50 protein-coding genes (2 of these 50 running past the window's edge) are annotated in these 56,385 nt (G+C 71.4%); 28 read left to right on the plus strand and 22 right to left on the minus strand.

The window, feature by feature from the left end:
• A protein-coding gene (locus ACZ7L4_RS18055; RefSeq protein WP_472104054.1) for an FtsK/SpoIIIE domain-containing protein crosses the window boundary here: on the minus strand, positions 1 to 465 show its 5' end (the start). It extends 3,918 nt beyond the left edge of the window; 465 of the gene's 4,383 nt are visible here — the first part of the coding sequence; the start codon lies at positions 463 to 465; the stop codon falls past the left edge of the window.
• A 212-nt stretch (positions 466 to 677) separates the two neighbouring features.
• Here ACZ7L4_RS18055 and ACZ7L4_RS18060 point away from each other — a divergent pair, with 212 nt between their 5' ends.
• On the plus strand, positions 678 to 1,628 hold the full coding sequence (locus ACZ7L4_RS18060; RefSeq protein ID WP_472103559.1) for a hypothetical protein: 951 nt from the start codon (positions 678 to 680) through the stop codon (positions 1,626 to 1,628).
• A gap of 38 nt (positions 1,629 to 1,666) precedes the next feature.
• Here ACZ7L4_RS18060 and ACZ7L4_RS18065 read toward each other — a convergent pair whose 3' ends face one another.
• Both ACZ7L4_RS18065 and ACZ7L4_RS18070 read right to left on the minus strand, forming a co-directional pair.
• Positions 1,667 to 2,254 (minus strand): sigma-70 family RNA polymerase sigma factor, encoded by a 588-nt coding sequence (locus ACZ7L4_RS18065; RefSeq protein ID WP_472103561.1) that lies wholly within the window; start codon positions 2,252 to 2,254, stop codon positions 1,667 to 1,669.
• A 146-nt stretch (positions 2,255 to 2,400) separates the two neighbouring features.
• Entirely contained in the window at positions 2,401 to 3,174 is a 774-nt protein-coding gene (locus ACZ7L4_RS18070) for a LamG domain-containing protein (RefSeq protein WP_472103563.1), read from the minus strand.
• Positions 3,175 to 3,363: 189 nt separating this feature from the next.
• On the opposite strand from ACZ7L4_RS18070, the gene ACZ7L4_RS18075 reads away from it, so the two are divergent.
• From ACZ7L4_RS18075 to ACZ7L4_RS18090, 4 genes are all read left to right on the plus strand, one after another.
• Positions 3,364 to 3,876 carry a toxin-antitoxin system HicB family antitoxin gene (locus tag ACZ7L4_RS18075; protein ID WP_472103565.1) on the plus strand — a complete coding sequence of 171 codons (513 nt, stop codon included), beginning with the start codon at positions 3,364 to 3,366 and terminating at the stop codon, positions 3,874 to 3,876.
• Positions 3,877 to 3,971: 95 nt separating this feature from the next.
• A complete protein-coding gene (locus ACZ7L4_RS18080; protein WP_472103567.1) occupies positions 3,972 to 4,814 on the plus strand; it encodes a DUF4097 family beta strand repeat-containing protein in 843 nt (280 codons plus the stop codon).
• Between the two features lie 107 nt (positions 4,815 to 4,921).
• Positions 4,922 to 5,914: an ATP-binding cassette domain-containing protein gene (locus ACZ7L4_RS18085; RefSeq protein WP_472103569.1), complete on the plus strand. Its 993-nt coding sequence runs from the start codon at positions 4,922 to 4,924 to the stop codon at positions 5,912 to 5,914.
• The gene (locus tag ACZ7L4_RS18090; RefSeq protein WP_472103571.1) at positions 5,911 to 6,699 is read left to right on the plus strand and encodes an ABC transporter permease; all 789 of its coding nucleotides are present in this window, start codon (positions 5,911 to 5,913) and stop codon (positions 6,697 to 6,699) included. Before ACZ7L4_RS18085 ends, ACZ7L4_RS18090 begins: the two co-directional genes overlap by 4 nt.
• Before the next feature lie 52 nt (positions 6,700 to 6,751).
• On the opposite strand, the gene ACZ7L4_RS18095 is transcribed toward ACZ7L4_RS18090, so the two are convergent.
• From ACZ7L4_RS18095 to ACZ7L4_RS18110, 4 genes are all read right to left on the minus strand, one after another.
• A complete protein-coding gene (locus tag ACZ7L4_RS18095) occupies positions 6,752 to 7,660 on the minus strand; it encodes an SPFH domain-containing protein (protein ID WP_472103573.1) in 909 nt (302 codons plus the stop codon).
• 91 nt (positions 7,661 to 7,751) lie between these two features.
• Entirely contained in the window at positions 7,752 to 9,482 is a 1,731-nt protein-coding gene (locus ACZ7L4_RS18100) for an FAD-dependent oxidoreductase (RefSeq protein WP_472103575.1), read from the minus strand.
• A complete protein-coding gene (locus ACZ7L4_RS18105; RefSeq protein ID WP_472103577.1) occupies positions 9,475 to 11,406 on the minus strand; it encodes an AMP-dependent synthetase/ligase in 1,932 nt (643 codons plus the stop codon). The genes ACZ7L4_RS18100 and ACZ7L4_RS18105 overlap by 8 nt, the downstream gene beginning before the upstream one ends.
• Positions 11,407 to 11,549: 143 nt before the next feature.
• Positions 11,550 to 12,218 (minus strand): TetR/AcrR family transcriptional regulator, encoded by a 669-nt coding sequence (locus ACZ7L4_RS18110; protein ID WP_472103579.1) that lies wholly within the window; start codon positions 12,216 to 12,218, stop codon positions 11,550 to 11,552.
• 102 nt (positions 12,219 to 12,320) lie between these two features.
• Here ACZ7L4_RS18110 and ACZ7L4_RS18115 point away from each other — a divergent pair, with 102 nt between their 5' ends.
• Together ACZ7L4_RS18115 and ACZ7L4_RS18120 are read left to right on the plus strand one after the other, a co-directional pair.
• Entirely contained in the window at positions 12,321 to 12,788 is a 468-nt protein-coding gene (locus tag ACZ7L4_RS18115; protein ID WP_472103581.1) for an SCP2 sterol-binding domain-containing protein, read from the plus strand.
• 18 nt (positions 12,789 to 12,806) lie between these two features.
• Positions 12,807 to 14,024: an acyl-CoA dehydrogenase family protein gene (locus ACZ7L4_RS18120; protein WP_472104056.1), complete on the plus strand. Its 1,218-nt coding sequence runs from the start codon at positions 12,807 to 12,809 to the stop codon at positions 14,022 to 14,024.
• Between the two features lie 115 nt (positions 14,025 to 14,139).
• Here the strand turns inward: ACZ7L4_RS18120 and ACZ7L4_RS18125 are convergent, their stop codons facing one another.
• Both ACZ7L4_RS18125 and ACZ7L4_RS18130 read right to left on the minus strand, forming a co-directional pair.
• A complete protein-coding gene (locus tag ACZ7L4_RS18125; protein WP_472103583.1) occupies positions 14,140 to 15,033 on the minus strand; it encodes an ABC transporter permease in 894 nt (297 codons plus the stop codon).
• Positions 15,030 to 17,765 carry an alpha/beta fold hydrolase gene (locus ACZ7L4_RS18130; protein ID WP_472103585.1) on the minus strand — a complete coding sequence of 912 codons (2,736 nt, stop codon included), beginning with the start codon at positions 17,763 to 17,765 and terminating at the stop codon, positions 15,030 to 15,032. Before ACZ7L4_RS18130 ends, ACZ7L4_RS18125 begins: the two co-directional genes overlap by 4 nt.
• A 382-nt stretch (positions 17,766 to 18,147) precedes the next feature.
• Between ACZ7L4_RS18130 and ACZ7L4_RS18135 the strand changes: the two genes are divergently transcribed.
• From ACZ7L4_RS18135 to ACZ7L4_RS18160, 6 genes are read left to right on the plus strand one after another with little or no spacing between them, the layout of a single operon-like run.
• Positions 18,148 to 19,449 carry an ABC transporter substrate-binding protein gene (locus ACZ7L4_RS18135; protein ID WP_472103587.1) on the plus strand — a complete coding sequence of 434 codons (1,302 nt, stop codon included), beginning with the start codon at positions 18,148 to 18,150 and terminating at the stop codon, positions 19,447 to 19,449.
• A gap of 54 nt (positions 19,450 to 19,503) precedes the next feature.
• On the plus strand, positions 19,504 to 20,472 hold the full coding sequence (locus ACZ7L4_RS18140) for a carbohydrate ABC transporter permease (RefSeq protein WP_472103589.1): 969 nt from the start codon (positions 19,504 to 19,506) through the stop codon (positions 20,470 to 20,472).
• Between the two features lie 2 nt (positions 20,473 to 20,474).
• Positions 20,475 to 21,326 (plus strand): carbohydrate ABC transporter permease, encoded by an 852-nt coding sequence (locus ACZ7L4_RS18145; protein WP_450813776.1) that lies wholly within the window; start codon positions 20,475 to 20,477, stop codon positions 21,324 to 21,326.
• 5 nt (positions 21,327 to 21,331) lie between these two features.
• Positions 21,332 to 21,973: a hypothetical protein gene (locus ACZ7L4_RS18150; RefSeq protein WP_472103591.1), complete on the plus strand. Its 642-nt coding sequence runs from the start codon at positions 21,332 to 21,334 to the stop codon at positions 21,971 to 21,973.
• A complete protein-coding gene (locus tag ACZ7L4_RS18155) occupies positions 21,966 to 22,985 on the plus strand; it encodes a LacI family DNA-binding transcriptional regulator (RefSeq protein ID WP_472103593.1) in 1,020 nt (339 codons plus the stop codon). Before ACZ7L4_RS18150 ends, ACZ7L4_RS18155 begins: the two co-directional genes overlap by 8 nt.
• Before the next feature lie 4 nt (positions 22,986 to 22,989).
• Entirely contained in the window at positions 22,990 to 24,306 is a 1,317-nt protein-coding gene (locus tag ACZ7L4_RS18160) for a Gfo/Idh/MocA family protein (RefSeq protein WP_472103595.1), read from the plus strand.
• Between the two features lie 91 nt (positions 24,307 to 24,397).
• Here the strand turns inward: ACZ7L4_RS18160 and ACZ7L4_RS18165 are convergent, their stop codons facing one another.
• The 5 genes from ACZ7L4_RS18165 to ACZ7L4_RS18185 form a co-directional block, all read right to left on the minus strand.
• A complete protein-coding gene (locus ACZ7L4_RS18165; RefSeq protein WP_472103597.1) occupies positions 24,398 to 25,789 on the minus strand; it encodes an APC family permease in 1,392 nt (463 codons plus the stop codon).
• Between the two features lie 301 nt (positions 25,790 to 26,090).
• On the minus strand, positions 26,091 to 27,599 hold the full coding sequence (gene mmsA, locus ACZ7L4_RS18170) for a CoA-acylating methylmalonate-semialdehyde dehydrogenase (protein ID WP_472103599.1): 1,509 nt from the start codon (positions 27,597 to 27,599) through the stop codon (positions 26,091 to 26,093).
• A gap of 31 nt (positions 27,600 to 27,630) precedes the next feature.
• Positions 27,631 to 29,502 carry a 3D-(3,5/4)-trihydroxycyclohexane-1,2-dione acylhydrolase (decyclizing) gene (gene iolD / locus ACZ7L4_RS18175; RefSeq protein ID WP_472103601.1) on the minus strand — a complete coding sequence of 624 codons (1,872 nt, stop codon included), beginning with the start codon at positions 29,500 to 29,502 and terminating at the stop codon, positions 27,631 to 27,633.
• The gene (gene iolB, locus ACZ7L4_RS18180) at positions 29,499 to 30,317 is read right to left on the minus strand and encodes a 5-deoxy-glucuronate isomerase (protein WP_450813765.1); all 819 of its coding nucleotides are present in this window, start codon (positions 30,315 to 30,317) and stop codon (positions 29,499 to 29,501) included. Before iolB ends, iolD begins: the two co-directional genes overlap by 4 nt.
• Positions 30,318 to 30,332: 15 nt before the next feature.
• A complete protein-coding gene (locus tag ACZ7L4_RS18185; protein WP_472103603.1) occupies positions 30,333 to 31,259 on the minus strand; it encodes a Cgl0159 family (beta/alpha)8-fold protein in 927 nt (308 codons plus the stop codon).
• 145 nt (positions 31,260 to 31,404) lie between these two features.
• On the opposite strand from ACZ7L4_RS18185, the gene ACZ7L4_RS18190 reads away from it, so the two are divergent.
• The 4 genes from ACZ7L4_RS18190 to ACZ7L4_RS18205 all read left to right on the plus strand — a co-directional run bounded on the left by ACZ7L4_RS18190 (position 31,405) and on the right by ACZ7L4_RS18205 (position 34,169).
• Complete coding sequence (locus tag ACZ7L4_RS18190) at positions 31,405 to 32,307, plus strand: sugar phosphate isomerase/epimerase family protein (RefSeq protein ID WP_472103605.1); 903 nt, start codon at positions 31,405 to 31,407, stop codon at positions 32,305 to 32,307.
• Positions 32,308 to 32,543: 236 nt separating this feature from the next.
• Entirely contained in the window at positions 32,544 to 32,741 is a 198-nt protein-coding gene (locus ACZ7L4_RS18195; RefSeq protein WP_351343131.1) for a helix-turn-helix transcriptional regulator, read from the plus strand.
• A 127-nt stretch (positions 32,742 to 32,868) separates the two neighbouring features.
• Positions 32,869 to 33,816 (plus strand): PrsW family intramembrane metalloprotease, encoded by a 948-nt coding sequence (locus ACZ7L4_RS18200; protein WP_472103607.1) that lies wholly within the window; start codon positions 32,869 to 32,871, stop codon positions 33,814 to 33,816.
• A 53-nt stretch (positions 33,817 to 33,869) separates the two neighbouring features.
• A complete protein-coding gene (locus ACZ7L4_RS18205) occupies positions 33,870 to 34,169 on the plus strand; it encodes a heavy-metal-associated domain-containing protein (protein ID WP_472103609.1) in 300 nt (99 codons plus the stop codon).
• Positions 34,170 to 34,775: 606 nt separating this feature from the next.
• Here ACZ7L4_RS18205 and ACZ7L4_RS18210 read toward each other — a convergent pair.
• From ACZ7L4_RS18210 to ACZ7L4_RS18220, 3 genes are all read right to left on the minus strand, one after another.
• On the minus strand, positions 34,776 to 36,086 hold the full coding sequence (locus ACZ7L4_RS18210; protein ID WP_450814323.1) for a citrate synthase: 1,311 nt from the start codon (positions 36,084 to 36,086) through the stop codon (positions 34,776 to 34,778).
• Between the two features lie 184 nt (positions 36,087 to 36,270).
• Complete coding sequence (gene recD2 / locus ACZ7L4_RS18215) at positions 36,271 to 38,526, minus strand: SF1B family DNA helicase RecD2 (protein ID WP_472103611.1); 2,256 nt, start codon at positions 38,524 to 38,526, stop codon at positions 36,271 to 36,273.
• A 70-nt stretch (positions 38,527 to 38,596) separates the two neighbouring features.
• Positions 38,597 to 39,175 (minus strand): hypothetical protein, encoded by a 579-nt coding sequence (locus tag ACZ7L4_RS18220; protein WP_450814319.1) that lies wholly within the window; start codon positions 39,173 to 39,175, stop codon positions 38,597 to 38,599.
• Between the two features lie 339 nt (positions 39,176 to 39,514).
• On the opposite strand from ACZ7L4_RS18220, the gene ACZ7L4_RS18225 reads away from it, so the two are divergent.
• From ACZ7L4_RS18225 to rbsD, 5 genes are read left to right on the plus strand one after another with little or no spacing between them, the layout of a single operon-like run.
• Positions 39,515 to 40,543, plus strand: a complete 1,029-nt coding sequence (locus ACZ7L4_RS18225) for a LacI family DNA-binding transcriptional regulator (RefSeq protein WP_450814318.1) — start codon at positions 39,515 to 39,517, stop codon at positions 40,541 to 40,543.
• Entirely contained in the window at positions 40,540 to 42,063 is a 1,524-nt protein-coding gene (locus ACZ7L4_RS18230) for a sugar ABC transporter ATP-binding protein (protein WP_472103613.1), read from the plus strand. The genes ACZ7L4_RS18225 and ACZ7L4_RS18230 overlap by 4 nt, the downstream gene beginning before the upstream one ends.
• Positions 42,053 to 43,999 (plus strand): ABC transporter permease/substrate-binding protein, encoded by a 1,947-nt coding sequence (locus ACZ7L4_RS18235; protein ID WP_472103615.1) that lies wholly within the window; start codon positions 42,053 to 42,055, stop codon positions 43,997 to 43,999. The genes ACZ7L4_RS18230 and ACZ7L4_RS18235 overlap by 11 nt, the downstream gene beginning before the upstream one ends.
• A gap of 43 nt (positions 44,000 to 44,042) precedes the next feature.
• Positions 44,043 to 44,942, plus strand: a complete 900-nt coding sequence (rbsK, locus tag ACZ7L4_RS18240) for a ribokinase (RefSeq protein WP_472103617.1) — start codon at positions 44,043 to 44,045, stop codon at positions 44,940 to 44,942.
• Complete coding sequence (rbsD, locus tag ACZ7L4_RS18245; RefSeq protein WP_472103619.1) at positions 44,939 to 45,328, plus strand: D-ribose pyranase; 390 nt, start codon at positions 44,939 to 44,941, stop codon at positions 45,326 to 45,328. The genes rbsK and rbsD overlap by 4 nt, the downstream gene beginning before the upstream one ends.
• Positions 45,329 to 45,510: 182 nt before the next feature.
• On the opposite strand, the gene ACZ7L4_RS18250 is transcribed toward rbsD, so the two are convergent.
• The 3 genes from ACZ7L4_RS18250 to ACZ7L4_RS18260 are packed head-to-tail and all read right to left on the minus strand — an operon-like array spanning position 45,511 to position 48,661.
• The gene (locus ACZ7L4_RS18250) at positions 45,511 to 46,347 is read right to left on the minus strand and encodes a sugar phosphate isomerase/epimerase family protein (RefSeq protein WP_472103621.1); all 837 of its coding nucleotides are present in this window, start codon (positions 46,345 to 46,347) and stop codon (positions 45,511 to 45,513) included.
• The gene (locus ACZ7L4_RS18255; RefSeq protein ID WP_472103622.1) at positions 46,344 to 47,498 is read right to left on the minus strand and encodes a dihydrodipicolinate synthase family protein; all 1,155 of its coding nucleotides are present in this window, start codon (positions 47,496 to 47,498) and stop codon (positions 46,344 to 46,346) included. Before ACZ7L4_RS18255 ends, ACZ7L4_RS18250 begins: the two co-directional genes overlap by 4 nt.
• Positions 47,495 to 48,661, minus strand: a complete 1,167-nt coding sequence (locus tag ACZ7L4_RS18260; RefSeq protein WP_472103624.1) for a Gfo/Idh/MocA family protein — start codon at positions 48,659 to 48,661, stop codon at positions 47,495 to 47,497. Before ACZ7L4_RS18260 ends, ACZ7L4_RS18255 begins: the two co-directional genes overlap by 4 nt.
• Before the next feature lie 207 nt (positions 48,662 to 48,868).
• Between ACZ7L4_RS18260 and ACZ7L4_RS18265 the strand changes: the two genes are divergently transcribed.
• Positions 48,869 to 49,915 carry a LacI family DNA-binding transcriptional regulator gene (locus ACZ7L4_RS18265; RefSeq protein ID WP_472103626.1) on the plus strand — a complete coding sequence of 349 codons (1,047 nt, stop codon included), beginning with the start codon at positions 48,869 to 48,871 and terminating at the stop codon, positions 49,913 to 49,915.
• Positions 49,916 to 49,921: 6 nt separating this feature from the next.
• Here ACZ7L4_RS18265 and ACZ7L4_RS18270 read toward each other — a convergent pair whose 3' ends face one another.
• Positions 49,922 to 50,233, minus strand: coding sequence for an HGxxPAAW family protein (locus ACZ7L4_RS18270; protein WP_472103628.1), 312 nt, complete (start codon positions 50,231 to 50,233; stop codon positions 49,922 to 49,924).
• Between the two features lie 135 nt (positions 50,234 to 50,368).
• Here ACZ7L4_RS18270 and ACZ7L4_RS18275 point away from each other — a divergent pair, with 135 nt between their 5' ends.
• The 3 genes from ACZ7L4_RS18275 to ACZ7L4_RS18285 all read left to right on the plus strand — a co-directional run bounded on the left by ACZ7L4_RS18275 (position 50,369) and on the right by ACZ7L4_RS18285 (position 52,861).
• Positions 50,369 to 51,001, plus strand: coding sequence for a TetR/AcrR family transcriptional regulator (locus tag ACZ7L4_RS18275; protein ID WP_472103630.1), 633 nt, complete (start codon positions 50,369 to 50,371; stop codon positions 50,999 to 51,001).
• Between the two features lie 106 nt (positions 51,002 to 51,107).
• Positions 51,108 to 52,043, plus strand: coding sequence for a bifunctional helix-turn-helix transcriptional regulator/GNAT family N-acetyltransferase (locus tag ACZ7L4_RS18280; protein WP_472103632.1), 936 nt, complete (start codon positions 51,108 to 51,110; stop codon positions 52,041 to 52,043).
• Between the two features lie 17 nt (positions 52,044 to 52,060).
• Positions 52,061 to 52,861: a sugar phosphate isomerase/epimerase family protein gene (locus ACZ7L4_RS18285; RefSeq protein WP_472103634.1), complete on the plus strand. Its 801-nt coding sequence runs from the start codon at positions 52,061 to 52,063 to the stop codon at positions 52,859 to 52,861.
• Between the two features lie 30 nt (positions 52,862 to 52,891).
• On the opposite strand, the gene ACZ7L4_RS18290 is transcribed toward ACZ7L4_RS18285, so the two are convergent.
• Positions 52,892 to 53,881 (minus strand): EamA family transporter, encoded by a 990-nt coding sequence (locus ACZ7L4_RS18290; protein ID WP_472103636.1) that lies wholly within the window; start codon positions 53,879 to 53,881, stop codon positions 52,892 to 52,894.
• A gap of 101 nt (positions 53,882 to 53,982) precedes the next feature.
• Between ACZ7L4_RS18290 and ACZ7L4_RS18295 the strand changes: the two genes are divergently transcribed.
• Together ACZ7L4_RS18295 and ACZ7L4_RS18300 are read left to right on the plus strand one after the other, a co-directional pair.
• A complete protein-coding gene (locus ACZ7L4_RS18295; RefSeq protein ID WP_472103638.1) occupies positions 53,983 to 54,900 on the plus strand; it encodes a LysR family transcriptional regulator in 918 nt (305 codons plus the stop codon).
• 355 nt (positions 54,901 to 55,255) lie between these two features.
• A protein-coding gene (locus ACZ7L4_RS18300; protein WP_472104058.1) for a glycoside hydrolase family 3 protein crosses the window boundary here: on the plus strand, positions 55,256 to 56,385 show its 5' portion. 679 nt of this gene lie beyond the right edge of the window; the window shows 1,130 of its 1,809 coding nt (coding positions 1-1,130); its start codon is at positions 55,256 to 55,258; its stop codon lies beyond the right edge, outside the window.

Here is a 56,385-nt window from a genome sequence, read left to right on the forward strand (position 1 = left end):
GCGGTCGAGCTGCGCGGTGTCGCCGCCGGCGTCGGGCGCGATCCTGCAGCGTCCGCCGGGGCCGACCGTGAGCACGGCCGACGGCCGCTCGGGGACGGCGCGCAGCACCTGCGCGGAGCCGTCGTGGCCGAGGCCGATCCGGTACTCGCCCATGTCGAGCCGGTGCACGGAGCCCGCGCCGGGGCCGCCGACCGCGCGCACCTCGACGAGCCCGTCCGGTTCGGCGGACGCGGCGCCCGCCGGGCGGCCGAGGCCCACGATCGCGGCGTGCTTGAGCGGGGCGTCCCGCAGCCGCAGGTCGGCGGGGAGCAGCCGGTCGTCGGCGTACAGGCCGAGGCCCTCCGGGGGCCGGTGGACGCCTCCCGCCCCGGCAAGCGCCTCCGCGACAGCGCTCATGGGCGTGTCGGGGTCGGCGTCGAGATGGACGTCGAACGCGTCACCACCCGCCTCGACCACGGTCAACATCAACGACACGAAAACGTCCTCCAACCGGCGTGAATGAGGGGATTCGGGAACCTTGATCGGCGGCTCCCGCACCACTGACGGGACTACGGGGCAGGTCGGCGGACGGTTCACGGAACTTTCCTGTGAACCATCCGCGGACCGGCGCCGTAGTGGCCATCGGGTGCACGGCACAGCGGCCGTGCCGCCCCCGTTTTGTGACAAGGAGTCAGTGGATGATCTGGTACGTCCTGGCCGCGGTGCTGGGTCTTGCGCTGATCGCGGCGGTGGTGGCGCTGATCGTCACGGAGCGGGGCCCCCGCCCGCCGAAGCCGGTCGCCGCCTCGGCCGCCGTCACGAGCCGCGGGGCGCTCGAGGTGGTCAACGCGGGCCTGCGCCGCCTCACGGGCGAATGCCTGCGCTCCGGCCGCTCGCTGCCCGATCTGTACGCCGTCGTGTACTCGGAGGAGCGGCTCGGGCTGCTGCTCGCGGGGGCCGGCGACGAGGGCGCGCAGGCTCCCGCGCCGTGGACCGTCGAGCAGGACGGCGAGCGCTGGTCGATCTCGACGGACGATCTGCACCGCCCGGGCCCGGAGGGCGAACCGGCGCTGCCGTACGCGCTTACGGTGACGGTCGGCCTGGACGGCCCGGAGCGCGTGCTCGTCGACCTGTCCCGTGCGACGGGTCCCGTATCGGTGACGGGTCCGGACGCCGAGGTGCGCGCGCTGGCGCGGGCCCTCGTGATCGAGGCGATCGCAGGGCCCGTGGGCTCGCTCGCCCAGGTCACCCTCATCGGTTCGCTGGGCGACGGCCGGCTCCTCAGCGGTGACGAGACGCGCAGCTCGCGGCTGCACCACGCGGCGAGCCTGGAGGAGGCGTTCGCCACGGCGGCGTCGGCGAACGCGGGTGCCCCGCAGCCCGGTTCCGCCGATGTCACCCAGGTCTTCCGCCTCATCGAGGGCAGCAGCAGGCTGGCCGTGCAGGGCGAGGTGCCGCACCTGTTCGTCGTGGAGGCCTCGCAACTGCCGCGCCACGAAGGGGTGCTCGCGGGGCTGCGCCGCACGGACGCGCTCCTCGTGCTCGGCGAGGCGCCCACGGGCTGGCGCTGGAAGGCCGGCGCGGACGGCACGCTCGACACCGGGCCGCTCGGCCTGGAGATCACCCGGCACGCGGGGCGGATGGCATGAGGGTCATCGGGTCCGCCGGACGTCCGGGCGGCTGAGTGTCACGCGGCCTCGCTGTCCACCACGCCGTGCGCGTAGAGCCCGCGCCTGTTCAGCGCCTCGCGCATGGCGCGGGCGGCGTAGTACGTACGGGACTTGACCGTGCCGGGCGGCACGCCGAGCACCTCGGCCGTCTGGTTGACGGTGCGTCCGAGGTAGTGGACGTGCAGCAGGACCTCACGCTGGGACGGGCGCAGGTCGCCCAGCGCCTCGACGAGGACCTGGGTGGTCAGGAGGTGGTCGACATTGTCGGACACCGGAAGGTGGGCGAGTTCGGGGTCGCCGGTCTCCGGCGGTCTGGCCTGGCGGGCGCGGTGGCCGTCGATGACGAGGTTGCGCAGCGCGGTGAACAGCCAGGGCCGCGCCGAGTCCGCGGTCGGGTCGAGTTCCGCGGCATGCCGCCAGGCGCGGATGGCGACTTCCTGGAGGATGTCCTCGGCGCGGTGCCAGTCGCCCTCCAGGCGCCGCGCGGCGAACTGCAGCAGCGCGGTTCCGTGGAATTCGTAGAGCGCTCTGAGGAACTCGTCGGGTGGGAGGTCCGCGGCGTGGGGGCCGGGTATCCGGTCTTCGGGCGAAGCGCTGGCCGACAAGGGCCTTTCCTCTCCGGATCGTCTGTGGGGGAAGACGGGTTCCGCCGGGTGCGGGGAGAACCGACAGGCACCGCCGCGGGCCGGCGTGCGCCCGTGCGGCGCACGCCGGCCCGCGGCGGCGGTGACGTTCGGCGCGTCGGCGCCGGTCAGCCCGGTTCGTGGGAGGAGAGCTCGCTCACCTCACGGGATGTCAGCTCGCGGTCGTAGACATGCACATCGGCGATGTCACCGTTCCAGTGGTCGGCGGGCTTGCCGCCGAACTTGCCGCGCCCGATCATCACGCTGCCCGTGGGCTCGACGCCGCTGGAAGCAACCCTGGTTCCAGCGAGTTTGCCGTCCACGTAGATCCGCATCCGGTGGTCCTTCTGACTGTACGTGCCGGTCAGGTGGTACCAACGGCCGGGCCGCGGCTGCTCCGAGGACTCCGCGACGGTACGGGCGCCGGGGAAACTGAAGGCGAAGTTCTCGTCCTGGCCGGAGTACTGCAGGAAGAACGCGCTGTTGCGCTCGCCCTCCTGGGACAGCGCGGTGTGCATGCCCTTCAGACCCCCGTCGGCGAGGCGTACGCGCGCCGCGGCCGAGTAGTCCTTGCCGGCGGTGTCGAGGGCGGTGTTGGTGTCGGCGTAGCCGCTGGTGCCGTTCAGCCGCAGGGCGCCGCCCTCGGGGCCCTCGGTCCACTGCACGCCGTCGCCGAACACGGCGTCGTGCTCGCCGACCTTCGCGGTGCCGGAGCGGTGCAGCGGCCACCAGCCGAGTCCTTCGAGCGACGGGGCGTCGCCGCTGGGGCTGGACGACGCGGCCGGTTTCGCCTCCGCCTGCCCGTCGCCCGAGTCCTGGCCGCGCACCAGTTGGACGCCGACGAAGACCAGCGCGGCGGTCAATACGGCGATCGTGCTGATAAGCGCCCATCTGCGCGTCATGAAGTTCCTCAGAGGTGCGGCATAAACGTGTCACTGGTTGGCTACGCGGCCGAGCCGGAACCGGTTCACGCTTCACGCAACCTTCACTGGCGCCACGCGACACCCCGAGTGGCACCGCATGGCGCCACGTGATGCCACATGACGCCAAAGGACTTGCGCGTGGCGCCATAGTGGTGCCACTATGACGTCATGGACCTCACGCCCTACGTCGACACACTGCACCGCGAGCTCGCGGTGGCCGCCGAAGCAGGCGGGGACGAAGCACGCGCGCTGGCCGAGCGGCTGACCGCTCCCCTGGAGTCGGCGACCCGGCTCACGATGCTCAACGTGCTCTCCGCCGCCATGGACGAGATCACCCGCGACCTGGCGCCCGGATCGGTCGACGTACGGCTGCGGGGGCTCGACCCCGACTTCGTGGTGACACCGCCCCCGCACGACGCCCCGGCAGCGCCCGCCGAGCCCCAGCAGAACGCCACCCCGCCGCCCGCCCCGGAGACCGAAGACGGCGGCACCGCCCGCGTCAACCTGCGACTGCCCGCCCAGCTCAAGGCCCGCGCCGAGGAGGCCGCGAACCGCGAAGGGCTCTCGGTCAACGCGTGGCTGGTGCGCGCGGTGTCCGCCGCGGTCGACGGCGGCCCGCCGCCCCGTACGACAGAGAAGACCCGCACCGTCGGACAGAGCTTCACGGGGTGGGTGCGCTAGCCGCGCCGCCGCCCCACGAGCACCACCGCCAACAGAACGGCACACCACGTCCCACCAGCGGGGACGCCCCAACGAGCCAGGAGGACGGGACAGCCATGCCTACGTACGAGACCCCTGAAGCCATCTCGGTCGACGCCCATGTGGGCGCCGGTTCCATCCAGTTCACCGCGAGCGAGCGCACCGACACCGTCGTCGAGGTGCGGCCGAGCAACCCGAAGCGCGACAAGGACGTGCGGGCCGCGGAGCAGACCGACGTCGCGTACACCGGCGGCGTGCTCACGGTCCGGACGAAGGAGCGCCGCATGATCGGCCCGAGCGGGCTCGTCACGGTGACGGTCGAGCTTCCGGCCGGCTCCTCCGTCGACCTCACCGGGTCCTGGACCCAGGTGCTCGGCGAGGGCCGGCTCGGCAAGGTCGACATGAAGACCTCGGGCGGCGACGCGCGCTTCGACACCACGGGGCCGCTGCGCCTCAAGGCGGCGCACGGCTCGATCCGCGTGGACCGGGTCGAGGGCATGGCCGAGATCACCACCAGCTCCAGCAGCCTGCGGGTCGGCCTCGTCGACGGTCACGCGGTCCTGAAGAACTCGCACGGCACCACGATGATCGACGCCGTGACCGGCGAGCTCCGGGTGAGCGGCGCCCACGGCGACATCGAGATCGGCCGCGCCGAGAGCTCGGTCGCCGCCACCACCGCCCACGGCGCCCTGCGCGTCGCCGACGTCGCCCGCGGCACCGTCCAGCTGGAGACCAACTACGGCGCCATCGAGGTCGGCATCCGCGAGGGCACCGCCGCCTGGCTGGACGCCAACGCCGAGAACGGCCAGGTCCGCAACGCCCTCACCGCCTCCGACGCGCCCGCGGAGTCCGAGGACTCCGTCAAGGTCCGCGCCCGCACCAAGTGGGGCAACATCGACATCCGCCGCGCCGCCCACTGAGCGTACGCACCACAACTCCCGTACGCGCCCCGGCACTTCACCGGCGCCCTCGCCGGCCCCCATCACCCCGCACCCTCACACCGGAGGGCCCCATGCCTTCATCTGTCATGTCCACATCCACCCGCGACGAGGCCGGACGGGTCCCGCTCGCCGTCTCCACCGTCGGCCTGCGCAAGTCCTACGGCGACAAGACCGTCCTCGACGGCATCGACCTGAGCATCCCCGCGGGCTCGGTCTTCGCGCTGCTCGGCCCGAACGGGGCCGGGAAGACGACGACCGTACGGATCCTGTCCACGCTCATCGACGCCGACGGCGGGCAGGCGCAGGTCGCCGGGCACGACGTCGCCGGATCGCCCGACGGCGTGCGCGCCGCGATCGGGGTCACCGGCCAGTTCGCCGCGCTCGACGACCTGCTCACCGCCGAGGAGAACCTGCTCCTGATGGCCGACCTGCTGCGGCTCGGCAAGCGCGAGGGCCGGCAGCGGGCCAAGGACCTCCTCGAACGGTTCGGCATCGCCGATGTCGCGGGCAACCGCGCGGCCACCTTCTCCGGCGGCATGCGCAGGCGGCTCGACCTCGCCATGACGCTCGTCGGCGACCCGCGGATCATCTTCCTCGACGAGCCGACGACCGGACTCGACCCGCGCAGCCGCCGCACCATGTGGGAGACCGTGCGCTCGCTGGTCGCCACGGGCGTCACCGTCTTCCTGACCACGCAGTACCTGGAGGAGGCCGACCAGTTGGCCGACCGGATCGCCGTGCTCGACGGCGGCCGGATCGTCGCCGAGGGCACCGCCGACGAGCTCAAGGCACAGATCCCCGGCAGCCACGTGCGGCTGCGGTTCAACGCCACGGACGAGTACGAGCGGGCGGCCGGGGCCTTCCCCGGCGCGGCCCGGGACGACGAGGAGCTGGCGCTGCGGATCGCGGGCGACGGCGATCTCGCCTCGCTGCGCACCCTGTTCGACCAGCTGGACGCCGCCGGTGTGCAGGCGGCCGACTTCTCCGTGCACACCCCCGACCTCGACGACGTGTTCCTCGCCCTGACCGGCGACGGCACCGACGCCACCCCGCTTCACGTCAAGGAGACCCTGCGATGAGTACCGCCACGAGCACCCTCACGTACGCCGTGCACGACTCGATGACGATGCTGCGGCGCAACATCAAGCACGCCCTTCGCTACCCGGCGGTCTCGATGGGCGCGTCCATGATGCCGATCCTGATGCTGGTGCTCTTCGTGTTCGCCTTCGGGGACTCGATGTCGGGCGGGGCGGGCCGGGACGCGTATCTGGAGTATCTGACGCCCGGGATCGTGATCATGGGGGTGGCGGCCGGGTCCATGTCGACCTCGATCGCCGTCTGTCAGGACATGACCGAGGGCATCATCAACCGCTTCCGCACCATGAACATCACGCGTTCCTCGTTCATGACGGGCCATGTCGTGGGCAGCCTCCTCACGACGATGGTGAGCCTCGTCCTCGTGGTGGCCGTGGCGGTCGCCCTCGGCTTCCGGCCCGACGCGAACCCGGTCGAGTGGCTGGCCGCGATCGGCCTGCTGGCCGCGATCACGTTCGCGATCACCTGGCTCGCGGCGGCGCTCGGCCTGAAGTCCAAGACGGTCGAGTCCGCGAGCAACAAGCCGCTGCTCATCCAGTTCCTGCCGTTCCTCGGCTCCGCGTTCGTGCCGGCCGAGTCGATGGCCCCGGGCCTGCGCTGGTTCGCCGAGCACCAGCCGTTCACGCCGATGACCGAGACGCTGCGCGGGCTGCTGACCGGTTCGGCGATCGGCAACGACGGGTGGATCTCGCTCGCCTGGTGCGCCGGGATCACCGTCGTCGGCTTCGCCTGGTCGCGCAGGCTGTACAGCATCAACACCGAGCGCTGACCGACCGGTTCAGCGGTTCACAGTGGGGGCTCCGCCTGGCGCGGGCCCCCGCTCACGTGCCCGAGTCACCGCGCGCGAACGCCACCGTCAAGTCCCGCACCAGCGCGTTGCGTTCGTACTCGTCCAGTTCCACGAGGCCGCGCCCCGTGAGGCGTTCGAGGGTGTCCTCCACCGAGTCGACGACGCTGGTGAGCACGCCCGCCCGCTGCCGCGCGTCGAGCGCCGCGATCCGGCGGCGGTGCATCGCGTCGGCGACCTCCGGCGCGTACTCGATGCGCGTCGGGCGCACGGCGAGCACCTCGACGCCGATCGCCGCACACTCCTGCGACAGCACCTGGGCCAGCTCGGCGCCGACGGCCTCGGGGTCGCGCAGGGTCGGGGCGGATTCGTGGAAGGCCTCCGGCGGCAGCCGCGAGAACACCCGGGCGAGCGCCACCTCGATCTGCCCGCGCAGATACGCGTCGTGGTCCTGCACCGCGAACAGCGCCCGCGCGGTGTCCCGCACCCGCCACACCACCAGGGCCTCGACGCGCAGCGCCATCCCGTCCGCGTCGACCGCCGGCAGCGGCTCGCTGCGCCAGTGCCGCAGCCGTACGTCGACCCGGCGGCGCAGCACGAGCGGGTTGACCCAGCGCAGACCGGTGCGCCGCACGGTGCCCCGGTAGCGGCCGAAGAGGCTGAGCCCGAGCGCGTCCCCCGACCTGCACCGGCTCAGCCCGCCGAAGGCGAGGACGGCGAGCACCGCGCAGCCCGCGACGTATGCGCCCCACGCCGCCCGGACTGCGTCGTCGGCCCGGTCCGGGGCGGCGGGCCCGAGGAAGTCCGTGACCGTGTCGGGGATCCAGCCGAGCAGCCGGCTTCCGTACAGCGCGCCCGCGAGCGCCAGCGCCCCGGCCGCCGCGCCCAGCCAGCCGGGCAACGACCACCCCGCCCGCTCGACGACCTCGTCCCGCTGACCCATCGGCCCTCCCGAATCCCGTGAACACGACCTCGCCGTACTCACGTTATGCGGCAATAGGCCAAAAATGCCGGAATTCGAGGGCGGTGCGGGGTCACTCGAGCCGCAGCTCCCCGTACGCCCCGGCGGGGACGGCCGGGCTGCGCGGCGGCACGGGCCTCAACTCCCGGTACGCCGCTCCCTGTTCGGGCCGCGCGTCCTCCTCGCCCCTGTTCGGCCAGTACGACATCGCCCGCTCGGCCTGCGCCGTGATCGTCAGGGACGGGTTCACGCCGAGGTTGGCGGAGACCGCCGAGCCGTCGACGACGGAGATGCCGGGGTGCCCGTACACCCGGTGGTAGGGGTCGATGACGCCGCTCTCCGCGCTGTCCCCGATGGGGCAGCCGCCGAGGAAGTGCGCGGTGAGCGGCTTGCCCATGAGCTCGCCGAGGTTGGTGCCCGCGAAGCCGTTGATGGACTCGGCGATCAGACCCGCGGCCTGCCAACCCTCGGGTATGTGCACGGGGTTGGGGGTCCCGTGGCCCTGTTCGGCGGTGAGCAGTCCGCGCCGGTCGAGGCCCGTCGTCAGGGAGTTGTCGTGCGTCTGCATGACGAGCCCGATGATGGTCCGCTCCGACCAGTGCCGCAGCGCGACGGTCCGGGCGACGAGGACCGGGTGGGAGAGGAACGCGAGCGCGGCGGCGAGCGGCTTCGGCAGATTCTGCTTGTACTGGGGCACGCAGATCAGGGCCATGAGGTTGGAGCCCTTGCCGTAGCGGACGTTCTCGATGTGGGTGTTCGCGTTCGGGTGCACGGACGAGGTGATGGCGACGCCGCGCGTGAAGTCGACGTCGGGGCGGCCGTAGCGGCGCGGCCAGGTCAGGGCCCCGACGAGGGACTCGGAGTTGGTGCGGGTGAGCTCGCCGAGGCGGCGCGACAGGCGCGGCAGGACGCCGTCGTCGCGCATGCGGTGCAGCAGGGTCTGGGTGCCGTACGTGCCCGCGGCCAGGACGACCCGGCGGGCGCGCAGCACGGTGCGGCGGCCGCGGCGGCGCTTGTTCGTGGGAGCGGTCGTGACCTCGAAGCCCGCGCCGTCCGGAAGCTCCCGCACGCTGGTGACGGTCGTCATCGCCCGGACCTCGGCGCCGGCCCGCTCGGCGAGGTGCAGATAGTTCTCCGTGAGGCTGTTCTTCGCCCCGACGCGGCAGCCGGTCATGCAGGAGCCGCACTCGGTGCAGGCGGCCCGTGCGGGTCCCGCGCCGCCGAAGTACGGGTCGGGAACCTCCGTGCCCGCCTCGGCCGTTGTCGTACCGTCGGCGTCCTTCCCGTCGCCGAAGAACACGCCCACGGGCGTGAGCCGGAAGGTGTCCCCCGCGCCCATCCGCCCGGCCGCGTCCCGCAGCAGCTCGTCGGCCTCGGTGACGGTCGGGTTGGTGCGCACGCCGAGCATGCGCCGCGCCTGCTCGTAGTAGGGCGCGAGTTCGGCCTGCCAGTCGGTGATGTGCCCCCACTGCCGGTCCTGGAAGAAGGCGGGCGGTGGGACGTACAGCGTGTTGGCGTAGTTCAGCGAGCCGCCGCCCACTCCGGCGCCCGCGAGGACCATCACGTTCTTCATCAGGTGGATGCGCTGGATCCCGTACATCCCGAGGCGCGGCGCCCACAGGTAGTCGCGCAGCTTCAGCGAGGTACGGGGCAGGGTGTCGCGCGAGTACCGGCGTCCGGCCTCGAGGACGCCCACCCGGTAGCCCTTCTCGGTCAGCCGGAGCGCGGAGACGGAGCCGCCGAACCCGGAGCCGACGACGAGGACGTCGTAGTCGTACGCGGTGTCGCGGGCGGCCTCAGTCACCGTAGAGCTCCTCGATCTCCCGCTCGTACTCGCTCATGACGGCCGCGCGCTTGATCTTCAGGGACGGCGTGAGCAGCCCGTTCTCCTCGTTGAACTCGCCCTCCACCAGCGTGAACTTCCGGATCGACTCGGCGCGCGAGACCGCTTCGTTGGCGTAGTCGACGGCCTTCTGGACGTCCGCGACGATCCGCGGGTCCCGGACGATCTCGGCCATCGGGGTGTCGGCGGGCAACTTGCGGACGCTCAGCCAGTGCGCGACGGACTCCGGTTCGAGGGTGATCACCGCGGCGACGTACGCGCGGTTGTCGCCGACGACGATGCACTGGCCGACGGGCGAGCGGCTGCGCAGCCGGTCCTCCAGGACTGCCGGCGAGACGTTCTTGCCGCCGCTGGTGACGAGGATGTCCTTCTTGCGCCCGGTGATCCGCAGATAGCCGTCGCCGTCCAGCTCCCCGAGGTCGCCGGTCGCGAACCAGCCGTCCTCGTCCAGGACCTGGTCGGTCGCGGCCTGGTTGTTCCAGTACGCGCCGAAGACGATGCCGCCCTTGATGAGCACCTCGCCGTCGTCCGCGATCCGGATGGAGCTGCCGGGCACGGGCAGGCCGACGGTGCCGGGGCGTGGCCGCAGCGGCGGGGTGATCGTGGCGGCGGCCGTGGTTTCAGTCAGGCCATAGCCCTCGTAGATCACGATCCCGGCGGCGTAGAAGAACAGATTCAGATTGCGGTCGAGGGGCGAGCCGCCGCTGATCGCGTACCGCAGCCGCCCGCCCAGCTCCTTGCGCACCCTCCGGTAGACGAGCAGGTCGTAGAGCCCGTGGGCGAGCCGGAGTCCGATTCCGGGCCCCTCTCCCCCGTCCAGGAACCGCGCCAGATGCGCCTCGGTGAAGCGCACCGCGATCCGGTCGGCGCGGTCGAAGGACGAGCCGCGCCCGAGCTTCTCGGCGGTCGCCCGACCGGTGTCGTGGATCTTCTCGAAGAGGTACGGGACGCCGACCACGAACGTCGGCCGGAACGAACGCAGTTCGGGCCGCAGCTCGTCGGGCTTGATGCTCGGGCAGTGCCCCAGCTCGATCCGGGCGAGCATGCACGCCACCTGGATCGTCCGCCCCAGGATGTGCGCGAGCGGCAGGAACAGCAGGGTCGACGCGGTCTGCCCGGTGATCGCCTTGAAGATCGGGTGCAGCAGCTCGACGGTGTTCGCGGCCTCGGCGTACAGATTGGCGTGCGTGAGGACGCAGCCCTTGGGCCTGCCGGTGGTGCCGGAGGTGTAGCAGACGGTCGCGATGGTGTCGGGGGTGAGCGCGGCCCGGCGCTTGACGACCTCCTCGTCGGCCACCTCGGCACCCAGGGCGGCGAGTTCGAGCACGGCGCCCCCGTCGATCTGCCGGATGCCGGGCCGCTCGCCCTCGGGAAGAGCGGCGGTCCCGCGCTCGGCCGCGGCGGCGTTCTCCGGCGTCTCGACGATCAGCATCGTCGCGCCGGAGTCCCGCACGATCCACTCGATCTGCTCGGGCGAGGACGTCGCGTAGATGGGGACCGTCTGCCCGCCCGCGGCCCAGATCGCGAAGTCGAGCACCTGCCACTCGTAGCGGGTGCGCGACATCAGGGCGACGCGGCCGCCCGGTTCGAGCCCCGCCGCGATCAACCCCTTTGCGGTGGCGGTCACTTCACGGGCGAACGCCGCGGCGGTGACCGGCCGCCAGCTGTCGCCCTCCTTGCGCCGCACGACGACGGCGTTCGGCTCCTCCTCGGCGTTCCGATACGGGATGTCGGCGGGCGTGGACCCGTCCTTCGGCGGCTCGGCGAGCGCCGCGACCCGCGCCTCGCGCACGGTCCCGTGCTCGCCCCTGACGAGTTCGACCTCGGCGCGGTCGGCCAGGTCGCCGCGCTTCCCGGCCCGCTTCAGATCTTGACGTACGCCCATGACGGCTCCCGTGTGCGCGGCTGCCCGACTCGTACCTGCCCGCTCGTACTTACTGGGGAGTCAACTTACCTACGCGTAAGGAAAATTCAATGGTCCCGTACGAATCGGCGACCACCATGGACGGACCGGGAACCAACCGGCGGCTACGGCGCCCAGACCTCGCCGTCGAGCACGTCCCGCATACCCACCCACACCATGTTCATCAGGCGCAGAGTGATGCCCTCCGGGGACTGTCCCGGATTGCGCTCCATCCAGTCGGTGAGCGAGTCGGCGGCGCCCACGAGGGCGTGCGCGACGAAGTCGGCATCCTCGTCGCCGAGCTGGGACCCACGACCGCTGTCGGAGATGCCGTCCCTGATGAGCCCGGCCACCTCGGCCATGACCGCGCGCCGCGCGTCGGCGACGGCCGCGGCGATCGCCTCGCTCAGCTCGGAGGCCTGCCGGTGCAGCACGACCCAGCTGTCGCGGTGCTCGGCGACGAACGCGAAGAACGCGGAGAGCCCGGCGTACAACCGCAGTTCGGGCGCGGCACCGGCGCCGCGCGCGGCCTCCTGGAAGGCGCCGACAAGCCGCCCGGCCTCCCGCTTCAGGCACGCGAGGAAGAGCCCCTCCTTGGAATCCAGGTACAGATACACCATCGGCTTGGAGATTCCGGCGAGTTCGGCGATCTCGTCCACGGACGCCGCGTGGTAGCCACGCTTGGCGAAGACCCGCACGCCGACGTCGATGATCTGCTGCTCGCGCACATGGCGCGGCACGCGCTTCCTGCGCGCCGTCGTACGCCCTTGAGCCGCTCCCGATGTGCCCGTCACCCTTGTCAGCCTATCTACGTAGCCGTAACCTTACCCAGCAGTAAACTTACTAGGCGGTAAGGTCGCGATAAGCAACGACCCGACTGAATGGAGAGTGGACCCATGAGCGGTGCCGAGGAGATCGCGGCGCTCGACTTCGCGAGCGTCACGCCCGAGGAGTTCGCACGGATCGTGAAGGGTCTCTCCGCGAAGGAGATCAACGAGATCGCGCGGGACGAGGCGCTGCGCACCCGGGTCCTCAAGGAGGTCTTCGGGCGCATGGAGCGGCAGTTCAAGCGGGACGTGGCGGGCTCCCTCGAAGCGCTCATCCGCTGGAAGGTCACCGGCCAGGACGAGGTGCCCGAGGCGGTCTACGAAACGAAGATCTCGAACGGCACCTGCACGGTCACCGAGGGCCGCTCGGCCGCGGAGCCGCGCGTCACGCTCATCATGGGCGACGCCGACTTCCTCAAGCTGGTCTCGGGCAACTCCTCGCCCGTCACGATGTTCATGATGCGCAAGGTCAAGATCGCGGGCGACGTGGCCCTCGCCTCCGGCCTGACCCGCTACTTCGACATCCCCAAGGCGTGAGGAAAGAGGCTCCGGACCATCATGGCTTTCTCTCTTGAACTGGGCGAGGAACAGCGCGATCTGCGGGACTGGGTGCACGGCTTCGCCGCCGACGTCGTGCGGCCGGCGGCCGCCGAGTGGGACGAGCGCGAGGAGACGCCCTGGCCGGTGATCCAGGAGGCCGCGAAGATCGGCCTGTACGGATTCGAGTCCCTCGCGGAGATGTTCGGCGACCCGAGCGGCATCTCGCTGCAGATCGCCAACGAGGAGCTGTTCTGGGGCGACGCGGGCATCGGCATGGCCCTCTTCGGCACGTCGCTCGCGGTGGCCGGCATCTTCTCCGCCGGGACGCCCGACCAGCTCGCCGAGTGGGTGCCGCAGTGCTACGGCGACGAGGACGACCCCAAGGTCGCGGCGTTCTGCGTCTCGGAGCCGCAGGCCGGTTCGGACGTGGCGGGGATGCGCACGCGCGCCCGCTACGACGAGGCGAAGGACGAGTGGGTGCTGTCCGGCCAGAAGGCCTGGATCACCAACGGCGGCATCGCGAACGTGCACGTCGTCGTCGCCTCCGTCGACCCGGACCTCGGCTCGCGCGGCCAGGCGGCCTTCATCGTGCCGCCGGGGACGCCGGGACTCGAAGGCGCCAAGAAGATAAAGAAGTTGGGCCTACGGGCGTCCCACACGGCCGACGTCTTCCTCGACGACGTCCGCGTCCCGGGCCACTGCCTGCTGGGCGGCAAGGAGAAGCTGGACGCGCGCCTCGCACGGGCCCGCGAAGGCACGCCGGGCTCCCGGGGCCAGGCCGCGATGTCGACCTTCGAGGTCAGCCGACCGACGGTGGGCGCGCAGGCGCTCGGCATCGCGCGCGCCGCGTACGAGTACGCGCTGGAGTACGCGGGCGAGCGGGAGGCGTTCGGCCGCCCGATCATCGAGAACCAGGCGATCGCGTTCGCCCTGGCGGATCTGCGCACGGAGATCGAGGCGTGCCGGCTGCTGATCTGGCAGGCGTCCTGGATGGCCCGCAACGACAAGGTCTTCGACGCGGGCCAGGGCTCGATGTCCAAGCTGCGCGCGGGTGAACTGGCGGTGGCCTCCACCGAGAAGGCCATCCAGGTCCTCGGCGGCGCCGGCTACAGCCGGGAGCACCCGGTGGAGCGGATGTACCGGGACGCGAAGATCTACACGATCTTCGAGGGCACGAGCGAGATCCAGCGGCTCGTGATCGCGCGGGCGATCTCGGGGCGGCAGATCCGCTGAACCGGGGTCCGGGGTCCGGGGCCGAGCCGGGGGATCGGTGCGGGCCGGGTTCAAGGGACTGTGACGCAGGATGACCGTCTGGCCGTCATCCCGCGTCACAGTCCGCCCGGCCTCGCTACGACACCACGTCCTTGCGCGCGAAGCCCCGGAACGCCAGCGCGAACAGCACCACCGCGTACGCCACGGACACCGAAGCGCCCTGGATCATCCCGCCCCATTCGGGCTGTGTCTGGATCGCGTCCGCCCACGCGAACTGCCAGTGCGCGGGCAGGAAATCGCGCCAGTCGCCGAGCGCGGTGACCGCGTCGAGGACATTGCCGACGATGGTCAGGAAGACCGCGCCGCCGACCGCGCCCAGCGGGTTGTCCGTCTTGGTGGAGAGCCAGAACGCGAGCCCCGCCGTGACCAGTTGGGACACGAAGATGAACGCGACGACCAGCAGCAGCCGCTGCACCGCCGTGCCCGCGGGCAGCGCCCCGCCGGTCGGGATGTCCAGCGGCCCCCAGCCGTACGCCACCGCGCCGACGCCGAGCGCGACCAGCGGGAGCAGCAGCATCGCGGCGAGGCTGAGCCCGAACGCGACGGCCAGCTTGGACCACAGCAGCCGGGCCCGCGGCACCGGAGCGGCCAGCAGATAGCGCAGGCTCGACCAGTTCGCCTCGGAGGCGACGGTGTCGCCGAAGAACAGGGCCACCGGGACGACCAGCAGGAATCCGGCGGACACGAACAGGCTCGTCGCCGCGAAGTTCGCCGCGGACGCGGTGGCGGTGTCCATCAGGTTCACGCGCTGTCCGCTGTCGCCGCCGCCCGCGCCCGGCTCCCCGCCGATCGCGAACGCGGCGACGAGCACGAACGGCAGCAGCGCGAGCACCGCGCCCATCACGAGCGTGCGCCGCCGCTTCACCTGGCGCACGAGCTCCACGCGGAGCGGGAGCGTGCGCCGCGGCCGGTAGCCGTGCGCGAGTTCGGGCACGTCGCGCGCCCCGGTCTCGGCTCCGGTCGTCGTCATGCCGGGGTCCCTCCGATCAGGGTCAGGAACGCGTCCTCCAGGCGGCGGTGCGGGCCGAGGGAGCGCACCGGCACGTCGAGCCGCACCAGCTCCGCGACCAGACGGGCGGCCGGGTCGGAGCCGGTGGCCGGGTCCGTGGCGGGGCCGGGTTCCGGTATGAGGCGGACGAGCAGGCCGTCGTCGACCCGCACCACCGAGTCCACGCCGGAGAGGCCGCCGACCTTCTCCACGAGCGCGTCGGAGACCTCGCCCGCGATGCCGACGAGCAGCGTGTCCCCGGAGCCGACGATGTCCGCGACGGGGCCCGCCTGGACGAGCCGGCCGCGGTCCATCACCACGAGGTGCGTGCAGGTCTGCTCGACCTCGGCGAGGAGGTGGCTGGAGACGATGACCGTGCGTCCCTCACGCGCGTAGCGGATCATCACCTCGCGCATCTCGCGGATCTGCGGCGGGTCGAGCCCGTTCGTCGGCTCGTCGAGGATCAGCAGGTCCGGGAGGCCGAGCATGGCCTGGGCGATGGCGAGGCGCTGGCGCATGCCCTGCGAGTACGTGCGCACCGCGCGCGTAAGGGCGTCGCCGAGGCCCGCGATCTCCAGGGCCTCGTCGAGGTGCGCGTCCTCGGCGGGGCGTCCTGTGGCCTTCCAGTACAGCTCCAGGTTCTCGCGCCCGGAGAGGTGCGGGAGGAAGCCCGCGCCCTCGACGAAGGCGCCGACGCGGGACAGGACCGGGGAGCCGGGCCTGATCGCGTGGCCGAAGACCCGGATGCCGCCCTCGTCGGGGCGGATGAGGCCCATCAGCATGCGCAGCGTCGTCGTCTTGCCCGCGCCGTTCGGCCCGAGGAGGCCGAGGACCTGGCCCTGCTCGACGCGGAAGGACAGGTCGCGCACCGCGTACCGGTCCGTGGACCCCGCGTACTTCTTGCTCAGGTCCGTGATCTGGAGCGGGACCTCGGCGAGCGCCGGGTCGGGCGCAGGCGCCGACGTCCGTCGCCGGGCCGTGAGGAGCAGCCCCGCCGCGACGGCGAGCGCCCCGGCCGGCAGCCACCACACCCAGGCGGGCAGCGGCTCGTCCTGTGTCCGTACGCCGGGGGCGGTGGGCACGCTCAGGCTGTCGTGCACGGAGACCTGGTACGTCGCCGGCTCGTTCGGCGACGCGTAGCCGAGGTCGGTCGCGGAGAGCACGAGCCGCAGCTTGTGGCCCTTCTGCACCTCGTGGTCGACGGCCGGCAGCGTGATCCTCACGTCCTTGCCCGCGCCGTCCGCGCCGGTCACCCGCAGCGGCGTCACCAGCTGCGAGGGCAGCACCTGGCGCGACCCGTCGGGCCCGGAGTCGTACACCTTCGCGAACAGCACGGCCGTGCCGGTGGAGGACTTCACGTGTGCGGTGACGGTCGGGGAGCCGGTGATGCGCATCGGCTTCTTCAGCGGCGCCGAGTCGAAGCGCGCGAACTGGCCGGGGTACTCCAGGGAGAATCCGACGCCGAGCGACGACGACAGGTTCGACACCTTGCCGAGGCCCGGCACCGAGGAGATCGACGGCGGTCCGCCGCCGGGCGGGTTCTGGAAGGTCTCGGTGGCCGACTTCAGCGGCACCCCCGTGCGGCGCTCACCGCGCAGGCCCGGGTACAGGTCGCCGCTCGCGCCGCGCAGCGTGGCCGCGCCGTCCGTGGAGTCGACGCCGCCGGTGCGGGTGACGCGGAACGCGGGGCCCGTGTCGACGTTCTCGTCCTTCAGGTAGCGGTCGAACCAGGACGTCACGCGCTCGTGCAGGCGGTCGAGCTCCATGTCGCCGCCGTCGTGCCCGCCGTTCAGCCAGTCGACCTCGACCGGTGCGCCGTTCGCCTTGACGTGGCGCGCTATCTCGTCGGCCTGGCCGAGGGGGAAGAGCGAGTCGGTCTGGCCCTGGGCGATGAACGTGGGGACCTTGATGCGGTCGCCGACGGCGACGGGGCTGCGCTCCTCCAGGAGCTTTCGCGCCGCGTCGTCCGGCTTCCCGGCGACGGCGACGCGCTTGTACATGTCGCACAGCTTCTGCTCGAAGCGGCCGCAGGCGAGCCCGGCCTCGCTGGTGCGGGTGCCGAGCTGCGCGGAGCCGGAGGTGAAGAAGGCGCCGGCCCACAGCTTCTTGAAGACGCCGTCGGGGAACAGGGCGTCCGCCAGGTTCCAGTACGTGATCTGCGGGGCGATGGCGTCGACCCGCTTGTCGTGGCCCGCCGCGAGCAGCGAGACCGCGCCGCCGTACGAGGCGCCGCTGACGCCCACGCGCGGGTCGCCGGGGCGGTCGAGCTCGACCTCGGGGCGCTTCGCGAGCCAGTCGGTCATCCGGGAGACGTCGGCCACCTCGTGCTTCGGGTCGTTCAGGCCGATCTTGCCGCCGGAGCGGCCGAAGCCGCGGGACGACCAGGTCATGACCGCATATCCGTGGGCGGCGAGCTTCTCCGCCTCGGCGCGGACGTCGGCCTTGCTGCCGCCGAAGCCGTGCGTGAGCAGGACCGCGGGCCGCTTGTGGGACGGGTCACCCGCCGTGAAGTACGAGGTGTCGATGCGCACGCCGCCGCCCATCGGCATCATCCGGTCCTGCCGGTGCGGGGCGGGCGCGTCGTCGGAGCCGGATGCGGCGACCGCCGTCCAGCTGCCTGCTCCCGCGAGCACCACGAGGGTGGCCGCGACGGCGATCCACCGTCGCGGCCAGCCGCGGATTCGCTCACGCCACTCGCGCCGTCGAAAAGACATGCGCTCAACGGTATGCGCACCCACCGACAACCTCCGCATCCGGTGGCCCGCGCACACGCCACGGGGCTCCGCCCCGGACCCCGCGCCTCAAACGCCGGCGGGGCTTGATCTGGCCGACCGAGCCTTGGGCAATCTGCCGCCTTGGGCGGCAGGGTGGGCAAGGCGGCGCACGGTGCGGCGCAACGATGGCAACGGCTTCAGCCCCGGTTCCGCAATATCCTGCAAGCGCTCGCAGCGTGCGTCAAGGGTGCGCGTAGGACGGGGAGTTGGCAGGAAGGACCCGTTCCGGAAATCGCTGCGCAACCCATTGACCGGCCTGCGAGCGCATGCAAACGTCCCTCCTCGACAGCGCCCACCACCGAGCCGCTCGTGGAGGCCCCCTATGGGCAGTGCCGCCCCCTCCCGTCGCACCACCCTGTCCGCCCTGCTCGCCTCCGGCCTCGGCGCCGCGCTGACCGCCTGCGGCGGGCCCGCACGCTCCGTCGGCGCCGGCGGCAACGTAACGCTGCGCTACTTCTTCTGGGGCGACAGCGGCCGCGCCGACCTGATCAACAAGTGCATCGCGGTCTTCGAACGCGAGCACCCCAAGATCAAGGTGAAGTCGAGCTTCGCCGCGTTCGACGCCTTCTGGCCCAAGCTCAGCACCGCCGCCGCGGGCGGCAACCCGCCCGACGTGATGCACGTCGACTACGCCTGGATCCGCACCCTCGGCGAGCACGGCGTCCTCGCCGACCTGGGCCCCCGCATCGGCTCCGGCAAGGAGATCGACGCGTCCACGGTGATCCCCTCGCTGCGTACGGCGGGCGAGGTTGACGGCCGCCGCGTCGCCCTGCCCCTGGGCGCCAACTGCGTGTCCCTGATGTACGACGCCAAGGCGTGGTCCGAGGCCGGCGCCCGCAGACCGACGGGCCCGATGAGCTGGGACGCGTTCATGGAGGAGTCCCTCAAGGTGACCCGCCACGGCAGGCGCAGGGGCAGCCCCGTGCAGTACGGCATGGACAACCCCGGCCAGAACTACATGGGCCTGGAGATCTGGATGCGCCAGCAGGGCCTCCAGATGTGGACCGAGAAGGGCGCACTCGGCTTCGACCGGGACGACATGCGCCGCTACCTCACCCTGGTCGACGGCTGGCGCAAGGAGGGCGCGCTGGCCGGCCCCGCCGCCGTGCTCGAATCGCTGCCCGGCTTCCCCATCACCACCCGCAGGGCCGCCTCCTACCTGGAGTGGGACAACCAGGTCGGCGGCCGCAGCGACATGCGCGGCAGCACGCTCTCGCTGGGCACCGTCCCCAGCGACACCGGCCGCTCCGGCATCTACGCCAAGCCGGGCATGCTGATCGCCGCCGCCGCGCAGAGCCCGTACCCGAGCGAGAGCGCGCGGTTCATCGACTTCATGGTCAACGACCGGCGGGTGGCGAAGATCCTCGGCACCAACATCGGCATGCCGCCCACGACGAGCCAGCAGGGCGCGGCCGACACCTCCGACCCGAAGGTGCGCCAGGTCCAGGCGTACGAGAAGCGGGTCGCGAAGACGCTGGCGCCGACCCCGCCGCCGCCCGCCGACGGCGGCGCCTCGCTCAACGTCTATCTGCAGCGCGTCGCCGAGAAGCTCTTCTACGGCCGGATCTCCGTGGACCAGGCCGTGGACCTCTACTTCGACCAGTCGGAGGTCGTCCTCGCCTGACGGCGGGACCCCCACCAGGCTGCCCCCTCCCCCTCGAAAACGTACGGAGTCCTCATGGCCTCTACGACGACGACCGACGCCGCGATCCCCCGCGCGCGCCGCGGCGACGCCCCCTCGCCCCCGCCCGGAAAGCGCCGCCGGTCCGCGAACGACCGCTCCGCGTACGTCTTCCTCACTCCGTGGATGATCGGCGCGGCCGTGCTGACGCTCGGGCCGATGCTGTTCTCGCTCTACATGTCGTTCACGGACTACAACCTGTTCGACGCCCCGCGCTGGATCGGCCTCGACAACTACAAGCGGATCCTGTTCGACGACCCCGAGGTCCGGGACACCGTCGGCGTGACGCTGCTCTACGTCGTCGTGGCGACACCCCTGAAGCTGATCGCGGCGCTCGGCGTCGCCCTGCTCCTCCACACCCGCCGCAAGGGCCGCAACTTCTACCGCGCCGCCTTCTACATGCCGTCCCTGATCGGGGCGAGCGTCGGCGCGGCCATCGTGTGGCGGCTGCTGTTCTCCACCGGCAGCGTCGTCGACCAGTTCCTCGGCGCCTTCGGGATCCACACGGGCGGCTGGATCTCCAACCCCGACTGGTCGCTGATGTCCCTGGTCGCACTCTCCGTCTGGCAGTTCGGCGCGCCCATGGTGATCTTCCTGGCGGCGCTGCAGCAGATCCCGCGCGATCTGTTCGAGGCCGCGGAGATCGACGGGGCGGGGCCCTGGCGCCGCTTCATCTCGGTCACGGTCCCGATGCTCTCCCCGGTGATCTTCTTCAATCTGGTCCTGGAGATGGTGCACGCCTTCCAGATGTTCAACTCGGCGTTCGTGCTCTCCAACGGCACCGGCGGACCCGCGGGCTCCACCCACGTCTACTCGATGTACCTGTACGAACTCGGCTTCAACGACTTCCGGATGGGCTACGCGGCGGCCCTGACCTGGGTGCTGCTCCTGGTCGTCGGCGTGATCACCGCGGTGCTCTTCAAGACTTCGGGCCGCTGGGTCCACTACGCGGGTGAGGAGAAGTGACGATGGCCTCGACCACCACCACGGCCGGCACGCGGTCGACCTTGTGGCACGTGGGCGCGATCGCCCTGCTGCTGGTCCTCCTCTACCCGGTGTTCTGGGTGTTCACGGCGTCCGTGAAGCCCGCCGACGAAATCATCTCCAGCTTCAACCTGCTTCCCTCGGAGGTCAGTTGGAGCGGATTCGGCACGGCACTCGAAGGCATCGCCGAGGTCCCGGCCTGGCGCTTCTTCAGCAACTCCCTGCTGCTCGCGGTGGGTTCGGTGATCGGCAACGTACTGTCGTGCTCGATCGCCGCCTATGCCTTCGCGCGGCTGCGGTTCCGGGGGCGCGGCGCGATGTTCGCGGTGATGATCGGCACGATCCTGCTGCCGACGCACCTGCTGCTCATCCCGCAGTACACGATGTTCCAGAAGGTCGGCCTGGTCGACACGTACGTGCCGCTGCTGCTGGGCAAGTTCCTCGCCACGGACGCGTTCTTCGTGTTCCTGATGGTGCAGTTCGTGCGCAACCTGCCGCGCAGCCTCGACGAGGCGGCGCTGATCGACGGCTGCGGGCACTTCCGGATCTTCGGCCACATCGTGCTCCCGCTGCTGCGGCCGGCCCTCATCACCACGGCGATCTTCACGTTCATCTGGTCCTGGAACGACTTCTTCGCGCCGCTGATCTACCTCCAGTCGCCGGAGAAGTACCCGCTGCCGGTGGCGTTGCGGCTGTTCGTCGACTCGACGAGCAGTCAGGACTACGGGGCGATGCTCGGCATGTCGGTCCTGTCGCTGCTGCCGGTGATCGCGTTCTTCGTGGCGTTCCAGCGGCTGCTGATCGAGGGTGCGGCGACGTCCGGGATGAAGGGATGAGCGGCGTGGCGGACACGGGTTCGGTGGCGCGGCGCGACACCCCGTACGGCGAGCGGTTCACGCTCTTCGCGGAGGTGCTGTGGATCGGGGTGCTGGTGGCGGCGGGTTCGCTGTTCGTCGTCACGTGGCCGGCGGCGATGGCGGCGGGGTGCGCGGCGGTACGGCGGTGCGTGCCGGACGGGCCTTCGCCGGGCACGGCGCGGCGGTTCGCGGCGGACTGGTGGGCGGCGCTTCCTGGCGGGGCGGTAGTGGGGGCGGTGGGGCTCGCGGTCCTCGGCTTCCTGGGCGCGGACCTTCGCCTGGCGGCGGTCGCGGGCGACGTTCCGTTCTTCGGCGTACTGGCGGTGGCGATCGTCGGGGTGGCTGGGGCGGTGGTCGTGTACCAGGTGCGGATGGCGGCGGTCTGGTCGTCCACGGGGCGCTGGTCCCGTCCCGGGCGGGACGTGTCGGGGTCGGCGATGCTCGCCGGGGCGGTATTCGTTTCGGCGGTGTGTGTATGGCAGTTGACGATCCTGGCGCCCTTGGTGACGGGTGTCCTGGCCCTGGCGGCAGTAGCGGTCGACCGCCGCAACGCCACGGGGCTCCGCCCCGGACCCCGCGCCTCAATCGCCGGCGGGGCTTGTTTGGAAGGTGGACCTCATGCGTGACCAGCACCGTCCCGGGGCCGCCGCCCCCAGCGCAGAAGAGGTCGCCGAGGCCGTCGGGGTCTCGCCCTCCACCGTCAGCCGGTGTTTCGCCTCGCCGCACCAGGTGCGGCCCGAGACCCGCGCCCGGGTCCTCGCGGCGGCGGAACGGCTCGGGTACCGGCCCAGCCGCATCGCCCGCTCGCTCGCCGAGGGCCGCACCCGCACGCTCGGGCTCATCGTGCCCGACATCGCCAATCCGTTCTTCGCGGTGATCGTGAAGGCCGTGCAGGCCCGCGCCCGCCGCAAGGACTACGCGGTGTTCCTCGCGGACACCGACGAACACCCCGACGACGAGTACGAGTTGGCGCTGACGCTGGCCCGCCAGGTGGACGGGCTGCTGCTCGTCGCCCCGAGGATGGAGGGCGCCCGGCTCGCCGAGGTCGTCCGGCAGGTGCCGAGCGTCGCCGTGAATCGGAGCGTGTCCGGCGTGCCGTCCGTCGTCGCGCCGAGCGAGGACGGACTGCGCCAGGCGGTGGCGCATCTGCACGCGCTCGGCCACCGCCACCTCGCGCTCATCCTGGGGGCCCGCAACTCCTGGTCGAGCGAGCAACGCGGCCACGCCGTGCGGTACGCCGCCGAGCAGCTTGAGCTGAAGGTCACCGAGTTCGGCCCGCACGAGCCCAAGTTCCACACGGGCGCGCAGGTCGCCGACCTGGCCCTGGCGGCGGGCGCCACCGCGATCGTCGCGCACAACGACCTGATGGCGCTCGGCGTACTGTCGCGCCTCGCCGACCGGGGAGTACGGGTGCCCGACGACGTCAGCGTCGTGGGCGCCGACGACACCCTCCTCGCCACCACGGCCACCCCGGCGCTCACCTCGGTCCGCATCCCGCTCGACGCGCTCGGCGAACGCGCCGTCGACCTGATGCTGCGCCGCCTCGACGAACCGGACCGCGTACCCGAACAGCTCTCCCTGGACAGCGAGTTGATAGTCCGCCGCTCCACAGGACCAGCCCCGCGAAAGGAATCCTGACCCCATGAAGCGTGCCGCGATCATCGGTACCGGTCACCGTGCCCAGATGTACACCCGGGCCCTGGCCGCCCGCCCCCACTACGACGTAGCCCTTCTCGCGGACCCGAGCCCGACCCGTATCGCCCACCACAACCGGCTGCTCGGCTCGCTCGGCCGCGCGGAGGCGGCCACCTGCGACCCGTCCGACTTCGCGGCCGCCCTCCGCGCGCACCGGATCGACGAGGTCGTGGTCACCACCGTCGACGCGACCCACCACACGTACATCAACACGGCGCTCGAAGCCGGCTGCCGGGTGGTGACGGAGAAGCCGATGACCACGGACGCGGAGAAGTGCCGCGCCATCCTGGAGACGGTCGAGCGGACCGGCGGTGAGCTGTCCGTGGGGTTCAACTACCGCTACAACCCGGCCCACGAGAAGGTCTGGCAGCTCCTCCACGACGGCGCGATCGGCGAGATCCGCTCGGTCCACTTCGAGTGGCTCCTCGACGTCCGCCACGGCGCCGACTACTTCCGCCGCTGGCACCGCGAGAAGCAGCACAGCGGCGGACTGCTCGTCCACAAGTCGGGACACCACTTCGACCTCGTCAACTGGTGGCTGGGCGCGGCCCCTTCGCGGGTGTACGCGGAGGGCGGGCTCGTCTTCTACGGCCGTGACAACGGCGAGCGCACCGGCCTTCGCCGCGACTACGTGCGGGCGCACGGTTCGGACGCTGCCGCCGACGACCCGTACGCGATCCACCTCGCCGACGACCCGAACCTCAAGTCCCTGTACGTCGACGCCGAGGCGGCGGGGGACGGCTATGTGCGCGACAGGAACGTCTTCGGTGACGCCATCGACGTCGAGGACGACCTGTCGGTGCTCGTGCGGTACGACTCCGGGGCCACGATGACGTACCACCTCACGGCGTACTCCCCCTGGGAGGGCTACCGCGTGATGTTCAACGGCACGGCCGGCCGCCTGGAGCTGGAGGTCGAGGAGAACACGTGGCAGCCGCCGAAGGTCACCGTGGGCGGGGAGGGGGCGTCGCACGGCGGGGTGGTCATGGACCGGCCCGGGCGTACGTCGATCCTGCTGCGGCCGCTGTGGGAGGCGCCGCGGGAGATCCCGTACGAGTGGTCGGCCGGGTCCCACGGAGGTGGGGACCTGCGGATGCTGAAGGAGCTTTTCGGGCCGCTGGGTGACGGGTCCGACGACGGGGCTGCGCCCGCGGCGGGGAAGGGGGCCACCGCGCGTGACGGGGCGCTTGCGCTTGCGGTTGGCGTTGCCGGGAACTCGTCGTTGGTTTCCGGCCGGCCGGTGGAGACCGGTCACCTGTGGTGACGGTCGCGGGGCTCTGCTCCGGGCCCCGCGCCTCAATCGCCGGCGGGGCTTGATCTATCAAGCCCCGGGAGCGCAACCCCGGCTCGCGGCGTCAGTCGGTCGGGACCGACACCAGCCACCGCGAGTCCTGGCGCGGTCGCAGGTAGAAGGCCCAGTACAGGGTGGCGATCGCCATGATGCCGCCCGTCCACAGGAGGTACGTGACCTCCTGTTCGATCAGGATGTAGATCATCAGCGCGATCAGGACCACGGGGATCCCCGGCCACAGCGGCATCCGCCAGGCCGGCTGGTCCTTGTGGGCGCCGCGGCGGGCGAACAGGGCGGCAACCGCGACCAGCAGGTACATGCCGGTGACGGAGACGCCCGTCACGCCGTACAGGGTGTCGAGGTTGACGAAGCAGAGGGCCGCGCCGGGGACGCCGACGGCCAGGGTCGCGACCCACGGGGAGCCGAAGCGGCCGAGGCGGGAGAGGGCGTTGTTGACCGGTCCTGGCCAGGCCTTGTCGCGGGCCGAGGCGAACAGGACGCGGGAGTTCTGGATGACCATGACGATGCCCGCGTTGATGATGGCGAGCGCGACGCAGAGCGAGACGAACGTGCCGACCGCCGAGTTCGACCAGGCCACGACCATGCTGCTGATGTCGCCCGAGGTGAGCGCCGAGAGGTCCTTGGCGCCCATCGTGATCGCGACGACCGGGACCAGGATGACGACGGAGGAGATCGCGAGGGTGGCGAGGACCGTGCGGGCCACGGACTTGCGGGGGTTCTCCAGTTCCTCGGAGAGGTAGACGGCCGTCGAGAAGCCCTGCGTGACGAAGAGGGCGATGGCGAGGCCGGAGACGACGAGCATGCCCGTCACGGCGTCCGTGTGGCCGTTTCCGCCCGCGACCTGCATCGAGCCGAGCGAGTCGACGCCGCGCTCGCTGTGCGCGAAGCCGAGGACCGCGACGAGGGCCGCCGCGATGACCTCCAGGACGAGGAAGATGCCGGTGATCCACGCGTTGGCGCGCAGGTCGAGCAGGCCCGCGAGGGTGGACAGGAGCATCACGCCCGCGCCCGTCATCGCCGGGTCGAGGTGGATCAGCGGCTCCAGGTAGTCCGCCGTGCCCATCGCGATCACCGGCGGGACGATGAAGACGACGAGCAGGGACAGGACGAAGACGAGCCAGCCCGCGAGGCGTCCGGCCAGCGTCGAGACCATCGCGTACTCGCCGCCCGCGCTGGGGATGAGGGTGCCCAGCTCCGAGTAGAGGAAGGCCACGCCGATACAGATCAGCGAGCCGACGGCGATGGTCAGGGCGGTGGCGGTGCCGAGGCTGCCGAACAGGTCGGGGACGACGACGAAGAGCGAGGAGGCGGGCGTCACGCAGGAGAGCGTGAGCAGGGTGCCTCCGACGACGCCGATGGAACGCTTGAGCTTCTGGGCCTGGGGGGCCGACTCCGGCGGGGAGGGGGGAGCGGCGGAGCGAAGCGTGTCGGTCATGAAGCGGTTCCGATCGACTCGTGCGACAGGGCTGCGCCATGCAACCCCGCCGATATCCGAACGTCAACGCCCGTTTCCCTTCGGAATCCGCACTACCGTTTCCGCCAACTGCGCGCGATTCTTAAGGTGTTCGCAAAGTCAACCGCTGTAGATACAGCGACTCCCGTAAATGACCTTCGTATCCAAGGTCACATACGGGAGTCGGGTTACGCCGCCCGGTTCGTCCCCTACGTACGGGAACCGCAGCCGGAGCGCGGAAGTTCACAGTGAACTGTCCGCACTCCGGACGTGCGGGCCGCCCTCAGTGGTTGCTGGGGAAGCCCAGGTCCACGCCCGCGGGGGCGTCGGCCGGGTCCGGCCAGCGGGTGGTGACGACCTTGCCGCGGGTGTAGAAGTGCGTGCCGTCGTTGCCGTAGATGTGGTGGTCGCCGAAGAGGCTGTCCTTCCAGCCGCCGAAGCTGTGGTAGCCCACCGGCACCGGGATCGGGACGTTGACACCGACCATGCCGGCCTCGATCTCCAGCTGGAAGCGGCGGGCGGCGCCGCCGTCCCGGGTGAAGATCGCGGTGCCGTTGCCGAACGGGGACGCGTTCATGAGGGCCACGCCCTCCTCGTACGTCTCCGTGCGCAGCACGCACAGGACCGGGCCGAAGATCTCGTCCTGGTACGCCTTGGCGGTCGTCGGGACGTTGTCGAGCAGGGAGAGGCCCACCCAGTGGCCGTTCTCGAAGCCCGGCACCGTGTACTCGCTGCCGTCGAGGACGACCTCGCAGCCCTCGGCCGCCGCGCCCTTCACGTAGGAGGCGACCTTGTCGCGGTGGGCGGCCGTGATGAGCGGGCCCATCTCGGACGTCGGGTCGTTGCCGGGGCCGATCTTGATCTTCTCGGCGCGCTCCTTGATCTTCGCGACGAGCTCGTCGGCGATCGAGCCGACGGCGACGACCGCCGAGATCGCCATGCAGCGCTCGCCCGCCGAGCCGTACGCGGCCGAGACCGCGGCGTCGGCCGCCGCGTCCAGGTCGGCGTCCGGAAGGACCAGCATGTGGTTCTTGGCGCCGCCGAGGGCCTGGACGCGCTTGCCGTTGGCGGAGGCCGTGGCGTGGATGTGGCGGGCGATCGGCGTCGAGCCCACGAAGGAGACCGCGGCGACGTCCGGGTGCTCCAGGAGGCGGTCGACGGCGACCTTGTCACCGTGCAGCACGTTGAAGACGCCGTCGGGCAGACCCGCCTCGGTGAGCAGCTCGGCGATCTTGACGGAGGCCGAGGGGTCCTTCTCGGAGGGCTTGAGCACGAAGGTGTTGCCGGTCGCGATGGCGATCGGGAACATCCACATCGGCACCATGGCCGGGAAGTTGAACGGCGTGATGCCCGCGACGACACCCAGCGGCTGGCGGATCGAGGAGACGTCCACGTTCGTGGCGACCTGCGTGGACAGCTCGCCCTTCAGCTGCACGTTGATGCCGCAGGCCAGGTCGACGATCTCCAGGCCGCGGGCCACCTCGCCGAGCGCGTCCGAGTGCACCTTGCCGTGCTCGGCGGTGATCAGCTCGGCGATCGCGTCACGGTTGGCGTCGAGCAGCGCGCGGAACCGGAAGAGGATCTCGGTGCGCTTGGCGAGCGAGGACTGGCCCCACGACTTGTACGCCTCCTTGGCGGTGGCGACGGCCGCGTCCACCTCCTCGACGCTCGCGAAGTCGACGTGCGTGGTGACGGCGCCGGTCGCCGGGTCGGTCACCGGGCCGTGATTGCCCGACGCGCCCTCGACGGTCTTGCCGCCGATCCAGTGGTGGACCAACTTCGTGTCAGACATACGGGCAACTCCTGTGACGGCTACGTGCTTCTCAGAGGTGGCGGCGTCGACCGGCGGCGTGCCGGTCGTACTCCTCCCGGGCCTCGACCGCGGCGCTGCGCTCCGCCGTCTCGGCCACAGGAACATCCCACCACGCCTGTGCGGGAGGCGGGCCCGACACTGTGTCTGCCGTTTCGGTCTCGACGTAGACACATGTGGGACGAGTGGCTTCGCGCGCGGCGGCGAGCGCTTCGCGCAGGTCACGGACGGTCTTGGCGCGGTGCACCGTCATCCCGAGGCTGGCCGCGTTCGCGGCGAGGTCGACGGGCAGCGGCGCGCCCGCGTACACCCCCTCCTCCCCCGCGAACCGGTACTGCGTGGCGAAGCCCTCGGCCCCGACGGACGCGGAGAGGCCGCCGATGGACGCGTATCCGTGGTTCTGGAGGATGACGACCTTGACCGGAATGTTCTCCTGCACCGCGGTGACGATCTCGGTGGGCAGCATCAGATACGTGCCGTCGCCGACGAGCGCCCACACGGGCCGCCCGGGCGCGGCGAGCGCGACGCCGAGCGCGGCCGGGATCTCGTAGCCCATGCAGGAGTACCCGTACTCGACGTGGTACTGGTCGCGGGAGCGGGCCCGCCACAGCTTGTGCAGATCGCCGGGGAGCGAGCCCGCGGCGTTGATGAGGATGTCGTCCCCGGTCACCAACTCGTCCAGCACACCCAGGACTTGGGTCTGGGTGGGGCGTACGAGGCCGTCCTCGGCGGCGAAGCAGGCGTCGACGCGGTGCTCCCAGCGCTCCTTGTCCTCGGTGTACTCGGTGACGTACGCGGGTTCGGTGCGGCAGTCGTCGTCGAGCGCCCCGCGCAGCGCGGCGAGCCCCGCGCGGGCGTCGGCGACGAGTGGCTTCGCGGACAGCTTGTGGGCGTCGAAGGCGGCGACGTTCAGGTTCAGGAAGCGGACGTCCGGGTTGGCGAAGAGGGTCGCGGAGGCCGTCGTGAAGTCCGTGTACCGGGTGCCGACGCCGATGACCAGGTCGGCGGTGCGGGCGAGCTCGTTCGCGGTGGCGGTGCCGGTGTGGCCGATGCCGCCGACGTCGGCGGGGTGGTCGTGCGGCAACGAGCCCTTGCCGGCCTGGGTGGAGGCGACGGGGATGCGGGTGGCGTCGGCGAAGTCCTTGAGGGCGTCCTCGGCGCCGCTGTGGTGGACGCCGCCACCGGCGACAAGGAGCGGGCGGCGGGCCCGCTTCAACTCCCTTACGGCACTGGCCAGTTCCTCTGCATCGGGCGCCTGCCTGCGCACCGCCCACACCCGCTCCCGGAAGAACTCCTCGGGCCAGTCGTACGCCTCCGCCTGCACGTCCTGCGGCAGCGCGAGCGTGACCGCGCCCGTGTCGACGGGGTCGGTGAGCACGCGCATCGCCTGGAGCGCGGCCGGGATCAGCTGCTCGGGCCGCTCGATCCGGTCGAAGTACTTCGAGACGGGGCGCAGGCAGTCGTTGACCGACACATCGCCCGCGTACGGGACTTCGAGCTGCTGGAGCACCGGGTCGGCGGGCCGCGTCGCGAACACGTCGCCGGGGAGCAGCAGTACCGGCAGGTGGTTGATGGTGGCGAGGGCGGCGCCGGTGACGAGGTTGGTGGCGCCGGGCCCGATCGAGGTGGTGACGGCGTGCGTGGACAGGCGGTCGCACTGGCGCGCGTGGCCGACGGCGGCGTGCACCATCGCCTGCTCGTTGCGGCCCTGGTGGAAGGGCATGTCGTCGCCGTACTGCAGGAGCGCCTGCCCGAGCCCGGCGACGTTGCCGTGGCCGAAGATGCCCCAGGTGGCGCCGATCAGCCGCTGCCGGGCGCCGTCGCGCTCCGTGTACTGGCGGCTGAGGAAGCGGACGAGGGCCTGGGCGACGGTGAGGCGGGTCATCGGTATCCCTCCGTGGCGTGGTCGGGGTGGAAGCAGATCCTCCACTCCCGCTCGTCCCCCGGGCCCGCCATGACGTTCAGGTAGTACATGGCGTGTCCCGGCTGGGCGATCGAGGGGCCGTGCCAGCCGTCGGGGACGAGCACGGTGTCACCGGAGCGGACCTCGGCGAGGAGATCGGTGCCGCCGGGCCTGGACGGGGACACGCGCTGATATCCGTACCCCTCGGGGCCGCCCTCCCGCCCCTCGATCTCGAAGTAGTAGATCTCCTCGAGCAGCGTCTCCTCGCCAGGGCGGTGCTCGTCGTGCTTGTGCGGCGGGTACGAGGACCAGTTCCCGCCGGGGGTGATCACCTCGACGGCGATGAGCTGATCGCAGTCGAAGGCGTCGGCGGAGGCGAAGTTGCGCACCTGGCGCGCGCTCTGCCCGCCGCCCCTGTCCTCGACGGAAACCTCCGGCGCGGGGCCGTAGCGGACGGGGAGTCGTCGACCGCATTTCGCTCCTGCCAGGGCGAACCGGCCTCCCGCACCGGAGGAGATCTCCACGCTGGTGTCGCGCGGTACGTAGGCGAAGTCACTCACCGAGCTGAATACGCTGCCCCTGCCCGACAGTTCGAGGTTCATCCCTTCCGCGCGGACGGAACATCCGCCGGACAGCGGCAGCACGATCCACTCGCTCTCCCCGGTGTCGAAGGCGTGCGTCCGCCCGGCCCCGAGTTCGAGGATCCGCAGCCCGGCACGGGACCAGCCGACCTTGTCGGGGTCGACGGACAGGGCGTAGGGCCCGTCGGCGGCACTGCCGCGTGGAAGGTGCGTCATCCCTCTACTCTCCTCCTAGGTGTCCGCACGCGTGGTGCGCAGCAGGCCGACGGCCGTGTCGACGGCGGCCGCGACATCCCCGTCCGCCGGATAGAGCAGCGAGCGCCCCACCACGAGCCCCTGAACGGTGGGCAGTCGCAGCGCGGCACGCCACTTCTCGTACGTGGCGTCCTGGTCGCCGTCCTTGATGTCGCCGCCGAGCAGCACGGCGGGCAGGGCGGAGGTCTCCATGACCCGGGCCATGTCGTCGGGGTCGTCGGTGACCGGGAGCTTCAGCCAGGTGTACGCGGAGGTGCCGCCGAGGCCCGAGGCGACGGCGATCGACGTGATGACGCTCTCGGGACTCAAGTCGGCGCGCAGCAGCCCGGTTTCGAGGTCGCGGCGGCTCAGGAACGGCTCGACGAACAGGGGCAGCCGGCGGGCCGCCATGGCGTCGACGGCGCGGGCGGCGGCCTCCAGGGTGCGTACGGACCCGGAGCCCGGATCGTCGTAGTCCAGGCGCAGCAGCAGCTTCCCGGCGTCGAGGCCGAACCGGTCCAGGTCCTCGGCGCGGTACCCGGTGAAGCGGTCGTCCAGTTCGAAGGAGGCCCCGGCGAGCCCGCCCCGGTTCATGGAGCCGATGACGACCTTGCCGTCGAGGACCCCGAGCAGCAGCAGGTCCTCGACGACGTCGGCGGAGGCCAGCACCCCGTCGACGCCCGGCCGGGCCAGCGCGACGCACAGCCGCCGCAGCAGATCGGCCCGGTCGGCCATGGCGTACGCCCGGTCCCCGACGCCGAGCGCGCCCCGGGCCGGGTGGTCGGCGGCCACGATCATCAGCCGCCGGCCCGCGCCGAGCAGCGCCCGCCGCTCCCGCCGCCCCGCGGCCTCGGCGACGGCCTCCGGCTCCTCGGCCCTGACCCGGGCAAGCCACCGGAGATCAACGCCCTCTGCGTCACTCAAGCCCGGCTCCATCCCCATCGGCACGACACTCCGCAACGTCCGTCGCCCGACAGATCTAGACCCGCCCGAGCCCCCTGTCAATACTTTGTCCTGACATTCGGACCACGCCTTGACACCCCTCTCGGAACAGCTTGAGGCTGGCTCCATGACGACCACGCCCGCGCGCATCCGCATCGGCTCGGCCCCCGACTCCTGGGGCGTCTGGTTCCCCGACGACCCGCAGCAGGTCCCGTATCAGCGTTTTCTCGACGAGGTGGCCGAGGCCGGGTACGAGTGGATCGAGCTGGGCCCGTACGGCTATCTGCCCTCGGACCCGAAGGTCCTCGCCGAGGAGACGGGCCGCCGCGGCCTGAAGGTCTCGGCGGGCACGGTGTTCACGGGCCTGCACCACGGTCCGGCGGTGTGGGAGAAGACCTGGGAGCACGTGTCCTCCATCGCCGAGCTCACCCGGGCGATGGGCGCCGAGCACCTGGTCGTCATCCCGTCCTTCTGGCGCGACGACAAGACGGGCGAGGTGCTTGAGGACTCGCGCCTGACCGCCGAGCAGTGGCGCCACCTGGCGGCCCAGACCGAACGCCTCGGCCGCGAGATCGGCGACCGTTACGGGCTGAAGCTGGTCTTCCACCCGCATGCCGACACGCACGTCGACTCGGAGGAGAACGTCACGCGGCTCCTCGACGCCACCGACCCGGACCTCGTGTCGCTGTGCCTGGACACGGGCCACTACGCGTACTGCGGCGGCGACAGCGTCAAGCTCATCGAGACGTACGGGGAGCGGATCGGCTATCTGCATCTGAAGCAGGTGGACCCGGCGGTCCTCGCCGGGGTCCGCGAACAGGGCACGCCGTTCGGCCCGGCCGTGGCGCAGGGCGTCATGGTGGAGCCCCCGCGCGGGGTGCCGGAGCTCGAACCGGTCCTCGCCGCCGCCGGCCGGCTGGACGTCGACCTGTTCGCGATCGTCGAGCAGGACATGTACCCGTGCGAACCCGACCGCCCCTTCCCGATCGCGGATCGCACGCGCCGCTATCTGCGCTCCTGCGGGGTTTGACGCCCCTCATATCCACTTACGCGCCGGAGCATGCGCCGACGGCGCGCCCCCTTTGCATCATTCGCGTCACAAACGCCCCCATCGCGTCACACATGTCAGGCCTACGCGGGTTCTGCGTCACAGAGGCCCCACAGGCCCTCCCTTCACCACGGGTCACCTCGTTCTCCGGGCACAGGGTGAGTTGATCACGGGCGGCACCCCCGGCCGCCGTGAGCGCCGCCAGGGAGGAGCCACCGATGAGCGACCGCAGGCTCTGGTCGTACAAGGACATCGCCGCACACATCCGCGTGCAGCCCGACACCGTCCGCTCGTACCGCAAGCACGGTCTGCTGCCCCCGCCCGACCACGTGGAGTCGGGCAAGCCGTACTGGTACGCCGACACGGTGCGCGCCTGGGTGGCCTCCCGCCCTAGCAACCGGGGCCGCAAGGACTGAACCGTGGGCGCCGGGCCGTACGGACGCACGGCCCGGCGCCCGCACTGCGCCACCTCCGACCCCGCCATAAACTTCGGACAAATCACTCAAGGTGACCGAAAGTTACCGGCAAGCCGGAGGGATCTCAGTGACGCAGCCCCAGCCGCCCTTCGGGGCACCCCAGGCCCGCATCCCCCAGCAGCCGCCCCCGCCGGGACCGCAGATCCGTCCGGGACTCTGGAAGCGCTGCCTCTGGGGCGGCCTGGCCCTGTGGGCCCTGACGGCGGTCGTCACGTACGCCACGCAGAACACGACGCTGCTGCCCACGCTCATCCTGCTGGGCAGCTTCCTCACCCCCGCCGTCTTCGTGCTGTGGGCGTACGAGCGGCACGGCCGCGACCTGGGCGTGAGCCTGATCCTGGGCTGCTTCCTGGTGGGCGGCATCCTGGGCGTCCTCGGCGCCTCCGTCATGGAGTACTACCTCGTCCACCCCTCGGTGTGGATGTTCGTGGCGGTGGGCCTGATCGAGGAGGCGGCCAAGCTCCTGGCCCTCGTCTACGTCCTGCACCGCCACCCGCGCGTCAGCGGACTGCGCGCGGGCCTGGTCCTGGGCGCGACGGTCGGCTTCGGCTTCGCGGCCTTCGAGAGCGCGGGCTACGCGTTCAACGCGGCGATCACCATGAAGGGCATCGACCTGCGGGCCCTCCTGGAGACGGAGGTGCTGCGCGGCCTCCTCGCCCCGTTCGGCCACGGCCTGTGGACGGCGATCTCGGGAGCGGTCCTGCTCTCCTTCCGCCGCCCGGACGGCCGCTACCGCTTCGCGGCGCCGGTGATCGGCACGTACCTCGGCGTCGCCCTCCTGCACGCCCTGTGGGACTCGATGCACGGCATCGCGATCTGGCTGGTGGCCGAGCTGACCACGTCCGGCCTGGACCGCACGCTCTTCGCCGAGGGCTACATCCCCAAGCCCACCGAGGCCCAGCAGCACCTCTTCACGCTCTTCTCGGTCGGCGGGCTGGCCGTCATCACGCTGCTGGCGCTCACATGGGTGCGTTCACTCGCCCGCCGTGATCCTTCTTGGAGAAATACCCCCTAGGGGTATAGAGTCGAGCGCATCAGGAGACGCCCCTCATCACCAAGGAGTACGCCATGAGCGCCCACACCGAGCTCCCCCAGGCCGACACCCAGTCCGCCGGTTCCTGCTGCGGCGGCGCCTGTCACGGCGACACGGCGGTCGCCGAGGGCGCCTTCACCACGGTCTACGAGGTGAAGGGCATGACCTGCGGCCACTGCGAGGGTGCGGTCGCCGGCGAGATCTCCGAGCTCGACGGCGTCACCTCGGTCCAGGCCTCCGCCGCGACGGGCCAGGTCACGGTCGTCTCCACGAGCCCCCTCGACGAGGAGGCGGTCCGCGCCGCGGTGGACGAGGCGGGGTACGAACTGGTCTGAGCCCTCGGCCCCCATCGCCGCGTCCGCCATCCGATGGCGGGCGCGGCGATGGTCTTTTCCCAGAGAGGGGCCAGAGAGCTCTGGACCTCCACACAATCCACACGGCACAATTGCAGCACTCCCCCACAGAGGCCGATATCCCCATATCGGACCTCTTGCGCACGCACGGGACATATGCAAGAGACGCAGATCACATTGGTCTGGACGTAACCCTTTGCGGCTCTCGTGAGTCTAAGGAGGCGATGCAGGAACGTCTTGGGGGACGTTTCCGCACCGGAGGGCCCGCCTTGGGGGGCGGTCCCGACAGCGTTGGCCGGGGCACGTGCGCCGGGAAGCTTGAGCGGCCCACCCGTCGGTACGTGTTCCGGCGGCCGACGCACCACAGACCCCCAGGCCGGATCCCGTGGGGGGAATCCGACCCGGGTAAAGGAAAGCGCCCCGACTGTCGGCCCGTGGGGGGACCGACAGCGGGGCGCTTTCTGCTGCGCAGCTCGACCCGGCTTGTTGCGGTGGGGCGGGGTTACGGTCGCGGGGCGCTGCCCCGGACCCCGCGCCTCAATCGCCGGCGGGGCTTGATATGCCGAACCGCCGCCGAGGAAAGATGAATCAGCGCTGCTCGACCGGGATGAAGTCGCGCTCCACCACGCCCGTGTAGATCTGGCGCGGGCGGCCGATGCGGGAGCCCGGCTCCTTGATCATCTCGTGCCACTGGGCGATCCAGCCCGGAAGGCGGCCGAGGGCGAAGAGGACCGTGAACATCTCGGTCGGGAAGCCCATGGCCCGGTAGATCAGACCGGTGTAGAAGTCGACGTTCGGGTAGAGCTTGCGCTCGACGAAGTAGTCGTCGGAGAGCGCGTGCTCCTCCAGCTTCAGCGCGATGTCGAGCAGCTCGTCGGACTTGCCGAGCGCCGAGAGGACATCGTGCGCCGCCGCCTTGATGATCTTCGCCCGCGGGTCGAAGTTCTTGTAGACGCGGTGCCCGAAGCCCATGAGCTTCACGCCGTCTTCCTTGTTCTTCACCTTGCGGATGAAGGCGTCGACGTCGCCGCCGTCGCGCTGGATGCCCTCGAGCATCTCGAGCACCGACTGGTTGGCGCCACCGTGCAGCGGACCCCACAGCGCGGAGATACCGGCGGAGATCGACGCGAACATGTTGGCCTGCGACGAGCCCACCAGGCGCACCGTGGACGTCGAGCAGTTCTGCTCGTGGTCCGCGTGCAGGATGAGCAGCTTGTCGAGCGCGGAGACGACGACCGGGTCCGGCACGTACTCCTGGGCCGGCACCGAGAACGTCATGCGCAGGAAGTTCTCGACGTAGCCGAGGTCGTTGCGCGGGTAGACGAACGGGTGGCCGATCGACTTCTTGTAGGCGTACGCCGCGATCGTCGGCAGCTTCGCCAGCAGGCGGATCGTCGAGAGGTGACGCTGCTGCTCGTCGAACGGGTTGTGGCTGTCCTGGTAGAAGGTGGACAGCGCGGAGACCACGGAGGACAGCATGGCCATCGGGTGGGCGTCCCGCGGGAAGCCGTCGAAGAACCGCTTCACGTCCTCGTGCAGGAGCGTGTGCCCGGTGATCTCGTTCTTGAAGGTGGAGAGCTCGTCCACGGTCGGGAGCTCGCCGTTGATCAGCAGGTAGGCGACCTCGGCGAAGGTCGAGCTCTCGGCCAGCTGCTCGATCGGGTATCCGCGGTACCGCAGGATGCCCTGCTCACCGTCGAGATAGGTGATCGCGGATTTATAGGCGGCGGTATTGCCGTATCCGCTGTCGAGGGTCACCAGGCCCGTCTGGGCCCGCAGCTTCCCGATGTCGAAGCCCTTGTCGCCCACGGTGCTGTCGATCACCGGGTAGGTGTACTCGTCGTCGCCGTACTGGAGTACTACAGCCTTCTCGTTCTGCTCGCTCACGTCATCCCTCACCGACGTAGTGCCTCTTCTTCGAGGTGCCCTGACTGTCTCTACCTTCCCCCACTTGGCCCAGCAGAGTGCACTCGGGGTCGCCCATTGGGCTCATCGACGGCACTCAGTGCCGCCAACTTGCTCATCCTGCCCCCTTCGCCCTGGTTCCGGAAGTGCTTGTGACCTTCGTGACGCATCTGATCGATCAAATCTTTTGAACGGCAGCGCCTGACAGCCGGAAATTCAGGGCGGTACACCGCCTACCGGCCGAAATCGTACGCACCGCCTGGCCGATCGCTCTGCGCGAACCGACCAGAACGACGAGCTTCTTGGCGCGCGTGACCGCCGTGTAGAGGAGGTTGCGCTGGAGCATCATCCACGCCCCCGTCGTGACAGGGATCACCACGCACGGGTACTCGCTGCCCTGGGAGCGGTGGATGGTCACAGCGTAGGCATGCGCCAGCTCGTCCAGCTCGTCGAAGTCGTAGGGAACCTCCTCGTCCTCATCGGTGCGGACGGTGAGTCTCTGCTCCTCCGAGTCCAGCGACGTGACGACTCCGACCGTGCCGTTGAAGACGCCGTTGGCCCCCTTCTCGTAGTTGTTCCGGATCTGGGTGACCTTGTCGCCCACCCGGAAGACGCGGCCGCCGAAGCGCTTCTCGGGCAGGTCCGGGCGGCCGGGGGTGATCGCCTGCTGGAGCAGCCCGTTGAGGTTGCCCGCCCCCGCCGGGCCGCGGTGCATCGGCGCGAGCACCTGGACGTCGCGCCGCGGGTCGAGGCCGAAGGTGGCGGGGATCCGGCGCGCGGCGACGTCCACGGTGAGCCGGCCGGCCTCCTCCGTGTCGTCCTCGACGAACAGGAAGAAGTCCTTGAGGCCCGAAGTGATCGGCTGCGTACCGGAGTTGATGCGGTGGGCGTTCGTGACGACGCCGGACTCCTGGGCCTGCCGGAAGATCCGCGTCAGCCGCACGGCCGGGACCGGGCTCTCCTCGGCGAGCATGTCCCGCAGCACCTCACCCGCGCCCACGCTCGGCAGCTGGTCCACATCGCCCACGAACAGCAGATGCGCCCCGGGCGGCACCGCCTTCGCCAGCTTGTTGGCCAGCAGCAGGTCCAGCATGGAGGCCTCGTCGACCACGACCAGGTCGGCGTCGAGCGGCCGCTCCTTGTCGTACGCGGCGTCCCCGCCCGGCTTCAGCTCCAACAGGCGGTGGACGGTGGAGGCCTCGGCCCCGGTCAGCTCGGCGAGCCGCTTGGCGGCGCGGCCCGTGGGCGCGGCGAGCACGACCTTGGCGCGCTTGGCCCGGGCCAGCTCCACCACGGACCGTACGGTGAACGACTTTCCGCAGCCGGGGCCGCCGGTGAGCACGGCCACCTTCTTGCTGAGCGCGAGCTTGACCGCCTCCTCCTGCTCGGGCGCGAGCTGCGCGCCCGTGCGGTCGGCGAGCCAGGCGAGCGCCTTGTCCCACGCCACGTCCTGGAAGGCGGGCATCCGGTCCTCCTCCGTGCGCAGCAGTCTGAGCAGCTGGGCGGAGAGGGAGAGTTCGGCCCGGTGGAAGGGGACCAGGTAGATCGCGGTGACCGGCTGACCGTCCTCGCCCGGCACCGTCTCGCGTACCACTCCGGGGTCGCCGGAATCCTCGTCGGGCAGGGCGAGTTCGGCCAGGCATTCGATGACGAGTCCGGTGTCGACCTGGAGGAGCTTCACGGCGTCGGCGATGAGCCGCTCCTCGGGGAGGAAGCAGTGCCCCTGGTCGGTGGACTGCGACAGGGCGTACTGGAGACCGGCCTTGACCCGCTCCGGGCTGTCGTGCGGGATGCCCACGGACTGGGCGATGCGGTCGGCGGTGAGGAAGCCGATGCCCCAGACGTCGGCGGCGAGGCGGTACGGCTGGTTCTTCACGACGGAGATGGAGGCGTCGCCGAACTTCTTGTAGATGCGCACGGCGATGGAGGTCGAGACGCCGACCGACTGCAGGAAGACCATGACCTCCTTGATGGCCTTCTGTTCCTCCCAGGCGTCAGCGATCTTCTTCGTCCGCTTGGGCCCGAGGCCCGGCACCTCGATGAGCCGCTTCGGCTCCTGCTCGATGATGTCGAGGGTGTCGAGCCCGAAGTGCTGCGTGATGCGGTCGGCGAAGACCGGGCCGATGCCCTTGACCAGGCCGGAACCGAGATAGCGGCGGATGCCCTGGATCGTCGCCGGGAGGATCGTCGTGTAGTTCTCGACCGTGAACTGCTTGCCGTACTGCGGGTGGGAGCCCCAACGGCCCTCCATCCGCAGCGACTCCCCCACCTGCGCCCCGAGCAGCGAGCCGACGACGGTCAGCAGGTCCCCGGCGCCTCTGCCGGTGTCGACCCGGCCGACCGTGTACCCCGTCTCCTCGTTGGCGTACGTGATCCGCTCGAGGACGCCCTCGAGCCGGGCCGTCTGCCGCGCCCCCGCCGCTTGGTTGGACATGATCCGACGGTAGCGGCAGGGTCCGACAACGTGGGAGGGGCCGCCGGGCCCCGGTACGCGACGGCGGGGGTCAGATCCCGCCCATCGGCTCCGGGTCGACGCGCACGGGAGTGCCCCAGACGCGGACGACCTCGTAGTCCGTGAACTCGTGGACCAGGCGGTACGCCATCGCCGCGTCCGGACGGCGGCGCTGGGCCGCCAGGTAGAGGTCCGCCTCGCGGCGGTCGTGGCGCGGCGTGCCGCAGAGCTGCCACACCTGCCCGTTCCACATCTCCGGGATCCAGCGCTGCTGGGGCTGGGGGCGGTCCTCGCGGGTGCCGTAACGGGACAGCACCGGGCGCTCCGCGGTGGGACGGCCGGCCGGTCCCGCCTCCCCCGAGATCTGGGAGCGGCGGGCCTTGCGGCGGCGGGTCTCGCAGAACAGGCACAGGTCGGGGGCGGATTCCTCGACCGGGCCGTACGGGTGTTCCTTGCAGCGGGTCGTGGGCTTCTCGCCGGACACGGCGTCGTCGAGCTGGTCGAGGGCGCGGGTCAGGTCGCCGCGGATCTCGTGCAGCACGTCGTCCGGGGTGTCGCCGGTCAGCTTCTCGCCGTGCTCGCCGAGCACCCGGAGGGCGCGGCCTAGTGCGGTGAGCTGCGCGTGGTTCACGTCCGTTGCTCCGTCTCCGTCATCCGTGGTGCGTTGCGGTTCCTCCACCTTCGCACGCGGCACCGACAATTCCGTTCGGCCTGTGACGTGGTTGCGGTCGCGGGGCTCCGCCCCGGACCCCGAGCCTCAATCGCCGGCGGGGCTTCAAAAGATCGGGGCTCTGCCCCGTACCCCGCTGCTCAATCGCCGCAGGGGCTTGATCTGCTCACCTGGCGCTCAAAGCCCCATCCCCCATCACGATCCCGTTACGACCACCCCAGGCCCCCTTGTCACGCACCCGTGTAATCGATTCCAATCCTCCGTGTAATCGATTCCACGTAGCCACAAGGAGGTGGCGCGATGGTGAGTATCAAGGATGTCGCGGCCGCGGCCGGGGTTTCCGTTGCCACGGTTTCTCGCGTCCTGAACAGCCATCCGTCCGTGAGCCCGGACGCGCGCGCCCGCGTGCTGGCCGCCGTGGAGTCGCTCGGCTACCGGCCCAACGCCGTGGCCCGTTCGCTGCGCACCGCGCAGACCCGCACGCTCGGGCTCGTCATCAGCGACGTGCTCAATCCGTACTTCGGCGAGCTCGCCCGCTCCGTCGAGGAGGAGGCCCGCGCCCTCGGCTACAGCGTGATCATCGGCAACGCCGACGAGCGGCCCGAGCTGCAGGACCACCACGTGCAGAACCTCCTGGACCGGCGCATCGACGGGCTGCTCGTCTCCCCCACCGACGGCGGCTCCCCGCTCATGCTGGACGCCGCCCGGGCCGGCACCCCCATGGTCTTCGTCGACCGGTGGATCCCCGGTGTGGACGTGCCCGTCGTGCGGTCGGACGGGCGGGGCGCCGTGCGCGACCTCGTCGCCCATCTGCACGCGCTCGGGCACCGGCGGCTCGCGATCATCGCCGGGCCCGCCGCCACCACGACCGGCAGCGAGCGCGTCGACGCCTTCCGGGAGGCCCTCGCCTCGTACGAGCTGGAGCTGCCGGACGCCTACACAGGGCAGGGCGACTTCCAGGCCGACAGCGGGCGGCGCGTCACCGAGGCCTTCCTCGATCTGCCGGAGCCGCCGCAGGCCGTCTTCGCCGCCGACAACCTGATGGCGCTCGGCGCGCTCGACGCCATCCGCGCGCGCGGGCTGCGCGTCCCGGACGACATCGCGGTCGCCGCGTTCGACGACATCCCGTGGTTCGTGCACACCGATCCGCCGATCACGGCGATCGCCCAGCCCACCAAGGATCTCGGCCGGGCCGCCGTGCGCGCCCTGGTCGACCGGATCGAGGGGCGGGTGCCCGAGTCGGTCGCCCTCCCCGCCCACCTCGTCGTACGGCGCTCCTGCGGCGAACCCCCACAGACGCCCACCTCAATGGAGAGGAGCAACGGATGAGCAGCTCCGAAGAGTTGCTGCGTATCGAAGGGATACGGAAGACCTTCCCCGGCGTGGTCGCGCTCGACAGCGTCGACTTCGACCTGCGACGCGGGGAGGTGCACGTCCTGCTCGGTGAGAACGGGGCCGGGAAGAGCACGCTGATCAAGATGCTCTCCGGTGCCTATACGCCCGACGAGGGCCGTATCACCGTCGGCGGCGAGCAGGTCCGTATCAACGGTGCGCAGGACGCCGAACGGCTCGGGATCGCGACGATCTACCAGGAGTTCAATCTCGTTCCCGATCTGACCGTCGCCGAGAACATCTTCCTGGGGCGGCAGCCGCGGAGGTTCGGGCTCGTCGACCGGAAGAGGATGGAGGCCGACGCCGAGGAGCTCCTCGCGCGCGTGGGCGTCAATGTGTCGCCACGCGCGCGGGTGCGCGAACTGGGCATCGCCCGGCTCCAGATGGTGGAGATCGCGAAGGCGCTCAGCCTGAACGCGCGCGTGCTCATCATGGACGAGCCGACCGCCGTGCTGACCTCGGAGGAGGTCGACAAGCTGTTCGCGATCGTGCGGCAGCTGCGCGAGGACGGTGTCGGGGTCGTCTTCATCACCCATCACCTGGAGGAGATCGCCGCGCTCGGGGACCGGGTGACCGTGATCCGCGACGGGCGCAGTGTCGGGCAGGTGCCCGCCTCCACCCCCGAGGACGAGCTCGTCCGCCTCATGGTGGGCCGCTCCATCGACCAGCAGTACCCGAGGGAGCGACCGGACACCGGTGGTGCGCTGCTCAAGGTCGAGGGGCTCACCCGGGACGGCGTCTTCCACGACGTCGGCTTCGAGGTGCGGGCCGGCGAGGTCGTCGGCATCGCCGGCCTCGTGGGCGCGGGCCGTACCGAAGTCGTACGCGCCGTCTTCGGCGCCGACCCGTACGACAAGGGATCGGTGGAGGTCGCGGGCACCGCGCTCCCCCGGCACGACGTCATCGCCGCGATGGCCGCCGGCGTCGGGCTCGTCCCCGAGGACCGCAAGGGGCAGGGCCTTGTGCTCGACCAGTCGGTGGAGGAGAACCTGGGGCTCGTCACCATGCGGACGGCGACCCGCGCCGGGTTCGTCGACCGGCAGGGGCAGCACGAGGCCGCCGAGCGGATCGCGAAGCAGCTGGGCGTCCGGATGGCCGGGCTCGGCCAGCACGTGCGCACCCTGTCCGGCGGCAACCAGCAGAAGGTCGTCATCGGCAAATGGCTGCTCGCCGACATCAAGGTGCTGATCCTCGACGAGCCGACGCGCGGCATCGACGTCGGCGCGAAGGTCGAGATCTACCAGCTCATCAACGAGCTGACCGCCGCCGGGCACGCCGTGCTGATGATCTCCAGCGATCTCCCCGAAGTGCTCGGCATGAGCGACCGGGTCCTTGTGATGGCGCAAGGACGCATCGCCGGTGAACTCGCCGCCGAGGACGCCACCCAGGACTCCGTGATGGCACTCGCCGTAAGCAACACCCCGTCCCTCAAGGAGGAGGGCTCCCGTGACCACTGACACGCTCAAGAACACACAGGCCAAGAACAACGGGAGCCTGCTGCGGCTGCTCCTCGACAACGGCGCGCTGACCGCGCTCGTCGTCCTGGTCATCGCCATGTCGCTGATGTCCGGCGACTTCCTGACCACGCAGAACCTGCTGAACGTCGGCGTGCAGGCAGCCGTCACCGCGATCCTCGCGTTCGGCGTCACCTTCGTCATCGTCTCGGCGGGCATCGACCTGTCCGTGGGGTCCGTCGCCGCACTGTCCGCGACCGTCCTCGCGTGGGCGGCCACCAACGAGGGCGTGCCGGTCGTCATAGCCGTGCTGCTCGCCGTCGTCACCGGCATCGCCTGCGGCTTCGTCAACGGCCTGCTCATCTCGTACGGCAAGCTCCCGCCGTTCATCGCGACGCTGGCGATGCTGTCGGTCGGGCGCGGACTCTCGCTGGTGATCTCGCAGGGCTCGCCGATCCCGTTCCCCGACTCGGTCTCCAAGCTCGGTGACACGCTCGGCGGCTGGCTGCCCGTGCCGGTCATCGTGATGATCGTGATGGGGCTCATCACCGCGGTCGTTCTCGGCCGTACGTTCATCGGCCGGTCCATGTACGCGATCGGCGGCAACGAGGAGGCGGCCCGCCTCTCCGGTCTGCGCGTCAAGCGGCAGAAGCTCGTCATCTACGGCCTGTCCGGCCTGTTCGCCGCGGTCGCGGGCATCGTGCTCGCCTCCCGGCTCGCCTCCGCGCAGCCGCAGGCCGCGAACGGCTACGAGCTGGACGCCATCGCCGCCGTCGTCATCGGCGGTGCTTCCCTCGCGGGCGGCACCGGCAAGGCCTCGGGCACGTTCATCGGCGCGCTGATCCTCGCCGTGCTCCGCAACGGCCTCAACCTCCTCTCCGTGTCCGCGTTCTGGCAGCAGGTCGTCATCGGCGTCGTCATCGCGCTCGCCGTGCTGCTCGACACCGCGCGCCGCAAGGCCGGTGCGCAGCCCGCCGCCGCGGGCGCCGGGACCGGCGGCCCGAAGCAGCGGATGCAGTACGTGATCGCGGCCGTCGTCGCCATCGCGATCGTGGGCGGCCTCGCGGTCTGGAACAACACCGGGGGCTCCGGCGGCAAGAAGGACCTCAAGCTCGGCATGGCCGTGTCCACGCTCAACAACCCGTTCTTCACGGAGATGCGGGCGGGCGCCCAGGCCGAGGCGAAGAAGCAGGGCGTCGAGCTGACCGTCACGGACGCGCAGAACGACGCCTCACAGCAGGCCAACCAGCTGCAGAACTTCACCAGTGAGGGCATGAGCGCCGTCATCGTGAACCCGGTCGACTCCGACGCCGTCGGACCGTCCGTGCGCACCGCCAACGACGCCGACATCCCCGTCGTCGCCGCCGACCGCGGCGTCAACAAGGCGAAGGCCGCCACCCTCGTCGCCTCGGACAACGTCGCGGGCGGCAAGCAGGCCGCGAAGATCATGGCCGACAAGCTGGGCGGCAAGGGGAAGATCGCGGTCCTGCAGGGCCAGGCCGGTACGTCGGCCAGCCGTGAGCGCGGCGCGGGCTTCGCCGCCGGGCTCAAGAACTACCCGGGCATCAAGGTCGTCGCGAAGCAGCCCGCGGACTTCGACCGCACCAAGGGCCTGGACGTCATGACGAACATGCTGCAGTCGCACCCCGACGTCGACGGCGTCTTCGCCGAGAACGACGAGATGGCGCTCGGTGCGATCAAGGCGCTCGGCTCCAAGGCCGGCAAGTCCGTCCCGGTCATCGGCTTCGACGGCACGCCCGACGGCTTCAAGGCCGTCAAGGCGGGCACGCTGTACGCCTCCGTGGCCCAGCAGCCGCGCGAGCTCGGGAAGATGGCCGTGCAGAACGCGATCTCCGCGGCGAAGGACAAGAAGATCTCCTCGGCCGTGAAGGTGCCGGTGAAGGTCGTCACGGCGAAGAACGTCGCCGACTTCAAGTGACGCACTCGTACCCTTTGGCGTGACATTGGGAGAAAGGCACAGCATGAACACGTACGACCTCCTCGTCGTCGGGTCGGCCAACGCCGACCTGGTGGTGGGCGTCGACCGGCGGCCGGGCGCGGGCGAGACCGTCCTCGGCTCCGACCTGACGACCCACCCCGGCGGCAAGGGCGCCAACCAGGCGGTCGCCGCCGCCAAGCTGGGGGCGAGTACGGCGCTGCTCGCGCGGGTCGGCGACGACGGGCACGGCAGGCTGCTGCGCGACTCGATGGAGGCGGCGGGCGTGGACACGTCCGGCGTGCTGGTCGGCGGGGCGCCCACCGGCGTCGCGCTGATCACCGTCGACCCGTCGGGCGACAACTCGATCGTCGTGTCGCCCGGCGCGAACGGGCGGCTCACGCCCGAGGACGTACGGGCGGCGGGCCGGCTGTTCGCGAACGCGCGGGTCGTCTCGATGATGCTGGAGATCCCGCTGGAGACGGTCGCCGAGGTCGCGCGGAGTCTGGCGGACGGCGCCCGCCTCGTCCTCAACCCCTCGCCGCCCGCACCGCTCCCCGACGAGGTCCTCGCCGCCTGCGACCCGCTGATCGTCAACGAGCACGAGGCGAAGGTCATCGCGGGCACGGACCTCGGCGAAGAGCCCGAGGACTGGGCGCGGCAGCTGCTCGCGCTCGGCCCGCGCTCGGTCGTCGTCACACTCGGCTCCGAGGGCGCGCTCGTCGCGGACGCGGCGGGCTCGCAGCGGGTGCCGGCGGTGAAGGTGAAGGCCGTCGACACGACGGGCGCCGGTGACGCGTTCACGGCGGCGCTCGCGTGGCGCCTCGGCACCGGCGAGTCGCTCGCCGAGGCCGCCGCCTACGCCGCGAAGGTGGGCGCCGCGGCGGTCACGAAGGAGGGCGCGCAGGCCTCGTACCCGACCGCCGAGGAGGTCGCCGCGCTGTGAAGAAGGCCGGAATACTCAACCGTCATCTGGCGGGCGCCCTCGCGGAGTTGGGACACGGCGACGGGGTGCTGATCTGCGACGCCGGCATGCCGATCCCGGCGGGGCCGCGCGTCGTCGACCTCGCCTTCCGGGCCGGCGTGCCGTCCTTCGCCGAGGTCCTCGACGGTCTGCTCGACGAGCTGGTGGTGGAGGCGGCGACGGCGGCCCGCGAGGTCCGCGACGCGAACCCGGACACCGCCGGGCTTCTCCAGGACCGCCTGAAGCCCCTCGGCTTCGTCACGCACGAGGAGCTGAAGGCGCTGTCGGCGCACGCGCGGCTCGTCGTGCGCACGGGAGAGGCGCGCCCGTACGCGAACGTTCTGTTGCGCTGCGGGGTCTTCTTCTGACCGCGAGATCCGCTCGGCCGTGACGCGCTGCGAGGGGCCCGGTCCGCGGACCGGGCCCCTCGGGCTTTCCCCCTCCTGAGCCGGAACCCCCCGATCCCCCCAGATCTCCCCCCTGGGTGTTCCGACACCCAGTACGACACGCGGGCGGCGCGGAGGGTTGTACGTGGTTGCGGAGAAAACTTCTAAACGGCGTGAGCCGTGAACCGCTCCGCCGTCTCCGCCAGCACCTCGCGCCCGTCACGGGCCCACAGGCCGTCGTTGAACAGCTCGACCTCGATGGGCCCCGTGTACCCCTGCGCCTCGACGAGACCGCGCCAGTACCGCATGTCGATCGCGCCGTCGCCGATCTGACCGCGCCCGTTGAGGACGCCCTCGGGCAACGGCGTGGTCCAGTCGGCGAGTTGGAACGTCGCGATGCGCCCCTGCGCCCCGGCCCGCGCGATCTGCTCGGGCGCCCGGTCGTCCCACCAGATGTGGTACGTGTCCACGCAGACGCCGACCTGCTCCGCCGGGAAGTGCTCGGCGATGTCCAGGGCCTGCGCGAGCGTCGAGACGACGCAGCGGTCGGACGCGTACATCGGGTGCAGCGGCTCGATGGCGAGCCGGACGCCGCGCTCGGCGGCGTACGGGGCGAGTTCGACGAGCGCGTCGCCGATGCGCTCGCGGGCGGCGTTCAGGTCGTACGAGCCGGCCGGGAGGCCGCCCGAGACGAGCACCAGGACGTCCGTGCCGAGCGTCACGCACTCGTCGACGGCCCGCTTGTTGTCCTCGATCGCGGCCTTGCGCTCGGTCTCGTCGATCGCGGTGAGGAAGCCGCCGCGGCAGTGCGTGGTGACGTTCAGGCCGTTGTCGCGCAGCAGCTTCGCCGCGGCCTCGACGCCGTACTCCTGGACGGGTGCCCGCCAGGTGCCGAGGTGCTGGACGCCCAACTCGCGGCAGGTGTCCGCGAGTTCCGGGAGTCCGAGCTGCTTCACGGTCATCTGGTTGATGGAGAAGCGGGGGTCCGCGGTGAAGCTCATGAGGTCACTCCGTACAGGGCGAGCAGGTTCTTCATGCGGGCCTCGGCGAGTTCCGGCTTCGGGAACAGGCCCAGCTGGTCGGCCAGTTGGTAGGCGCGCGCGAAGTGCGGGAGCGAGCGCGAGGACTGCTGGCCGCCGACCATCGCGAAGTGGTCCTGGTGGCCGGAGAGCCACGCGAGGAACACGACGCCGGTCTTGTAGAAGCGGGTCGGCGCCTGGAACAGGTGGCGCGACAGCTCGACGGTCGGGTCGAGGAGGTCGCGGAAGCCCTGGACGTCGCCCGTGTCGAGGGTGCGCACCGCCTTCGCGGCGAGCGGGCCCAGCGGGTCGAAGATGCCGAGCAGCGCGTGGCTGAAGCCGCGGTCGTCGCCGGCGATCAGCTCCGGGTAGTTGAAGTCGTCGCCGGTGTAGCAGCGCACGCCGTTCGGGAGGCGGCGGCGGATGTCGACCTCGCGCCGGGCCTCCAGGAGCGAGACCTTGATGCCGTCGACCTTGTCGGAGTGCGCCTTGATGATCTCGACGAAGGTGTCGGTGGCGGCGTCGAGGTCGGACGAGCCCCAGTAGCCCTCCAGGGCCGGGTCGAACATCGGGCCGAGCCAGTGCAGGACGACGGGCTCGGCGGCCTGCCGCAGCAGGTGGCCGTAGACCTCGGCGTACTGCTCGGGCCCGGAGGCCGCGGCGGCGAGGGCGCGCGAGGCCATCAGGATGACCTGGGCCCCTGCCTCCTCGGCGACCGCGAGCTGCTCCTCGTACGCGGCCCGCACCTCGTCGAGGGAGGCGCCGGGCGCGATCTGGTCGGTGCCGACGCCGACCGCGATCCGGCCGCCGAGCGCCTTGGCCTCGGCCGACGAGCGGCGGATCAGCTCGGCGGCGCCCGCCCAGTCGAGGCCCATGCCGCGCTGCGCCGTGTCCATGGCCTCCGCGACCCCGAGGCCGTGCGACCACAGGTGGCGGCGGAAGGCGAGGGTGGCGTCCCAGTCGACGGCGGCCGGGGAGTCGGGGGTGGTGTCGGCGAGCGGGTCGGCGACGACGTGCGCCGCCGAGAACACGACGCGGGACGCGAGCGGCGCCCCGGTGTCGAAGGCGAGGGGCTCGGCGCGCGGCTCGTAGGCCGTCAACTCGCCTGCGGAGTTGGGGAGATGGATGGTCACAGCGACAGCTCCGGAACGTCGAGGCGGCGGCCCTCGGCCGACGACTGGAGGCCCAGCTCCGCCATCTGCACGCCGCGCGCGCCCGCGAGCAGGTCCCAGTGGTAGTCGGCGCCGGTGTAGACGTGCTTGAGGAACAGCTCCCACTGGACCTTGAAGCCGTTGTCGAACTCGGTGTTGTCCGGGACCTCCTGCCACTGGTCGCGGAAGGAGTACGTCGCCGGGAGGTCCGGGTTCCAGACGGGCTTCGGCGTCGAACTGCGGTGCTGGACGCGGCAGTTGCGCAGGCCCGCGACGGCGGAGCCCTCCGTGCCGTCGACCTGGAACTCGACCAGCTCGTCGCGGTTGACGCGCACGTCCCACGAGGAGTTGATCTGCGCGACGATCGGCCCCTGCGGGTTGTCGATCTGGAAGATGCCGTACGCGGAGTCGTCGGCGGTGGCCTCGTAGGGCTTGCCGTTTTCGTCCCAGCGGGTCGGGATGTGCGTCGACGCAAGGGCGTTGACGGAGGTCACGCGGCCGAACAGCTCGTGCAGCACGTACTCCCAGTGCGGGAACATGTCGACGACGATGCCGCCGCCGTCCTCGGAGCGGTAGTTCCAGGACGGCCGCTGGGCCTCCTGCCAGTCGCCCTCGAAGACCCAGTAGCCGAACTCGCCGCGCACGGACAGGATCCGGCCGAAGAAGCCGCCGTCGATGAGCCGCTTCAGCTTGAGCAGGCCCGGCAGGAACAGCTTGTCCTGCACGACACCGGACTTCACGCCCGCCTCGCGCGCCAGGCGGGCCAGCTCGATCGCGCCCTCCAGGCCGGTGGCGGTCGGCTTCTCGGTGTAGATGTGCTTGCCCGCGGCGATCGCCTTCTTGAGGAAGTCCTCGCGGGTGTGGGTCATCGCGGCGTCGAAGAAGATGTCGATGCTGTCGTCCGCGAGCACGGCGTCGACGTCGGTGGAGATGTTCGCCGGGTCCAGGCCGTGCTGCTCGGCGATCGCCTTCAGGGCGTGCTCGCGGCGCCCGACGAGGACCGGCTCGGGCCACAGCACCGTGCCGTCGCCGAGGTCGAGTCCGCCCTGCTCGCGCAGCGCGAGGATGGAGCGGACGAGGTGCTGGCGGTAGCCCATGCGCCCCGTCACACCGTTCATGGCGATGCGCACCGTCTTGCGTGTCACGTGAGTCCCTTCCTCCGGCCGACCGGCCACTCGTGCCCCACGTATTGCCGCATACGCGAGGCGGCGCCCGCCGAATCTTTCGTAGCAAGCGCTTTCTACGTAAGAAGAAGCTAGCCTCTGGACTGCCGCTCGGACAAGAGCGGATACGAGACCGGGGTCCACGGAGGGCTTGCCGCGGACCCGGGACCCCTCCCGGAGGCTGACTCGATGACCGTGACCCTGGCGGACGTGGCCGCCCGCGCGCAGGTGTCCCCCGCCACCGTCTCGCGCGTGCTGAACGGGAACTACCCCGTCGCCGCGAGCACCCGCGAGCGGGTGCTCAAGGCCGTGGACGACCTGGACTACGTGCTGAACGGCCCGGCCAGCGCACTGGCCGCCGCCACGTCCGACCTGGTCGGAGTGCTGGTCAACGACATCGCCGACCCGTTCTTCGGGATCATGGCCTCCGCGGTGCAGTCGGAGATCGTCGGGCCCGGCGGCCGGGCGGGCGGCGAGCGGCTCGCCGTGGTCTGCAACACGGGCGGCGAGCCCGAGCGCGAGCTGACGTACCTCACCCTGCTGCAGCGTCAGCGCGCGGCGGCGGTCGTGCTCACCGGCGGGGCGATCGAGGACGAGGCCCATGTCGCGGCCGTGGCGAGCAAGCTGCGGCGGCTCGCGGAGGCCGGCACGCGGGTGGTGCTGTGCGGGCGGCCGCCGGTGCCGGACACCGACGCGGTGGCGCTGACCTTCGACAACCGGGGCGGGGCACGCGAGTTGACGGAGCATCTGCTCGCGCTCGGGCACCGCCGGATCGGCTACGTCGCGGGCCCCGAGGAGCGCACCACGACCCGCCACCGCCTGGAGGGCCACCGCGAGGCGCTGGCCGCCGCCGGGGTGGGCGAGTCGGACGGCCTCGTGGCGCACGGCTCGTACGACCGCACGTCGGGCTATGGGGCGACGGCCGAACTGCTGCGCCGGGAGCCCGACTTGACGGCCGTGGTCGCGGCGAACGACAGCGTGGCACTCGGCGCGTGCGCGGCCCTGCGGGAGGCGGGCCTGCGCATCCCGGAGGACGTCTCGGTGGTCGGTTTCGACGACCTCCCCTTCAGCATCGACGCGGCCCCGCCGCTGACGACGTTCCACCTCCCGCTGGCCGAGGCGGCCGCACGGGCGGGCCGGATCGCGATGGGCCGGGAGGCGGCACCCAAGGGGCGGATCGTGGAGGTGCGCGGGGAACTGGTGGTGCGCGGATCGACGGGGAAGCCGCGCGCGTAGCCGCTGCTAGCGGGACACGGCCTCGCGGGGGCGACGCCCCGCGAGCCGGCACCCGACGCACTCCGCATGACCTTCGCGGGCGGCCATGTCCCGTACGCCGAGGGGGTGTTGGGCCGCCGGTCGCGGGCCCGGCGGCTTTCCCCAGCCCGCGAGATGCAGCGCCCAGGCGAGCAGTGCGGCCAGCACCAGTACGGCGGGCCCGAGCCAGAGCCCTGCCCGCCAGCCGATGATTCCCACGCCCGTGGCCGCCGCCCCGAGCGCGGCGAGCGCGCAGCCGGTCCAGCCCGCGAGGGTGTGCCCTTCGTCCGTCGCCACCATGTGCCGTGCCCCCAGTCCGGTGATCGCCCCTAGGTGCGGAGCGATTATTTGTTGAGCGATGACTCAAGAACAATCCGAGAGGACCGTAGCACTCTTCTTGAGTGCTCGCTCAAGAAGAGTCGGTACAGTGGCGGCATGACTGGCGGTACGACTGAGGGAAAGACCCGGCCGCGCGGACGCCCGCGCACGTTCGACCGCGACGCGGCGCTGGCCGTGGCCGTCCGGCTGTTCTGGGAGCGGGGCTACGAGGCGACCTCGGTGGGCGAGCTGACCGCAGCCATGGGCATCCGCCCGGCCAGCCTCTACGCCGCGTTCGGCGACAAGAAGTCGCTGTTCAGGGAGGCCGTCGAGGTCTACGGGCGGTCCCCCGTCGGCGCCTTCGTCGGCGTGGCGCTCGCCGAGGAGGCGACGGCGTACGCGGCGTTCGCCCGCATCCTGCGCGAGGCCGCCCAGCTCTACGCGGACCCCTCGCACCCCGCGGGCTGCCTGGCCAACAGCGCCGCGACCAATGTGACGGAGCAGGACGCCGAGGTCGCCGCCTTCCTGCGCGACGTCCGCAACGCCGGGGTCGCATCCTTCGACGAGCGGCTGCGCCAGGGACGGGCGGCGGGCGAGCTGCCGAAGGACACGGACACCGCCGCGCTCGCCTCGTACTTCGCCGCCGTGGTGCAGGGCCTGTCGCAGCGCGCGCGGGACGGCGCCGACGCGCGGGAGCTGGCCCAGGTCGCCGAGTTCGCGCTGGCGGCGTGGCCGGGAGCCCGGGACTGACACCTCACCGCGGGCGCGACGCGTGGACGCGCCCCCACCCCCGGCGTACTGTGGGCAGCACCCCGAACCTCTGACTGAGTCAACTGTCCGAGCAGCGAGGTGCCCCATGACCGTGCACGACATCCGGTCCTTCAACCGCTTCTACACGAACGTCATCGGCGCGCTCGACTACAGCCGCCACCTGTACGCCCCGTACACCCTCACCGAGTCCCGCGTGCTGTACGAGCTGGCGCACACGGAGCAGGTCGACGCCGCCGACCTGCGGGTTCGACTCAGCCTGGACGCCGGGTACTTGAGCCGCATCCTCGGCAAGTTCGAGCGGGACGGACTCGTCGAGCGCGGCTCCTCCGAGCGGGACTCGCGGCGCCGCCGCATCACCCTCACCGCGCGCGGCCGCACCACCTCCGAACTGCTGGAGGAGCGCTCGCGGGAGACCGTCGGCGCACTCCTCGGCACCGTCCCCGCCGCCGACCGCGAGCGCCTGTCGGAGGCGCTGCGCACGGTGCGCGAGATCCTCGGCGACGGCCGTGCCGCCCCGCACCCCGAGAACGTCCTGCTGCGCGAGCCGGGCCCCGGGGACCTCGGCTGGATCGTGGCGCGCAACGGAGCCCTGTACGCCGCCGAGTTCGGCTGGAACGCGGACTACGAGGGCCTGGTCGCCCGCATCGTCGCCGACTTCGCGCAGGACCACGACCCGCACCTGGAGCGGGTGTGGATCGCCGAGCTGGACGGCCGTCCGGTGGGCTGCGTGATGTGCGTGCGCGACGAGGCCCCGGGCACGGCCCGGTTGCGGCTGCTGCTGGTCGAGCCGGAGGCGCGCGGCCTCGGCATCGGGGACCGTCTCGTGCGCGCGTGCATCGACTTCGCGCGCGGGGTCGGATACCGAGAGATGGTCCTGTGGACGAACGACGTGCTGAAGTCGGCCCGTTCGATCTACCAGCGGCACGGTTTCGTCCTCGTCGGCGAGAAGCCGCACCGCTCCTTCGGCGCGGACCTGATCGGCCAGGACTGGAAAATGGCCCTCCATAGGACGGCGGACTGACGGGTAGGGTCCGGCCCATGAAGCTGGCGTTCTCCACACTCGGTGTCCCCGGTCTCCCCCTCGACGACGTGCTCGCGCTCGCCACCGCGCACGGGTATCACGGCGTCGAACTGCGCGCCCATCCCGAGGAGCCGGTGCATCCGGGCATCGACCGGGAGCAACGGGCGGACGTCGCCGCCCGGTTCAAGAAGGCCGGGGTGGAGGTCCTCGGCGTGGCCGGGTACGCGCGCGTGGCGGCGCCCGGCGAGGACGGTCCCGTGCTCGACGAGGTGCGGGCCCTGGTGGACCTCGCCCGCGACCTCGGCGCTCCCTACGTACGGGTGTTCCCCGGCGGGGGCGACGAGCAGGGCCCGGAGGAGGCCGACGCCACCGCCGCGCGGCGCCTGGGCGTCGCCGCCGAGTACGCGGCGGACCGGGGTGTACGGGTGCTCCTCGAGACGCACGACTCGCACCGGACCGGGGCGGCCGCGTCCCGCATCCTCGGCGTCGTCGGGCACCGGAACGTGGGCGCGCTGTGGGACGTGATGCACACGTGGCTCGGGGGCGAGCAGCCGATGGTGTCGTACGCGGCGCTCTCCCCCTACCTCGGATACGTACAGGTCAAGGACATCGCGGGTCCCGACGACACGACTCCGCTGCCGCTCGGGGACGGGGTGCTTCCGTTGGCCGAGTGTGTGGAGGTGCTGAGTCGGGAGGGGTGGGACGGGTGGTTGTGCTGGGAGTACGAGGCGCGGTGGTATCCGTCCGCGGCTCCCCTGCCGGGGCTTCTTGGCGGGGGGCGGGAGCACGTCGCGCGTCTCCTGAACGAGTCGGCCTAGGTCGGTCGTTTCGTTGCGCCCACCGTCCCCCTACGCCGCGGGGCTCCGCCCCGGACCCCGCGCCTCAATCGCCGGCGGGGCTTGAATTGGCTGCTCGATTTCCGTCGAGCCCTGCGGTGGGTGGGCAAAGTCAAGCCCCGCTCTTGGACGAGAGCCAGCGGGGTCCGGGGCCGAGCCCCGTGACGTGAGCGCCACGCCGCCCACCAGGAGCGCCGCCGCGCACCACTGGAGCGGAGTCACCGGCTCCCCCAGGAAGACCGCCGCCGACGACATGCCGAAGACCGGGACCAGCAGGGTGTACGGGGCCACCGTGGACGCCGGGTAACGGCGGAGCAGCCGGCTCCACGCGCTGAACCCGAACAACGTCGTCACCAGCGCCACGTAGAGGATCGCCCCCGCCCCGGACAGGTCGAGCGCGGCGAGCGCGTCCGCGTCGCGCCGCGGCCCCTCGAACAGCAGCGACAGCGCAAGCAGCGGCAGCACAGGCACCGCGCTCGTCCACACCATGAACGCGAACGGCGCCTCGGGCGACGCCTTGCGGGTCAGGACGTTCGACACGCCCCAGAACGCCGCCGCGACCAGGACGAGCGCGAACGCGCCGAGCGGACCCGAGCCGCCCTCGTCGACCGCCGCCACGGCGATGCCCGCGAGCGCCACGCCCATGCCCACCACCCGTACGGGGCCCGGGCGTTCGCGCAGGAAGGCGAAGGCGAGGACCGCCGTGAAGACCGACTGGACCTGGAGGACCAGGGAGGACAGGCCCGCCGGCATCCCCGCGTCCATGCCGACGAAGAGCAGCCCGAACTTGCCCACGCCGAGCGCGAGCCCCACCCCCACGACCCAGCGCCACGCGACCCTCGGCCGCCCCACGAGGAAGATCGCGGGCACCGCCGCGAGCAGGAAGCGCAGGGCGCAGAAGAGCAGCGGCGGGAAGTGTGCGAGGCCGATGTCGATGACGACGAAGTTGACGCCCCAGAGCGCCGCCACGAGGACGGCGAGGGCGGTGTGCGCGGGTTTCATGCGTCGAGGATCACCGGCCGCGACCCTTTAGCACCAGCGATGTTTGCTGCATGGTTGGATGAAGCACCGCTAATCGAAGTGGAATCGGAGGGAGGCCGTGGATGCTGGATCTTCAGCGGCTGCGCGCGCTGCACGCCGTCTCCGTGCACGGCACCGTCGGCGCCGCCGCGACCGCGCTCGGGTACACCCCGTCCGCCGTCTCGCAGCAGATCGCGAAGCTGGAGCGGGAGACCCGTACGCCGCTCCTCGAGCGGGAGGGGCGGGGCGTCCGGCTCACCGACGAGGCGCTCCAACTGGCCGAGACCGCACGTGAGTTGATGGCCATCATGGAGCGCGCCGAGACCGGCCTGGAGGAGCGTCGCGGGGTGCCTGCGGGGCAGCTCACGATCGCCGCGTTCGCCTCGGCCGCGCGGGGGCTGCTGCCCGACACGCTCGCCGAGCTGGCGTCGCGGCATCCCGCGCTCGACACCCGGCTCAGCGAGGTCGACCCGCACCTGTCCGTGGATCTCGTGGCGAAGGGCGCCGTCGACCTGGCCGTCGCGCACGACTGGGACATCGCGCCACTGCCGGCCCCCGCTGGCGTCGAACAGGCCGTCATCGGGGACGACTTGTGCGACCTCGTCGTACCCGCGGGGCATCCGCTGGCCGGGCGGGCGGCGGTGCGCCGCGAGGAGCTCGGGGGCGAGCGGTGGGTGTCGCAGCCGCCGGGGCGCGTGTGCCACGACTGGCTGCTGCGGACGATGCGGGCGGCAGGGTTCGAGCCGCTCATCGCCCATCAGGCCGAGGAGAACCCGACGTTGGCCGCCCTCGTGGCGGCGGGACTCGGCATCGCGGTGCTGCCCCGGCTCGGGCGCGGCCCCCTGCCCGAGGGGGTGGTGGCGGTGCGGCTCGATCCGGTGCCGCGACGGCGGCTGTACGCGCTGTGGCGCAGCGGGACGGCCCGCCGTCCGGCGGTCCGCGCGGCCGTCGAGGCGCTGCGCGAGCGCGGGCGCGCGTGCCTGGTCGACGACGGGGTCTGATGGCCGCCACCGCCACCCCGTTCACCCCATCCGCACCGATTTCACGGAATCCGCGAATTCCGGGAACCCGTGCCAGCATGCTTCCGTCAGAAGGACACGCTGCCGGAGAGTCACCGCAGTGCGGTGTCGGCATCGCTGCTGGCTGCGAACGCTGACAAACCCTCTCCGCCGCCTGCGGCCGGCAGCGTCGCCGTCACCGGTGCGCCCCCTCCAAAGTGCCGGTGGCGGCCCCTTCTCCAGGGCGACCCTCCGCCAACTCCCGTGCGTGCGCGGGCTCTTGACTGGCAGAAATTTTCCGGATACTCGTTGCGCGCGGAAGTTATTTTCAGGGTCCGCGCCTCCTCCGGAAGGAGCGATCGTGCCACTGTCCAGACGTACCGTGCTCGCCGCCGCCACCGTCGGCGCCGCGGCGGTCGGCCTCACCGCCCCCGCCGCACGGGCCGCGGGCGCCCCCGCGTCCGACCAGGCCCTCAAGAAGATCATCTCCAAGATGTCCCTGGAGGAGAAGGTCGGCCAGCTCTTCGTGATGCGGGTCTACGGCCACTCGGCCACGGAGCCCGACCAGGCCGACATCGACGCCAACCTCAAGGAGCTCGGCGTGCGCACCGCCGCCGAGCTCATCGAGAAGTACAAGCTCGGCGGCATCATCTACTTCGCGTGGGCGCACAACGTCCGTGATCCGCACCAGATCGCCGATCTCAGCAACGGGATCCAGAAGGCGGGACTCCAACAGCCCTCCCGGATACCGCTGTTGATCTCCACCGACCAGGAGCACGGCATCGTCGCCCGGGTCGGCAAGCCCGCCACCCTCTTCCCCGGCGCGATGGCGTTCGGGGCCGGCGGTTCGCGGGGCGACGCGCGCAAGGCCGGGCAGATCGCGGGCGCCGAGCTGCGCGCCATCGGCATCCGGCAGGACTACGCGCCCGACGCCGACGTCAACGTCAACCCGGCCAACCCCGTCATCGGCGTGCGCTCCTTCGGCGCGGACCCGCAGGCCGTCGCCGGGCTCGTGGCGGCGGAGGTCAAGGGCTACCAGTCCTCGCACATCGCCTCGACCGCCAAGCACTTCCCCGGGCACGGCGACACCGCGACGGACAGCCACACCGGCATCCCGTACATCTCCCACACCCGCGAGCAGTGGGAGCAGCTGGACGCGCCGCCGTTCAGGGCGGCGATCGCGGCGGGCATCGACTCGATCATGACGGCCCACATCGTCGTCCCCGCGCTCGACCCGAGCGAGGACCCCGCGACGCTCTCCCGCCCCATCCTCACCGGCATCCTGCGCGAGCAGCTCGGCTACGACGGGGTCGTGGTGACCGACTCGCTCGGCATGGAGGGCGTACGGATCAAGTACGGCGACGAGCGGGTCCCGGTGCTCGCGCTGAAGGCGGGCGTCGACCAGCTGCTCAACCCGCCTGACCTGTCGGTCTCGTGGAACGCGGTGCTCGCGGCCGTCCGGGGCGGCGAGCTGACCGAGGCGCGGCT

Source organism: Streptomyces sp. NPDC107575, from assembly GCF_055657265.1.

Bases quoted from the DNA above. Each gene is read 5' to 3' on its own strand.
- ACZ7L4_RS18060 (WP_472103559.1), top strand. From the start codon at position 678: ATGATCTGGTACGTCCTGGCCGCGGTGCTGGGTCTTGCGCTGATCGCG.
- ACZ7L4_RS18070 (WP_472103563.1), bottom strand. From the start codon at position 3,174: ATGACGCGCAGATGGGCGCTTATCAGCACGATCGCCGTATTGACCGCC.
- ACZ7L4_RS18075 (WP_472103565.1), top strand. From the start codon at position 3,364: ATGGACCTCACGCCCTACGTCGACACACTGCACCGCGAGCTCGCGGTG.
- ACZ7L4_RS18080 (WP_472103567.1), top strand. From the start codon at position 3,972: ATGCCTACGTACGAGACCCCTGAAGCCATCTCGGTCGACGCCCATGTG.
- ACZ7L4_RS18085 (WP_472103569.1), top strand. From the start codon at position 4,922: ATGTCCACATCCACCCGCGACGAGGCCGGACGGGTCCCGCTCGCCGTC.
- ACZ7L4_RS18090 (WP_472103571.1), top strand. From the start codon at position 5,911: ATGAGTACCGCCACGAGCACCCTCACGTACGCCGTGCACGACTCGATG.
- ACZ7L4_RS18095 (WP_472103573.1), bottom strand. From the start codon at position 7,660: ATGGGTCAGCGGGACGAGGTCGTCGAGCGGGCGGGGTGGTCGTTGCCC.
- ACZ7L4_RS18105 (WP_472103577.1), bottom strand. From the start codon at position 11,406: ATGGGCGTACGTCAAGATCTGAAGCGGGCCGGGAAGCGCGGCGACCTG.
- ACZ7L4_RS18115 (WP_472103581.1), top strand. From the start codon at position 12,321: ATGAGCGGTGCCGAGGAGATCGCGGCGCTCGACTTCGCGAGCGTCACG.
- ACZ7L4_RS18125 (WP_472103583.1), bottom strand. From the start codon at position 15,033: ATGACGACGACCGGAGCCGAGACCGGGGCGCGCGACGTGCCCGAACTC.
- ACZ7L4_RS18130 (WP_472103585.1), bottom strand. From the start codon at position 17,765: ATGTCTTTTCGACGGCGCGAGTGGCGTGAGCGAATCCGCGGCTGGCCG.
- ACZ7L4_RS18135 (WP_472103587.1), top strand. From the start codon at position 18,148: ATGGGCAGTGCCGCCCCCTCCCGTCGCACCACCCTGTCCGCCCTGCTC.
- ACZ7L4_RS18140 (WP_472103589.1), top strand. From the start codon at position 19,504: ATGGCCTCTACGACGACGACCGACGCCGCGATCCCCCGCGCGCGCCGC.
- ACZ7L4_RS18145 (WP_450813776.1), top strand. From the start codon at position 20,475: ATGGCCTCGACCACCACCACGGCCGGCACGCGGTCGACCTTGTGGCAC.
- ACZ7L4_RS18155 (WP_472103593.1), top strand. From the start codon at position 21,966: ATGCGTGACCAGCACCGTCCCGGGGCCGCCGCCCCCAGCGCAGAAGAG.
- ACZ7L4_RS18160 (WP_472103595.1), top strand. From the start codon at position 22,990: ATGAAGCGTGCCGCGATCATCGGTACCGGTCACCGTGCCCAGATGTAC.
- ACZ7L4_RS18165 (WP_472103597.1), bottom strand. From the start codon at position 25,789: ATGACCGACACGCTTCGCTCCGCCGCTCCCCCCTCCCCGCCGGAGTCG.
- mmsA (WP_472103599.1), bottom strand. From the start codon at position 27,599: ATGTCTGACACGAAGTTGGTCCACCACTGGATCGGCGGCAAGACCGTC.
- iolD (WP_472103601.1), bottom strand. From the start codon at position 29,502: ATGACCCGCCTCACCGTCGCCCAGGCCCTCGTCCGCTTCCTCAGCCGC.
- iolB (WP_450813765.1), bottom strand. From the start codon at position 30,317: ATGACGCACCTTCCACGCGGCAGTGCCGCCGACGGGCCCTACGCCCTG.
- ACZ7L4_RS18190 (WP_472103605.1), top strand. From the start codon at position 31,405: ATGACGACCACGCCCGCGCGCATCCGCATCGGCTCGGCCCCCGACTCC.
- ACZ7L4_RS18195 (WP_351343131.1), top strand. From the start codon at position 32,544: ATGAGCGACCGCAGGCTCTGGTCGTACAAGGACATCGCCGCACACATC.
- ACZ7L4_RS18205 (WP_472103609.1), top strand. From the start codon at position 33,870: ATGAGCGCCCACACCGAGCTCCCCCAGGCCGACACCCAGTCCGCCGGT.
- recD2 (WP_472103611.1), bottom strand. From the start codon at position 38,526: ATGTCCAACCAAGCGGCGGGGGCGCGGCAGACGGCCCGGCTCGAGGGC.
- ACZ7L4_RS18225 (WP_450814318.1), top strand. From the start codon at position 39,515: ATGGTGAGTATCAAGGATGTCGCGGCCGCGGCCGGGGTTTCCGTTGCC.
- ACZ7L4_RS18230 (WP_472103613.1), top strand. From the start codon at position 40,540: ATGAGCAGCTCCGAAGAGTTGCTGCGTATCGAAGGGATACGGAAGACC.
- rbsK (WP_472103617.1), top strand. From the start codon at position 44,043: ATGAACACGTACGACCTCCTCGTCGTCGGGTCGGCCAACGCCGACCTG.
- ACZ7L4_RS18250 (WP_472103621.1), bottom strand. From the start codon at position 46,347: ATGAGCTTCACCGCGGACCCCCGCTTCTCCATCAACCAGATGACCGTG.
- ACZ7L4_RS18265 (WP_472103626.1), top strand. From the start codon at position 48,869: ATGACCGTGACCCTGGCGGACGTGGCCGCCCGCGCGCAGGTGTCCCCC.
- ACZ7L4_RS18270 (WP_472103628.1), bottom strand. From the start codon at position 50,233: ATGGTGGCGACGGACGAAGGGCACACCCTCGCGGGCTGGACCGGCTGC.
- ACZ7L4_RS18275 (WP_472103630.1), top strand. From the start codon at position 50,369: ATGACTGGCGGTACGACTGAGGGAAAGACCCGGCCGCGCGGACGCCCG.
- ACZ7L4_RS18280 (WP_472103632.1), top strand. From the start codon at position 51,108: ATGACCGTGCACGACATCCGGTCCTTCAACCGCTTCTACACGAACGTC.
- ACZ7L4_RS18285 (WP_472103634.1), top strand. From the start codon at position 52,061: ATGAAGCTGGCGTTCTCCACACTCGGTGTCCCCGGTCTCCCCCTCGAC.
- ACZ7L4_RS18290 (WP_472103636.1), bottom strand. From the start codon at position 53,881: ATGAAACCCGCGCACACCGCCCTCGCCGTCCTCGTGGCGGCGCTCTGG.
- ACZ7L4_RS18295 (WP_472103638.1), top strand. From the start codon at position 53,983: ATGCTGGATCTTCAGCGGCTGCGCGCGCTGCACGCCGTCTCCGTGCAC.